The following is a 57,671-nucleotide window of genomic DNA, read 5'->3' on the forward strand; positions in this document are numbered from 1 at the left end:
TCACTTCGGCATCCACCCCGTACCCGTACTCAGCGAAGCGGTACACGTACTCGTACCCGGATCCGGACTGAGGGCACCCAGGGATGAAGTTGGACCACGAACGGTTGGACGTCTCAGGGGAAGCGGCCGTGAACGAGTACGTGAACGAGTACGAGTACGGAGGAGAGACCGGCTCGGCGGCGCCCGCAGGCGAGGGGTCGGTGGGACATCCACTCGCTCCTGCCGGAGAGATGGGGGTCCAGCACCTCACTTCGGCATCCACCCCGTACCCGTACTCAGCGAAGCGGTACACGTACTCGTACCCGGATCCGGACTGAGGGCACCCAGGGATGAAGTTGGACCACGAACGGTTGGACGTCTCAGGGGAAGCGGCCGTGAACGAGTACGTGAACGAGTACGAGTACGGAGGAGAGACCGGCTCGGCGGCGCCCGCAGGCGAGGGGTCGGTGGGACATCCACTCGCGCCTGCCGGAGAGATGGGTGTCCAGCACCTCACTTCGGCATCCACCCCGTACCCGTACTCAGCGAAGCGGTACACGTACTCGTACCCGGATCCGGACTGAGGGCACGCAGGGATGAAGTTGGACCACGAGCGGTGGCCGTCTCAGGGGAAGCGGCCGTGAACGAGTACGTGAACGAGTACGAGTACGGAGGAGAGGCCGGCTCGGCGGCGCCCGCAGGCGGGGTGCCGCACAAGTGACTGCACGCCGCGGCGGGCACCGGGCCATGCTGCCGGATTGAGGCCGCCTGATTGCCCGCCGCGCGTAAGTTCCGGCTGTTGGCTCCGTGCGCCGCTCCTGCTACGCGAGAGCTCCATGAAGCTGGCTTGCGTCATTGCGGGAGTTGCTGTCGGGCTGGTTGGCTGGGTAACTGTGGCGCCGGCGCAAGGGCAGGCCGCCGCGCATGGCATCGCCATGCACGGAAACTTGAAGTACCCGCCCGGGTTCGCGCACTTCGCCTACGTCAACCCGGAGGCGCCCAAAGGGGGGGAGGCGCGGCAGGCGACGATCGGCACCTTCGACAGCTTCAACGCCTTCATCGTCAAGGGCAACCCTGCCGCCGGCGTCGGCCAGATCTACGATACCCTGCTCACCACCGCCGCCGACGAGCCCTTCAGCGAATACGGGCTGCTCGCCGAAAGCGTCGAAGTGCCGGCCGACCGCGCGTGGGTCGCGTTTACGCTGCGCGCGACGGCGCGCTGGCACGACGGCAAGCCCGTCACCGTCGAGGACGTCATCTGGAGCTTCAATACCCTGCGCGCCAAAGGCCAGCCGTTCTTCCGCGCCTACTACGCCGGCGTCGCCGCGGTCGAGAAAACCGGCGCGCGGACGGTCAAGTTCACGTTCGCCCCCGGCGACAACCGTGAGCTACCGCTCATTCTCGGCCAATTCCCGATCTTCCCGCAGCACTACTGGCAGTCCCGAGAGTTCGACAAGACCTCGCTCGAGCCTCCGCTCGGCTCCGGTCCGTACAGGATCGACGCCTTCGAGGCTGGTCGCTTCGTCACCTACCGCCGTGTTGCCGATTACTGGGGCAAGGATCTGCCGGTGAACGTCGGCCGCTACAACTTCGATGTCATTCGCATCGACTATTACCGCGATTCGACCGTGGCGCTGGAGGCGTTCAAGGCCGGCGAGTACGACCTCCGTCCGGAGGAGTCGGCGAAGAGCTGGGCGACCGCTTACGACTTCCCCGCGGTCGCCGCCGGCGCGGTGCAGAAGCGCGAGTTCCCGCACAGCCGCCCCGCCGGTATGCAAGCCTTCGCATTCAACACCCGCCGGCCGATCTTCCGCGATCGGCGGGTGCGCCAAGCTCTGGGATACCTGTTCGACTTCGAGTGGTCGAACCGCACGCTCTTTTACGGCCAGTACACCCGCCTGCGCAGCTACTTCGACAACTCGGAACTGGCCGCCAACGGCGTGCCCGGCGCCGACGAAATCGCCGTGCTGAAGCCTTTCGAGGGGCGCGTGCCGCCGGAGGTGCTCACGCAGGCTTACCAGCCGCCGGCGACCGACGGATCGGGCAATCTCCGCGAGAACATGCGCTCGGCAGTCGAACTCCTCCGCAGTGCGGGCTGGGTCGTGGACGCGAAGACGCGCAAGCTCACTCACGCCGAGAGCGGCCGCGTGCTGGCGTTCGAGATCCTGCTGAACACACCCCAGTTCGAACGCATCGCCTTGCCGTTCGCGAAGAATCTCGAACGGCTGGGCGTCGACGCCGCGGTGCGCACCGTCGACACCGCACAGTATCAACGGCGCATCGACGAGTTCGACTTCGATATGGTGGTGGCCAACTGGCCGCAGTCGCTGTCGCCCGGCAACGAGCAGCGCGACTTCTGGACGACGGCCTTTGCGGACAAGCCCGGGAGCCGCAACCTCATCGGCATCAAGGACCCGGTTATCGATGCGCTGGTCGAGCAGGCGATCGCCGCGCCCGACCGGGAGGCGCTGGTCAGCCGTGTGCACGCCCTCGATCGGGTTCTGCAGTGGGGGTTCTGGGTCATTCCGCAGTGGTATCTGCCGTTCGACCGGATCGCTTACTGGGACAAGTTCGGCCGTCCGTCGGTGGTGCCGGCGCAGGGGGTGCAGCTCGACACCTGGTGGATCGATTCCGGGAAGGTCGCCGCGCTCGAGGCCGCGGGTAAGCGGGGCGAGAAGTAGGGGCGGCGCGGTCGGGCATGGCGGCGTACATCCTCAGGCGCCTGCTCCTGATGATTCCGACGCTGTTCGGGGTCATGGTGCTGAACTTTGTCATCATCAACGCGGCGCCGGGCGGGCCGGTCGAGCAGGTGATCGCGCGGGTGCAGGGGCACGACGTGGCGGCAACCGCGCGGTTCGGCGGCGGCCAGCAACGCGAGGTCGGCGATACGCAGCGCCGTCCGGCCGAGCGCGACGGCGGCGCGGGCGGCGGCAAGTACCGCGGCGCTCGCGGACTCGACCCGCAGTTCATCGCCGACCTCGAACGCCAGTTCGGCTTCGATAAGCCGCCGCTGGAGCGCTTTCTGAGGATGATGGGCGGCTTCCTCCGCTTCGACTTCGGCAACAGCTTCTTTCGCGACGCGTCGGTCGTCGACCTCGTGATCGAGAAGATGCCGGTGTCGATTTCGCTCGGGCTCTGGACGTTGCTCCTCGTCTACACGATTTCCGTCCCGCTCGGCATAGCCAAGGCCGTGCGGGACGGCTCGCGCTTCGATGTCTGGACGTCGGCGGTGGTGATCGTCGGCAACGCCGTGCCGGGGTTCCTGTTTGCGATTCTGCTCATCGTCCTGTTCGCGGGAGGCCGTTACTTCGACTGGTTCCCGTTGCGCGGTCTGGTGTCGGACGACTGGCATCAGCTCGACCTGTGGCACAAGGTGACCGACTACCTGTGGCACATCGCGTTGCCGGTGCTGTCGATGGTGATCGGCGGCTTTGCGAGCCTGACGATGCTGACGAAGAATTCGTTCCTCGATCAGATCGGGCAGCAATACGTGGTGACGGCGCGGGCGAAGGGCCTTGGCGAGGGGAGGGTGCTGTACGGCCATGTCTTTCGTAACGCGATGCTGATCGTAATTGCCGGCTTCCCGGGCGCGTTCATCGGCGTGCTGTTCACGGGCGCCCTGCTGACCGAGGTCATCTTCTCGCTCGACGGCCTGGGGTTGCTCGGCTTCGAGGCGGCAATCAACCGCGACTATCCGGTGATGTTCGGCACGTTGTACTTCTTCACCTTGCTCGGCTTGTTGATGAAGCTGATCGAGGACATCACCTACGCCGTCGTCGACCCGCGCATCGACTTTGGCGCCCGTGACGGGTGAGCGGGAAGCCGATGACGCCGCTTAACGCGCGGCGGTGGGCGAACTTCTGCGCCAATCGCCGTGGTTACTGGTCGATGTGGGCGTTCGCGGTTCTTCTCGTGCTGAGTCTCGGGGCGGAACTGATCGCCAACGACCGGCCGCTGTTCGTCTGGTACGACGGGCGGGCCTACCTGCCTGTCTTCGTGAGCTATCCGGAGAGCGACTTCGGCGGTTTTCTCGACACCGAGGCGGACTACACCGATCCGGAAGTGCAGCGGTTGATCGGGGGGCGCGGGTGGATGGTGTGGCCGCCGGTGCCGTACCGGTACGACACGGTGGTCCACGACCTGCCCGGTCCGGCGCCGTCGCCGCCGACACGGCAGAACTGGCTCGGCACCGACGATCAGGCGCGCGACGTCGTGGCGCGGCTGATTTACGGGTTGCGCCTGTCGTTGCTGTTCGGACTGATACTCACGGCATTGAGTTCGGCCATCGGCGTTACCGCCGGTGCGCTGCAGGGGTACTTTGGCGGCTGGACCGATCTGTTCTTTCAGCGCTTCATCGAGATCTGGTCGGGCCTGCCGACCCTGTACCTGCTGATCATCATGGCGAGCGTGGTGGCGCCGAGTTTCTGGTGGTTGTTGCTGCTGATGTTGCTGTTCAGTTGGATGGCGCTCGTCGGCGTGGTGCGGGCGGAGGTGCTTCGGGCGCGCAACCTCGACTACGTACGCGCCGCGCGGGCGCTGGGGCTGGGCACCGTGCGCACGCTGTTTCGCCACGTGCTGCCCAATGCGACGGTGGCGGCGCTGAGTTACCTGCCCTTCGTCACCAGCGGCGCCGTGGTCACGCTGACCGCGCTCGACTTCCTCGGCTTCGGCCTGCCGCCGGGATCGCCGTCCCTCGGCGAGTTGCTGAAGCAGGGCAAGGAGAACCTGCAGGCGCCGTGGCTGGGGTTTACGGGATTTGGGGTCATCGCCGTCATTTTGAGTTTGCTCGTGTTCGTTGGCGAAGCGGTGCGCGACGCGCTCGACCCGCGCAAGACGCAAGGGGGCGCCGCGGCGGAAGCGGCGGTGAGCGGAGGGGAGGGAGTCGCGGCGGTAGGGGAGGGCGAGGTGCGCGGCGGCCTCCTGGCGGTGCGCGACCTGCGGGTGCGGTTCGGTCGCGGTGTGGGGGCGGTGGATGCCGTGCGCGGCGTGTCGTTCGGTATCGAGAAGGGGGAGACGCTGGCGCTGGTCGGCGAGAGCGGGTCGGGGAAGTCGGTGACGGCGTTGTCGATCTTGCAGCTTCTGCCGCGCGGGGCGGCGAGTCATCCGGGCGGCAGTATCCGCTTTCTCGGGGAGGAGTTGATCGGGGCGCCGGCGGCGCGCTTGCGGGCAGTGCGCGGCGACCGCATCGCGATGGTGTTTCAGGAGCCGATGACCTCGCTCAACCCGCTGCACGGCATTGCCCGGCAGGTGAGCGAAGCCTTGACATTGCATCGCGATTTGAACGCCGCGGCGGCGCGGGAGCGCACTTTGGAGTTGCTGCGGACCGTGGGTCTGCGGGATGCGGAGCGCCGACTCGATGCCCTGCCGCACGAGCTTTCCGGCGGGCAGCGGCAGCGGGTGATGATTGCGATGGCGCTGGCGAACGAGCCGGACCTGCTGATCGCCGACGAGCCGACGACTGCTGTCGACGTCACCATTCAGGCGCAGCTCCTGGCGTTGTTGAAGGACCTGCAGCGGCGTCTCGGCATGGCGATGCTGTTTATCACGCACGATCTCGGCATCGTGCGGCGGCTTGCGGATCGCGTGTGCGTGATGCGCGGCGGGCAGATCGTCGAGGCGGGAACGACGGCGCGCGTGCTCGGCGCGCCGGCGCACCCGTATACGCGTGCGCTGCTGGCTGCCGAGCCCGGCGGGGCGCCGCCGCCGCGGCCGCGCGGCGATGGCGAGCCGGTGCTCGCCTGCCGGGGATTGAGGGTGCGGTTCCCGATCAAGGCGGGGGTGTGGCGTCGCACGGTGGCGCACGTGCGGGCGGTGGACGGGGTCGACCTGACGATACGGGCGGGCGAGACCGTGGGGGTGGTCGGGGAGAGCGGTTCCGGCAAGACGACGTTGGGGCTGGCCCTGTTGCGGCTGATCGCGAGTGAGGGGGAGATCGCGTACGCGGGGCAGGCGATTCAGGGCTGGCGGGCGGCGGCGGTGCGGCCGTTGCGGCGCCACTTACAGATCGTGTTCCAGGACCCGTACGGCTCGCTCAGCCCGCGCATGTCGATCGGGCAGATTCTCGCCGAGGGTCTGCGCGTACACGGTCTTGCGGCCGGACCGGCGGACGCCGAAGCGCGCATTGACCGGATGCTCGAGGAGGTGGGGCTCGACGGGGCGATGCGGTACCGGTATCCGCACGAGCTTTCGGGCGGGCAGCGCCAGCGCGTGGCGATTGCGCGCGCAATGGTGTTGGAGCCGAGGCTGGTGGTGCTCGACGAGCCGACCTCGGCGCTCGACGTGTCGGTGCAGGCGCAGATCGTGGCGCTGCTCAGGGAGTTGCAGCAGCGTCACGGCACGGCGTACTTGTTCATCAGCCACGACCTGCGGGTGGTGCGGGCGCTGAGTCATGAGGTCCTGGTGATGCGCGCCGGGCAGGTCGTCGAGCAGGGGCCGGCGGCGCGTGTGTTCGAGTCGCCGCGAGACCCGTACACGCAGGCGTTGCTCGCGGCAGCGTTCGAGCTGACGGCCGTCGAGGGGGTCGTGAGCGAGTAGGCGGCTCAGGTCGGACGGCGACAACGGGCGGTTACCGGCGGTCTCTTCTACCGCGCCGATTGGCATCCTCGCGCCAGCCAGCCCTGAACGGGTGGATGTCACGTCAGTTCCCCACGTCGGTTCCGTCGGTCACATGTGGTCACGCGAGGGGGGGCATCCTCGTGAAGAATCGTGCCGCCAGAGGGGGGCACACTGGCGAAAAATTCTGCCGACAGGGGTCCCTTGCTAGTGAAAATCGACGTCGACACGATGCGAGTTCAACGACGGTACGGGTCCCCTCTTGCCTCGTTGAGGGCTTCGATCGTGCGGAAACGGCGGACGCCACGCGGCAGGTCCGGCGTAGCGGAATAGCGACGATAGAAGCGCAGCATCTCGCTCACTAGCTGAAGATTGCGCGGGTCAGCGGGATCCGTCCACGGCGGCGGCATGTCAGTCACAGACCGATAACGAAAGACCGGCATCTACTTCTTCTCCAATCCGAATCGCTCAGCGAGCATGGCCGCGTCCATACGATCCATCAAGCGGACGGTATCCTTCTTGAGCAGCCAGAGAGTGCGCGGGGTCACCACGCGAACCGGCACGTCGTCGTAGCTCTTCACCTCGATCTCTAGCTCGGAATAGCTCACGGCCTCACCCAGTCTGGTCACCAGATCGAACCCGAATCCGTCCGGGGGAAGATAGCGCACCGCGGGATAATCACCGCAAAGATCGTCCGCGCTTATCTCGTCGATGCTGGGATCGTCGAACACCGAGCGCAGCCCGGTCTTAAGGCGCTCGATATTTTCGGCTTCGGGTCGAACGAACAGATCCAGATCGCCGGTTGCGCGAGCCAACCCGTGCAGTCCCAGCGCCACGGCGCCGAATACGGCATAATCGACAGCCTGATCGTGCAGGGCGCGAAAAATCTCCCTCAATCGTACTTCATCGAGGCTCGGGGATTCGCCCATGGCCGACGGATAACACCTGCCGAAACGCTCGCCAAGGGAGGGCGATCGGCGTCCGCAGGGTGGCCGGGTCCAGGCCTGGGTGACGTTCCGGCCGAGGCATTACATTCCTTACCGGAGCCTAGCCCTGGAGCGCCGGACGAAGTCGGTTCACGGCGGCGTGGAGCAGCTTCCTGCGTCCGCCGTCCAGACTGGTGAGCGCATCCACCCGTTGCTGGAGGACCTGTGGGTCCACAATCCTCTCGCGCAATAGAATGCCGACGAACTCGAAGTCCTTCGGCCGGCCCGCCGCGAGCTTGCTCGCCGCCAGATCCGTGGGATCGAGGCATAGACCTCGGAATCCGTTTGTATTCTGGTTGTCGATCACGACCAGGCGTTCCTGCCATCCCTCCGGGAGAACGATCCCGTCCATGTCCACGCCATCGACATAGAAGCCGAACGTCTTGTGAAACGGGCTTAGCTCGCCGATCGAGCCCTCGATCAGCGACTCCAGTTCCGGATGGTTTCTGGGTGCAACGTCGGCTTCCATCGAGCGTAGCAGGTCCGGATGTGCATTGGGGCACGCTCCCAGGATCGCCTGGCTGCCAACAACGAAGATCTCATGATCGCCGGAAATCGCGCCGGCAGCGCGGATCGCGTGCTCGAGCTGGTCGCGCGTCATGCGCTCTTCCCGCCGACATCGCCGCTGGCCTCCTGTTCGACTGCCTCCAGGACCGCCCACCGCTCGCGCGGGGTTAGCACCGGAGCAAGCGGAGAGCATTGGCGCAGGGTTTGCCCTTCCTCGGGATCGAGGATCGAGTCGGCGATCCGGTCGACAGACCAGCAGGACAGCATCTCGTGCCACTGTGCCAGCCACGTTGCAGACGCCTGATTCTCCTTGCGCTGTCGCCATTCGCGCACCAGATCGAGGCAGGGCTCCCGCAGTTCGGGATGCCGCCGCAGTTTCTCGATCGCAGCGCGGTGCAAGCGAAGGTTTCGTAGGTCGGAACGCGCGTGACCGTGCGGCTTCACGACGCCAGCAATACCGCCGCGGCCGTGCACGAGCAAGCGACGCGGCGCTTAGCGGCGGGGCGCCGACCACCGACGCCTGACCACTGACCACCGACCAGTGAGCCGTCCCGCATCGAAGCGGTGCAGCGCCACGTAGAAGACGGGTACGAACGGAATCGCCAGTAAAGTCGAAGCGATCATGCCGCCGAAGACGATCGTGCCCAGGGATTGCTGGCTCGCCGAGCCGGCGCCGTCGGCGGCACGATCTCCGGGTACTGGGCCACCGGCAAAGCCAGCAGACACACGAGGCCGAGGACGAGGGTGACGATGGCGACGATGGCGACGGCGTGGGCGAGAATCGGCCGTTCGACGAAGAACCTGGACATGCGCCGGCGCCGCCTCAGCCGCCGTTCTGCGGCGCGCTTCCCGCGGCATCGTCGAGGCGCTGCGGCGTTACGGTGTGCCCGGGAATCGCCTGCAGGACTCCGTCGACGATCACCCAGTCGTCGGGCCGCAGGCCTTCCTCGATCGCGAGCAAGGAACCCTCCTGGCGGCCCGTCTTCACGCTCCGGCGTTCGACGAGTTGCCGATCGCCGACGACGAGCACGTACTCTCCTTGCTGATCGAAACTGACGGCCTCGCCCGGCACGAGGAGCGCCTCGCGTTCGAACGCTGCGCGCACTCGTACGCGCACCAACAATCCGGGCAGGACGGCGTTGTCCGGGTTCGGGAACACGCTGCGGACACCGGCGGCCAAAATAACGTGAGGTTGCGTTCGTGGGCCAGCTCCACCAGGCGAGTCAGCACCGGATGGTCGAGCGCGGCCCACCAGACGAGACGCTCCGGCCCGGACGGCGTGACCGTTCGTCCCGCGGCCGTCCACCAGTCGGCGACGGGCAGCGCCGGTCCTTGGAAGTCGGGTCCGAGCTTACAGCCCTTGGCAAAGAAGGAGTGCGCCAGGGCAAGCCGCCCGGGGGCATCCGTGCAGGAGGGTCTTGTGGACATGCGCCCGGGGCATCGAATTAGACGCTTACGTGAGGCGCTGAGCGCGGTCGACTGGGTTCAGGACCTGGAGACCCGTGACGCTGGCTGTTCGGCCCGAGGATTGCCGAATCGAGGTCGGGAGTTCAGCTCGGCGATATCTCCACGTGGCGGATGTCGAGTACGGCGCAGGGGTCTTCGCCGGCGAGGAAGGTCCGTTGGCCGACGCCGCGGACCGGGCCTTCCGGGGTTTCCAGCCACTCCGTGCGGCGGCCCAGCTTCACCTGGTCGTCGGCGTGGGCGTGCGAGCCCTCGTACAGCACCGGCACGTAGCCACGGTACTGAGCGCCCGTGACCAATTCGAGCCGGGCCGGAATCCAGAGGAGATCGCGTGGGCGCTCGGGGGCCGCGATGTCGAGCACGCGGATCTGTTCGAACGGCACCCACACGTAGTCGCGCACGACGATCAGTTCGAGAAACGGCGCGACGAGGTCGTCGCAGTCCCGGAACCCGTCGAAGGCGGCATCGCCGATGCGCCCACGCAGGCCGGTGCGAGTCTCCTCCGAGCACTCCAGCGTTGCCCGGGCGGCGGTTGGATCGCCGCTGCGAAGCTGGCCGATCGCCTCCAGGTGAAGAGCCGTGAACGGCGGCGGATCGAGCAGAAACTCGGGACGCAGACTCTCGGTATAGAGGCGACGGCGCAGGCGTTCGGCGTGGAGGATGTTGCGGTACACCTGCACCGCCGGCTCGGTCGAGGCGTCCTGATGCCCGACGACATCGAGTTGCCGGGCGGCCCGTTCGAAGTCGCCGGCGAAGCAGAGGAGCTCGAACAGGAAGGTCCGGTGGCGGAGTTCGGTGGGCCGGGCCTTGACGTCACGCGTAGCGGCGTCGACGGCGCCGCCGAGGTTCCCCTGCTGGAATAACGTTCCCGCGTCCACCTCAGTTCCCCAGATCTCCGCCTTCGGTCCGCCAGGCGGAGCCGCGCCGGAGGAGACTCCGACCGGCTCCGGGTCTCGGTTCCGCTTTCAGTTCTGCTTGATGTTCTTTTCGATGTCCCAGGCGTAGGTCACCTTGCCGCCCTTCGGCCCACCGGTCTTGTCCTGCTCCTGGTACTCGACCTTCACTTTGGTGAAGTTCAGGGCCACCTCTTCGGTCTGGCGCTCGTCGGTGCTGGCGCCGCCGGTCTTGACCGACGAAACGAGCAGATCTTCCATGGTGACCGTCAGATAATCGAGCGGCTTCTCGCCGGCTTTGCGGACGGTCAGTACGGCCTTTGGGATGTGTTTGCCGTTCGAGCACGCCAGCATCAGCTCGGGGCTCGACTTGTCGACGAACTTCGCGAACGACAGGTCGTGGACGTTCACCTTGCCGGTGCCGCCGCCGCCGCCGGTGCTGAAGGTCCCGGTCTGGGTCAAGCCCCACTTGTACGACAGCACGTCGATTTCCTCTTCGTGCTTGTCGAGCTTCGACTCGCCTTTGATACCGTCGATCTTGATCGTCATGTCTACGGCCATGGCTGCGGTCCCTCCTTGCGATGGTTGATGGTGGTTGGGATGTTATCCCTTCGCCTGCGGCAGTTCCGCGACCAGGCGGAGGGAGACGCCGAGCTCCTCCATCTGGAAGTGCGGCCGCAGGTACGCCACGGCCTCGTAAGAGCCGGGCTTGCCTTTGACGTCACGAACTTCGACGCGCGCCTCGCGCAACGGCTTCTCCGCTTTGGCCTTGGGGCCGGCCGTCTCCGGATTCTCCAGCACGTAGTTGAGAATCCATCGGTTCAGCCAGTCCTCGATCTCCTTACGTTCCATGGCCGCGCCGATCTTGTCGCGGGCCATGGCCTTGAGAAAGTGCGCGAAGCGCGAAGTGCAGAGAATGTAGGGGATGCGGGCCGAGAGCTGGGCGTTGCTGTTGGCGTCGTCGCGGTCGTAGAGCTTCGGCTTCTGGCACGACTGGCCGCCGAAGAACGCGGCGAAGTCGGTGCCCTTGCCGTGGCAGAGAGCGACGAAGCCGAGGTTGCTGATCTCGAACTCGCGCCGATCGGGAATGCCGATTTCCGTCGGGCACTTCATGTCGACTTCACCGTCCATCGTCTTGAACGTGTGCGTCGGCAGGCCCTCGACCAGCCCGCCGCCCTCGACGCCGCGGATCGCCGCGCACCACCCGTACTTGGCGAAGGCGTCGGTCAGTCGCGCACCGTAGGCATACGCCGCGTTGGTCCACAGGTAGTGGTCGTGGTTCCCGGCGACCTCGGTGAAATCGAACTCCTCGACCGGGACGGTCTCCTTGCCGTAGGGCAGGCGTCCGAGCACGCGCGGCATGGTCAGCGCCACGTAGCGCGAATCCTCGGAGTCGCGGAACGACTTCCACTTCGCGTACTCGACGGTGTCGAAGCCCTTCGAGAGGTCGCGGGGTTTGTTGAGTTCCGTGAACGACTCGAGCCCGAACATGCCGGCGTTGGCGGCGGAGACGAACGGGGCGTGCGCGGCGGCGGCGACGTTGGAGACTCGTTCGAGCAAGGCAATGTCCTGCGGGTGATTGCCGAACTCGTAGTCGCCGATCAGGGCGCCGAAGGGCTCGCCCATGAACATGCCGTACTCGTCCTCGTAGACTTTCTTGAACAAGCCGCTCTGGTCGAACTCCGAGGCCCGTTCGAGGTCCTTGAGCAGATCCTGTTTGGAGGCGTTGAGGACGCGGATCTTCAACTGGGTGCCGGTCTCGCTGTTGTGTACAAGGTAGTGCAGGCCGCGCCACGAGGCTTCGAGCTTCTGCAGGTCGGGATGGTGCAGAATCTCGTTAAGCTGTGCCGACAGGATGGCATCGATCTGCTCGATGCGTTTGTTGATGGTCTTTTCGGTGTCCTTGGCGACGACCAGCTTCGGGTCGAGGAGCTGGGCGACGAACTCCCGGATCAGGTCGCGGCCCCATTGGCGGGAATCCTCGTCCTTGGCGCGCAGACCCTTTTCCAGGATGGTGTCGAGCAAGCCGGCTTCGGCTTGCGGGGCGGCGGCGGGCGCCGCCCCCGGCGCTGTCTGCTTTTCGGCCATAATGGCTACTCCTTCTTCTCGCCCGGAGCTCCGGCGCCCGCGAGGCCGAGTGACTGACTGAGAGCGTTACGGGCTTCGGCATCGTTAACGATCTGGCCGAGCAGCTCTTCGAGCTTGTCGTTGCCGTCCATGCGGTTGAGGAGGTTCTTGAGCTTCTCGCGGGTATCGAGGAGCTGCCGCAGCGGCTCGACCTGGCGGGCGACGTTTTCCGGGGCGAAGTCGTCGATGCTCTTGAAGCGCAGCTCGACGTTGATCTGGTTACCCTCGGTGCCGCTCAACTTGTCGTCGACCCGGAAGGCGACCCGCGGGTTCATGGCCGCGAGCACGCTGTCGAAGTTGTCCCGGTCGATCTGTACGAACTTGCGCTCCTTGAGTGGCGGCTGGGCCTGGTCGGGCTTGCCCGCGAAGTCGCCGAGCACGCCGACGACGAAAGGCAACTCCTTCAGTTGCAGCGCGCCGTTCAGCTCGACGTCGTAGGTGATCTGGACGCGCGGCTTGCGGACGCGGTCGAGTTTGTGTTGCGTGCTTTCCTTGGCCATTCGGCTCTCCTTCCCACTGGTGTGCGGTACGTGTCGTTAGCGCTCGGCGGTTTCACGTCTGCCTCTTTCGCATTCTCACTCGCGTCTGACGAAGCCGAGGAGTTCGCCGATCTGTTCGCGGGTGGTCTGGTCTTTGACGATCTCGGTGACGAGTTCCTCCAGGGACATGCGGCCCCACGCGGTGGCGCGCTGGACCAGGTACGAGATGGGGCTGTGGGGCTCCGTCTTACGGAAGAACGCCGCGACCTCGGCGAGGCGCCGCAGGGCCTCGTCGCGCGAATTGATGGGGCCGGTGCCGGCCGCCATGCCGCCCGCGGCCGTCGTCGTGTCGGTTGCCGCCGGGCCGCTGTCGGCGGTCGTTTCGGGCACGCCGCCCTTGTCCTTGAGGATCCGGTTGACGAGTGCGGTGCATTCGTCGAGAGACTGGCGAATCGCCGCCGTCCCCGGGGCATTGCGGCCCATGCGCCGGTCGAGCAGGTTGTCGAGGCGGCGCAGCTCGGCGAGACAGTCGGTCAGGTCGTCCTTGAGCGCCGCATAGTACGCCAGCGGCGTGGCGGCTACCGCCTGTTCGAACGCCTTCGCGCGTCCCTCGGCTTCGGCGCGGCGCTGTTCGTAGGCGGTGTCGTCTTCGGTTTCGTTGCGGGGCGTGATGTAGCGCGACTTCCAGTACGCCCACGACGGTACGGCGCCGTTGACGTTGCCCACGGCCATGGCGACTTCGCGCAGGCGGTTGGGGAGGCGCGCACCCCGATCCGCTTCGGTCAGCCACACCAGGGGCGCCGCGCGAGGCTCCAAATCGTCTTCGTCCGGCAGGGGGTGAAGCTCGTCCCAGTACGCCTCCAGCAGCCCGTTGACGACCCGCAAGCCGTCGCGTAGCCCGCGGTATCCGTAAAGCTGCACCAGAGCTTCGACAACGAAGCCGGCGAGCATGAGATCCTTGCTGCGGGCGGCGAGGGCGCCGGTGGCCTTGTCGAGCACCGCCGCCCAGTCGGCTTGCACCGGCGAATCGCTCCCCAGGGCGTCGCGGTCGTCCTCGCGCCGGGCCTTGCGGATTTCGTCGTAAAGGGGGTCCCACCGCAGGTTCTCACCGCACGGACTGGCCCCCTCGACGGGCGCGAGCAGCCGATCGAGGTCGAGTACTCCTGGAGAACTCACGGTTACCTCTCCCGAGCGGGTCCCCTTCGCCGCCAGCTCCGGCGGAGTTGTCGTTACGATCGATTCCTCGTTAACCATAGGCCCGGAAGGCATGTCAAGCTGCGGGGCTGGCGCGCGTTGACAACGGCGGCACAAACAGCCAAGACGGAGCCGTTCGCGAGAGTGCGATGGGTGGCGCGGCGCCGGACGCGGGACGCCGCGACCGCTCCTATCGACCGGCCCGACCGGTAGAGGGTAAAGCGTATGCCCGGAGCTGACGACGAAATTCGCGCCGTGCCGGCGTTGCTCGATCGGCTCGTGGACGATCCCGACGATTCCGTTCCCGACGGGGACTACGGGGTGCGCGACTTGAAACGTGCGGTCGCACGCGATCTCGAAGCGCTGCTCAACACGCGGCGTGAACTGCTCTCCGACCTGCCTGCCGACTTTGAATACGTAGGGCGATCGCCGGTAGCGTACGGGCTGCCGGATTTCTCGTCCATGAACCTCGGCAACCAGGGTGACCGGACGCGCGTGCGGCGGACGATCGAGGAGGCCATCGACGGTTTCGAGCCGCGGCTCGACCGCGTCAGGGTGGCGGTCGAGGATCCGCGGCCCTTCGATCGCGGGCTGCGCTTTCGGATCGAGGCGGTGTTGCGAGTCCCGCCGGTACCCGAACCGGTCACCTTCGATGCGGTGCTGCAGATGGCGACCCAGGAATGCCGGGTGGAAGGGCAGACGTAGGTGGCCGACGAATTGCTCCCCTATTACGAGCGGGAACTGGCGTTTCTGCGGCAGATGGGGGCCGAGTTCGCCGCCAAGTACCCGAAAATCGCCGCGCGACTGCAGCTCGAAAGCGACCGCGCCGAGGACCCGCACGTCGAGCGCATGATCCAGGCCGCCGCTCTTCTGGCCGCCCGTGTGCACCACAAGCTCGACGACGAGTTTCCCGAGATCACCGAGTCGCTCCTCAACGTCGTCTACCCGCAGTACCTCGCCCCCGTACCCTCGATGGCGATCGCCCAGTTCGTGCTCGACCCGGAGCAGGGCAAGCTCACCGCCGGTCATCGGATCGAGCGGGGGACGACGCTGTTATCGCCGGCAGTCGACGGTCAGACCTGCCGTTTCCGCACCGCCTACCCGGTTACCCTCTGGCCCCTGGAAATCGCTGCCGCGCAACTCGATACCACGGCGCGTTTCGGCCTGACGGCCCGCGCCGCCGGCGCCATACGCCTCGAGTTCGCCTGCCTCGGAGAAGGGTCGATTGCCGACTTGCAGATCGACCGGTTGCGCCTCTTTCTGCACGGCGAGAGCCGGTTGGCTTACGGGCTCTACGAGCTGCTGTTCAACCACGCCCAGGAAGTCATACTGCGCGGCCTGCGGGGCGGGGCGCGGACGCCGACCATCGTCCGGCTCCCACCCGACGTCCTGCGCCCGGCCGGACTGGACGACGACGAGAACGTGCTGCCGGTCACCCATCGCTCCTTCGCCGGCTATCGCCTGTTGCAGGAGTACTTCGCGCTGCCGGAGAAATTCCTGTTCGCCGACCTGCTGCACCTCGACCGGGCTGTGACGGCGGGGTTCGCGCAGCGCTTCGAGGTGCTCGTTCTGCTGGATAAGTTGCCGCGCTTCGAGCAGCCGGTGACCGCCGACACGTTTCGCCTGGGGTGTACGCCGGTGGTCAATCTCTTCGAGCAGTTGGCGGAGCCGATCCGCTTGAGTCACACCCGGACCGAGTACCGCGTCATTGCCGACGTGCACCGGCAGCAGAGCACCGAGGTGTACTCGGTCGACCGCGTCGGCAGCAGCCGGCCGGACGGTCAGGAGGTCGTCGAGATTTACCCTTTCTACTCGCTGCGGCACGCCGGGACGGCGGAACGCGAGGGCGCTTACTGGTACGCGACGCGGCGTGCATCCGAGCGTCGCGGCGACACCGGCACCGAGGTGTACCTGTCGCTGGTCGATACGGGGTTCAGGCCGACCTTGCCGGCGGCCGAGACGTTGGCGGTGGCCACGACCTGCACGAATCGGGACCTCCCCGGGCGCCTGCCGTTCGGCGGCGGCCGCAGCGACCTCGAGATGGAAGCGGCCGCCCCGTTGTCCCGTATCCATTGCCTGCTGAAGCCGCGAGAGACGCAGCGTCCGCCGTTGCGCAGCGCCGCGCAGTGGCGCCTGATCTCGCACCTCGCGCTCAACTACCTCTCGATTGCCGACGGACCACAGGCGTTGCAGGAGATTCTGAAGCTCTACGACTTCTCGGGATCGGCAGTCATCCAGCAGCAGATCGCCGGCCTGGTCGGCCTCAGTAGCCGGCGCGTCGTGGCGCGGCCGGGTTCGATGCCGTGGAACGGATTCTGCCGCGGCATCGAGGTGACGCTCGAGTTCGACGAAGACCGGTACGTGGGCAGCGGCGTGTTCCTGTTCGCCGCCGTACTGGAGCGCTTTCTGGGCCTGTATGCCTCGCTGAATTCTTTCGTGCAGTTGGTGGCGTTCACGCGCCAAAGGGAGGAGGCACTGCACCGATGGCCGCCGCGGGCGGGACACCAGATTCTCCTCTAGATCGACTGCTCTTCGACGAAGGCTTCCGTTTCGAGTTCTTCGAGGCCGTGCGTCTGCTGCGCCGCCTGTATCCGGAGCGGGCGGCCGTCGGGCACGACGGGCCGCCGCGTCGGGAGACGGTGCGCTTCCGTTCCCGTCCCGCTCTCGGCTTCGCGGGGGCGGCAATCCAGGAATTGAGCCGGGACGACGCCGCGCACGGGCGCGCGGAAATGACGGTGAACTTCATGGGGCTCACCGGCCCGGTGGGCGTGTTGCCCCGGCACTACACGGAAACCGTCATGCGCCGGCGCCGCGCCCGGGACCCCGTGCTCCACGAGTTCCTCGACATCTGGACGCATCGGTTCGTCTCCCTCTTCTATCGTGCGTGGGAGAAGTACCGCTTCGCCATCCGCTACGAGCGCGGGGTCGTCGAGGGAAAGACCTCGGATCGCTTCGCGTGGCTGCTCTTCGATCTGTTCGGCATGGGCACCGACGGCCTGCTGGGCCGGTTGCTGGTCGACGATCGGGTGCTGCTTTACTACAGCGGTCTGCTGGCACAGCGGCGGCGCACGGCGAGTGCGCTGGCCGGTATCCTGCAAGACCACTTCGCGGTGCCGGCGGGGGTCGAGCAGTGCATCGGGCAGTGGTTGCCGATCCCGCCACGCAGCCGCACCCGGCTCGGGCGCCGCGGCGCCAACCATCAGCTCGGTGCGAGTGCCGTGCTCGGACACCGGACCTGGGACCAGCAGGCGGCGTTTCGGGTCCGGCTCGGTCCGTTCGACCTGCGGGACTACAACCGGTTCCTGCCTACCGGCGAAGCCTTTCGCCCGCTGGTGCAGATGACCCGCTACTTTGCCGGCCAGGAGCACGACTTCGACGTGCGCCTGGTGCTGCGCGCCGCCGAGGTGCCGCGGTGCGCGCTGGGAGCGAAGGGCGACGCCGGACCCCGCCTGGGTTGGTCGGCGTGGTTGAAGCAGGTGCCGTTCGTCCGCGACGCCGACGATGCGACGTTTGCCGGCGAACTGACGCGGGTGGGTGCGCTGCGGGGATAGGCGCTGACGCATCGAAGTCGACGTGCTGGACGCGTGCGAAAAGGGAGTAAGCGATGAACGTGAGTCTCAAGGCCCTGATTGGAAAGCTCAACGATACCTGCCGCGGCGCGCTCGAAGGGGCGGCGGGCCTGTGTCTGACCCGCACGCATTACGATGTCGATATCGAGCACCTCTTCCTCAAGCTCACCGAGATGCCGGAAAGCGACTTCGCCCGCATTCTGCGCCAGTACGAGATCGATGCCTCACGGCTGTCCCGCGACCTGACCCGCGCCCTCGATCGACTGAAGACCGGCAACGCGCGTACACCCGCACTGTCCCCGCGTATCCCGCAGCTTATTAGCGAGGCGTGGACCGTCGCGTCGGTCGATTTCGGCGTTGCCCGGGTGCGTTCCGGTCACCTCGCCATCGCCCTGCTGGGCAACGACGATCTCGGCCGTCTCGCCCGCGAGAGCGCGGCGGACCTCGGGCGCGTCGTCCTCGAAGATCTGCGCAAGCGCTTTGCCGATATCGTCGGCGGATCGATCGAGGACCGCGGGGAGGCGGCGCTCGGCATGGCCGCTCCTGAGCCGGGGACGCCCGGCGCCGTCGCCGGTGGCAAGACCCCGGCCCTCGATCAGTACACCATCGATCTGACCGCGCGCGCCCGCGCCGGCAAGATAGACCCGGTGCTCGGCCGCGACGCCGAGGTGCGCCAGATCGTCGACATCCTCACGCGGCGACGGCAGAACAATCCGATCCTGACCGGAGAGGCGGGGGTCGGCAAGACCGCCGTGGTCGAGGGACTGGCCCTGCGCATTGCCGAGGGCGATGTGCCGCCGCCGCTGCGGCCCGTGGCCCTGCGGGTGCTCGATCTCGGCCTGCTGCAGGCGGGAGCCAGCGTCAAGGGCGAGTTCGAAAACCGGCTTAACGGTGTCATCAACGAAGTCAAGGCGTCGGCGCAACCGATCATCCTGTTCATCGACGAAGCACACACGATGATCGGGGCCGGCGGGCAGGCCGGACAGGGCGACGCCGCCAATCTACTGAAGCCGGCGCTGGCGCGTGGCGAGCTGCGCACGATCGCCGCCACCACCTGGGCCGAGTACAAGAAGTACTTCGAACGCGACGCCGCTCTGGCGCGCCGGTTCCAGGTCGTCAAGGTCGAGGAGCCTACCGAGCCGCAGGCCATCGGCATGATGCGCGGGCTCGTCGGAACCCTGGAACAGCATCACAAGGTCCGCATTCTCGACGAGGCCGTCGAGGCCGGCGTGCGCCTGTCGCATCGCTACATCTCCGGGCGGCAACTGCCCGACAAGGCGGTGAGCGTTCTCGATACCGCCTGTGCCCGCGTGGCGCTCGGACAGGTCGCGACCCCTCCCGAGGTCGAGGATTGCCGGCGCCAGATCGCCCGCGCCGAAACCGAGATCGGCATCCTCGAACGCGAGGCGCTCACCGGCGCAAAGCACCACGAACGCCTCGCCGAGGTTGCCGCCGAGAAGGCGGCGGCCGAGAAACGGCTCCAGGAACTCGAGGCGCGCTGGAAGGAAGAAGCCCGCATCATCGGCGAATTGCGCGACATCCGGGGTCGCCTCGAAGCTCACGGGGCCGCGAGTCGCACCGGCGCGCAGGACACCGGCGGCCGACTGCCGGAGACCGAGGTCGCGCGTCTGCAGGCGGACCTCGATCGCTTTACCGCCGAGCTGCGGCAGTTGCAGGGCGAATCGCCGCTGATGCAGGTGTGCGTCGACGCGCAAAGCGTCGCCGAGGTCGTGTCCGGCTGGACCGGTATTCCGGTCGGTAAGGTCGTCCGTGACGAGATCAACACGGTGCTTACGCTGAGCGACCTGCTGCAGCGGCGCGTCATCGGGCAGGCCCACGCGCTCGATGCGATTGGCCAGCGCCTGCGCACGGCGCGCGCCAAGCTCGAAGACCCGCGCCGGCCGATCGGGGTGTTCCTCCTCGTCGGGCCCAGCGGCGTGGGCAAGACCGAAACCGCGATGAGTCTGGCCGACCTGCTGTACGGCGGCGATCAGAACATGACCGTTATCAACATGTCCGAATTCAAGGAGGAGCATAAGGTCTCGCTGCTCATGGGTTCGCCGCCGGGCTACGTCGGCTACGGCGAGGGCGGTGTGCTTACCGAAGCGGTGCGGCGCCGGCCGTACAGCGTCGTGCTACTCGACGAGATGGAGAAGGCGCACCCCGGTGTGCAGGACATCTTCTATCAGGTGTTCGACAAGGGCAGCTTGCGCGATGGCGAAGGCCGCGACATCGACTTCAAGAACACCGTGGTCCTCATGACCTCGAACGCCGGTACCGACACCATCATGAAACTGTGCGCCGATCCGGAAACGCGGCCGGAACCCGAAGCTCTCGCGGAGGCGTTGCGCACTGACCTGTTGAAGTACTTCAAGCCGGCGTTCCTCGGACGCACCATCGTCGTACCGTACTATCCGATCTTCGATGACATCATGAAGCGGATCATCGACTTGCAGCTCGGCCGCATCCGCGCCCGTGTGCAGGAGAATCACCGCGCGCAGTTCACGTACGACGGCGCTCTGGTCGACGCGATTGCGAGCCGTTGCACCGAGGTCGACAGCGGCGCGCGCAACGTCGACCACATTCTCACCCGATCGCTGCTGCCCGAGCTCTCCCGGGAGTTCCTCGGGCGGATGGCGGCCGGGGAAACGATTTCGCGGGTTCATGTCACCGTCGACGGCACCGGTGCGTTCCGGTACGACCTCGGCTGAGCGGTGCGGGCACAACAGTGCCCGCGAGGCAGGGTGAGCCGTGGCGTACACGCAGGACGGACGCCTGATTGCGGTCCACACGCCGCTGGGACCCGATGCCCTCTTGCTGCAACGGTTCAGCGGCCGCGAGGCCGTCTCCGAGCTCTTCCGCTTCGAGCTCGATCTGCTGTCTGACGGTGCGGAGGTCGAACCGGGCGCCCTGCTCGGCCATGCGATATCGATCGCGCTCGCGCTGCCCGACGGGGGCTCGCGCTACTTCCACGGAGTCGTCAGCCGCTTCGGCGAGGGCATATGGGACGGGCGCCTCGCGCATTACCGCGCCGAGGTCGTGCCGTGGCTGTGGTTGCTCGGGCGGACCAGCGATTCGCGCATCTTTCAGAACCAGGCCGTGCCGCAGATTATCGAGCAGGTGTTCAAGGACCTCGGGCTGAACGACTATCGGCTCGTGCTGCGGGGGACCTACGAGCCCCGCGACTACTGCGTGCAGTACCGGGAGACGGACCTGAACTTCGTGTCGCGGCTGATGGAGGAGTGCGGCATCGCCTACTTCTTCGAGCACCGGGCCGACCGGCACATCCTGGTTATGACCGACGCTCCCGACGCCCACGATCCATGCCCCCACCAGGCGGAGGCCCGGATCGAGGCGACCGGCCGTATGGAGAGAGAGGACGCGATAACGGCCTGGGACGTCGACGACTTTGTGCGCGCGGGGGCGTATGCGCTCGCCGATTTCAACTTCGAGACACCTAACACCAACCTGCTCGTCGACACGCCCGGGGTCGTGAAGCGCCGCAGTGCGGCACTGGCCCTGTACGACTATCCTGGCGGGTATTTGACCCGGGGAGAGGGCGAGCGCGTTGCTCGCATCCGCATGCAGGAAGAAGAGGCGACCCACTGCACGATTGCCGGCAGCGGCCGCTGCCGCGGGTTTGCCGCGGGCTATCGCTTCGCGCTGCAGGGGCACTTCCGTCGCGAGCTCGACACGGAATACCTGTTGACCGCAGTCGTCCACGACGCGACCGCCGGCAGTGCGTACCGCACCGGTGACGGGGTGCAAGGCGCGGAAGAAACGTACCGGAACGGCTTCCTGTGCCTTCCGCATCGAGTTCCGTTCCGCCCCGCGCGGCTAACGCCGAAGCCGTTCGTCGAGGGAGTGCAGACCGCATTTGTCGTCGGGCCGTCGGGCGAGGAGATCCATACCGACAAGTACGGGCGCGTCAGGGTGCAGTTCCACTGGGACCGCGAGGGCAAGTACAACGAGAAGAGTTCTTGCTGGGTCCGCGTGGCGCAAGCGTGGGCCGGCAAGCGCTGGGGCGCGATCTTCACCCCGCGCATCGGCCAGGAGGTCATTGTCGACTTCGAGGAGGGCGATCCGGACCGGCCCCTGATTACGGGACGGGTTTACAACGCGGAGCAGATGCCGCCCTACGACCTGCCGGCGGAGCAGACGAAGAGCACGATCAAGACCAGCAGCTCGAAGGGGGGCGGCGGGTTCAACGAGATCCGCTTCGAAGACAAGAAGGGCAAGGAGCAGCTCTTCGTGCACGCGGAGCGGCGCTACGACAACCGCGTGAAGAAGGACTCGCTGGAATGGGTGGGCCGGCACCGGCATCTGATCGTGGGGCGCCAACAGCGCGAAGCGGTCAAGGCGGACAAGCACCTCAAGGTCGGCGGCGACCGCAACGAGCAGATCGACGGGTCGGCGTCGTCGAAGGTCGGCATGGACTTCGACCGGAAGATCGGCATGAAGCGAGCGCTCGATGCCGGCATGGAGATCCATCTCAAGGCGGGCATGAACGCCGTGATCGAGGGCGGCATGACCGTCACTCTGAAAGCCGGCGCGGGCTTTCTCGTCGTCGGCCCGGCCGGGGTGACGATGTCCGGCACGCCGATCCTGATCAACGCCGGCGGCGCCGCGGGTACCGGGTCGGGGGCGTCGCCCGATCCGCCGAAAGCGCCTCTGGAGGCGGATCGCGCCGAACCCGGTGCGAAGGCCAAGGTCCCGCCGCCAAAGACGGTGTCGCCGCAGGCCCTGGCTTTGCGGCAGGCGGCCCGCGAGGGCCGGCCGTTTTGCGAGAAGTGCGCCGAGGCCGCACGGCAGGCGGCCCTGGCCCGTGGAGCCACGCCGGCGGAAGCCGAGGATGCGGCGCAGGCGGCCGGGGAGCAGGCGGAGAAGACCTGGGTCGAGATCGAGCTGCTCGACGAAGACGAGCGTCCGGTCGCCGGTGAGGAGTATCGCCTCGATCTCGCCGACGGCTCGGTCAGACGCGGACGGCTGGATGCAAACGGCAAGGCGCGCGTAGAGAACATTGATCCGGGAACCTGTGAGCTGACGTTTCCCAATCTGGACGCCAACGACTGGGCCAGGATATGAAATCCGCGTAAAGGGCAGCATGGCAAAGGTTCATACCGTGTCGCAAGGCGAATGCTTGTCGAGGATTGCGCAGCAGCACGGGTTCGCCAACTGGCGAACGATCTACGAGCATCCACTCAACGCCGATTTCAGGACTAAACGTTCCAACCCCAACCTCATCTATCCGGGCGACCAGATCGTCATCCCGGACAAAGGGGCAGGAAGAGCGGAGCTGGCGACAGCGCAAACGCATCGCTTCCGGCTCAGACGAGGCACTCAGGTGCTGCGCATCGTCGTTCGCGACGCCGACGGACGTTCGATGACCAGTGTGCCGTACGAGATGACCATAGCCGGGGTGCGGCGCACCGGTACAACCAGGGGCGACGGACTCATCGAAGAGACCGTTCCTAGCGATGCCGACGACGGCACCTTGCGAGTCGCCAATTTTGAGTGGCCGCTCTTGCTGAGTCACCTGAACCCTGTCACCAACGCGCCCGATGACGGGGCCACCGGGATCCAGGCCCGCCTGCGCAACCTTGGCTGCGACCCAGGCGAGATCGATGGGATCATCGGGCCGAGGACCCGCGCCGCCATTTCCGCCTTCCAAAGGAAACATCCCCCGCTCGCCGTCGACGGAATTTGCGGTCCGAAGACCCTGACGAAGTTGATTGAAGAGCATGGTTGCTGACTAGCGACGAGGGATCATCATGGCCGTCCCACCTCTGCCCCCGCCCATCCTGGTGCCGCCTGCGTTGGTGGCGCTGGGCAGCGCGCTGTACAACGCGTTGTGCGCCCCTGGCGTTGCCGGAAGCTTGCACGCAGATTTCGACCGCAGCGGGAGCGTCGATCAGACCGATCCGGAATATCTCGAGCGCGTGAAACGTCCAGGTGCCATCTTGCTGCCCAACCTCGACATCAGCGACTTCGGACGTCTGCCGGTGCCCCGGCCGGCTGATCTGCGACCTCACCTGGACGCCACCGACGCGGCCGTCAATGGTGCCGCAGATCAGGGACAGCTCACCCTGGCCAAGGTGCGAAAGCCGAATCCGTGCCACCTGTCGGGGACCACCGTAACCATGAAGGTTCACGCCGACGATGCCCGGCGCATTCGGGTCTTTCAGGTCGGCGCCGGTGCCGCGCCAGTGCTCGGCGTGGGCAAGCCGATGGGAGCCCCCGAGGAGTTCGATCTGCCCGGCGTTGCCGCTATCCCGTGGGCCTTCGACTTCCTCGTGGAAGCCGTGACGCTAGCGGGCGATCCGGTCAGAGGAGCCCCTGGTGGAAGCTCGCCAAACAAGCCGGATCCGTACGCCGTTAACCTGCCGTCCGGATCCTCGGGAACCCCGATTGTCAGTGCCCGGGCTCCAGGCGAAATCTGGGTCGAGCTTATCCACGGCTCGGTCGCCGCGACCCTGGCTGCGCCCTACGACGTGGCCCTATTCACCGTGGCTCCCTTCATGCTGCTGTCCAATTTGCAGCCCGTGCGACGCGTATACACGGTGTACTTCCGCGACGATAACCACAACTTCGTGTTCGACTTCGCCGCCGCTTGCCGGGCTGCACTGGGTGCCACGGTGTCGGTGCCCGCCGATTCCTCCACGCCGTTCACGCCGCATACGCCGGCGCACACGGGTCCCCTGTATCTCGTCGATGGGGCCCGATTCCCTGACGAATGGATGCAGGACGAGTTGGAGATCGGCTACTGTTGGGCGCCCCATGCCTGGATGCACGTCGTGCTGCACTGCAAGCGTGGTCGTCCACTAAAGGATTTCGTCCATGGCGACATGCTCGACCCGGGGCTGGGGCTCTTCGACGGCATCGACGGTGCGCCTCTGGACGGGCAGGACTACGGCGGGAACCTTGAGGTGTCGCCTCCAGTAGTGGTGCCAACGCCAGCAATCGGGCGAGATGCCGCCGGTCCCAGCCTTCCGTCGCATCCGCGGGCCCCGTTCGGCAAGATCATACTTGGCGATTGTACGCCGCGGCCGGCTCACGACGACTTCCGCAAGTTCCTGCTTGCTCAGAAGGTCCAACCCGTGCTGGCGCTCGATACCTCTTGGCTCAGCGTGGGACACGTCGACGAGTTCCTGTCCTTCGTTCCGGCCAGCTCCGGCAAGCCATTTCGGCTCCTCATCGCCTCGGTGTGGGCAATGGACGAGTTGCTCGAGGCCACCAAGTCGGTGCCGGTGTTACGAGGGCGCACCAACCTGCAAAGAGGACAGTGGATCGACAGCCGCGGCACTACTCCCGCGGCCTGGGCGGAGTATGACGAGGTCTCGGTGGAGGACTTGATCGCCGCGTCGCGCACATTCAACCAGACGCTGCGGACCAGCAAGCTCGTGGCGATCGAGCGCCGCCTGAAGCGCGGGTTAAATCTCGATGCCGCAGATATCGTGCGTGTTCCGACCTACTTCGCAGAGCCGGCCGTGATGACCGCGGTGTTCGGCCTACCGGGAACCACGACCGTCGCGAAGACGGTCGGCATGGTGAACCTCCAGGTGGTCAACACCCACCTTCTAGTCCCCAAGCCCTTCGGCCCACGCGTCCGCCCGGCAGATGCCACGACGGTCCTGAGGAAGGTGCTCGATCGGTTGGGGTTGAGCGGCGTTGCCGTACGCCTCACCCCCGGAGCAGGGTTCTTTCACTGGGCGTATCCCGGCGAAGATGTGGGGCGCTTTGCCTGCTACTTTGCGCAGCCATCGACTGCAGCGGCGCGCCAGAACATTATCAACCACATCAAGACGGGTGCCGTGCTGACTCCCGCCAACGCAACGCTGGTCGCAGCAACCCGGGCGGCCATCCTCGCCGACCCCAGGAACGCCGGCGCACCGGCGGCAGGTACGTTTCCGACGTGGCGCAAGATGTGGATCCCCGAAGACACCGTCGATCTCCTCGAGGCATACATGCTCTCGGTGCTGGAGCCCCTGGGGTTGACCGTGCATTTCGTCGATGACTGGTATTACCACGCGGGCATGGGCGAGGTGCACTGCGGATCAAACGCCCGACGGGAACCTCCCGAGCTCAACGGTGCAGCGCGCTGGTGGGATTCCTACGACCCGGACGTCAATACCAATTATGACCCGGCGGCGTGACGCTGATCGCGGCCTCCGGCCAACGCGGCTGGGGGGTGAGGTGGTAGTCGTTGCCTTCTTGCTTCTTGGTCTCTCAAACGTTGGAGTCGCAGCGATGGATAGACCGCAGTTCGAAACTGGGCTTCGCGATGCCACAAGGCAGACGGGGGCAGAGTATCTCGACACACGGCGGGCCATACTCGACGCGGGCCCGGCCGTCCTCACCTTCCTCGGCAGCACCCAGGTGCCGGCGACCGATTGGAAGACCGCTCTGGTGGTCGCCGTGCTGGCCGGCTGGTTGACCCGCAAGGATCTCTTCGACCAATGCACCCGATACGTCGAGGGTGATCTGCCCGGGCGGCCACCGATAACCGGAAAGTTCTCGGCCATCCAGAGAGCCACCACTGTTGCGCGTCTGGGTCCCGACGTCGTCCCACGGCTGCTGGAAATGCTCATCAAAACCGGGGAGGGAAACGACGCGGAGAGAGCGGCAGCAATATTCGGATCCTTGGTGCGGATTGGAGACACGCGGGCGGTTCCGCCGTTGATCGACCTTCTGGCACCGCCGAACGAGGAAAACACCAGAGTCATGGCAGCCGGCGCCCTCGGGCAGCTTCATGACCCCCGCGCGGCCGCACCGTTGCGGACCCTTCTCGCGAATACGTCGCTTTCCCCCGGTCTGCGCGCCACGGCGGCGCTCAGCCTTGGGGAGCTGAGAGACTTAGGGTCGTTGAAGATGCTTCAAGGCGTGCTTGTGGATGGCGCGCAGAACCCCGAGGTGCGAATTGGGGCGGCGCGCGCGATCGGCAAGCTGGGTGACTCCAGTGTCGCTGGTGCGTTGAGCCAAGCGTTGACGACGTCGCACGATCTCGTGTTGCTCCAAGTGGTGATCGAAACGGCGGCGCGGCTCGGCGACCAGTCCAGCTTGCCGATGCTCAGCGACCTCGCCAGCCACCACGAGGACGAGTTCATTCGGGAAGCTGCGGAGAACGCCCGGGAGGAGATCTCCAAGCGGGCGGGTGCCAAGTGATGTCACGCGCTCGCGCGTCGGTGAGGCCCGGCTCGGACCGACCGGTCTCGTACCGATCGCCGGTCGCGATCATTTGCAGAACACCTCGTTACGTAGCACTGGCACCGGCGCTCCTGAAACCGCCCCCATACTCCTCTACCGCACGGCCTTCACTCCTTCGGGCTGCTACAGACCCGGGTCCCAGATCCGGGTGAGATCGAGAACGAAGCGGGGAAGAACCGGGTCGCCGGAGAGGGTGGCGGGATTGTCCAGGGACTCGACAACGGCGCCGGGACGGTACACGTGGACCCGCCGCAGCGCCGGTTCGACCAGCCACCCGAGCTGCGCGCCATTCGTAATGTACTCGCGCAACTTGTCCTGCACTGCGACCAACGGGTCCGTGGGGGACCTCAACTCGATGACGAAGTCGGGGCACAGGGGCAGGAAGCGTTCCAGACGCTCCGGCGGCAACCCCGTGAGACGGTTGCGCCGCACCCACGCCACGTCGGGTGAACGAATCGCGCCATTCGGCAGCTCGAAGCCGGTCGACGAATCGAAGGCCACTCCCGATCCATCCTCGTCCGCCCATTGTGTCAACTGCTGGATGAGCCGCGCGTTTCTCGTCCCCGTTCTCGCACCGGTCGGTGGCATGATGATCAGTTCCCCCTCGGCGGTCAGCTCGAGTTGCACGTCACGGTTGAGCTGGCACGCCTCCCAGAACTGCTCCGCGCTCATCCTGAGACTGCGAGGCAGTTGCACCACCCATGGTTGATGTTCCGCCGCTGTGGGTTCGATCACGCCGGACTCCTCACTGGCTGCGGTAGTTCGCACTTCCACGACCGACGGTGAACGATACCACGGCGAAGCCAGCCCTCTCAATCGGATGGCGAGCGAGAGGGATGCTCACGGCTGCGAGCTGACAGCTTCTTGTTGACCTCCACGGGCGGCACGCAGTATGCGAGTCGCTTACCGCTCTCGAAGGTGCGGAGCGCGGGACCCGAGACATGGCGTACACCCAGGACGACCGGCTGATCGCGCTGGACACCCCCCTTGGCAAGGACGTCCTCCTGCTCCAGAGCTTCACCGGCGTCGAGGGTGTGTCGAAGCTCTTCTCCTTCCAGCTCGCATTACTGTCCGAGCAGCCTGCGATCGAGGCGCAAGAGATTCTCGGCAAGGGCGCAGCCATCACCCTGACCCTCGGCGACGGCTCGGCCCGCTACTTCAACGGTCACGTGAGCCGTTTCGTGCAGGCGGAGACGACGCCGCGACTGACGCACTACCGCCTCGAGATGGTGCCCTGGCTCTGGTTCCTCACGCGCACCGCCGACTGCCGCATCTTTCAGAACCAGACGATCCCGCAGATCGTCGAACGGATCTTCAAGGACCTGAACTTCGCCGACTATCGCCTGAACCTGCGGGGCAACTACGCGCCGCGCGAGTATTGCGTCCAGTACCGGGAGACCGACTTCGACTTCGTCTCCCGGCTCATGGAAGAGGCGGGCATCTTCTATTTCTTCGAGCACACCGTGGACAAGCACGTGCTCGTCCTTGCCGACAGCCCGACGGCGCACGAGCCCTGCCCGGGCCTGCCGCGGGCACGGATCGAAGCGGGCGGCGGCGACGACGACGACTGTATTACGGTGTGGCACACCGACCATGCGCTGATTTCCGGGAAGTACACGGTCGGCGATTTTTCGTTCGAGACACCGAGCACGAACCTGCTGGCGACTTCGGCGGCCCGGGCGACCGTCGGCGACAACGCCGCGCTGGAGCTTTACGACTTCCCCGGAGCGTACGCGAGGAAGAACGAAGCCGAGACCCTGGCCCGCATCCGCATGGAGGCTGAGGAAGCGACCCGCCAGACCGTTAGCGGGGCCGGCAGATGTCGCGCCTTCAGCCCGGGGTATCGCTTCGAGTTGCAAGGACACTTCCGGGCCGGCCGCAACGTCGCCTACGTTCTGACCGAGGTCAGACATGACGCAACCGCCGGCAGCGCCTACGGCACCGGCGAGGGAGAAGGCGAGCGCTACGCGAACGAGTTCGTCTGCCTGCCGCACAGCGTTCCTTTCCGGCCGCCGCGCTTGACCCCGAAACCGACCGTTCAAGGGGTGCAGACGGCGATCGTCGTCGGGCCGAAGGGCGAGGAACTGCATACCGACCGCCTGGGGCGTGTGCGGCTGCAGTTCCACTGGGATCGCGAGGGTAAGTACGACGAGAAGAGCTCCTGCTGGGTGAGAGTCGGCCAGCACTGGGCCGGCAAACGATGGGGTACCGTGTTCTTACCCCGCATCGGTCAGGAAGTGATCGTCGCCTTCGTCGAAGGCGACCCGGATCGCCCGCTCGTCGTCGGGCGCGTCTACAACGCCGAGCAAATGCCACCCTATGCGCTGCCCGGCGAGCAAACCAGGAGCACCATCAAGTCCTCGAGCTCGAAGGGCGGCGGCGGGTTCAACGAGCTCCGCTTCGAGGACAAGAAGGGCAAGGAGCAGGTGTTCTTCCACGCCGAGCGGCAGCAGGACGTGCGGGTCAAACAGGATACGCGCGAATGGGTGGGCCGGAACCGGCACCTGATCGTCGTCGGCAACCAGCTCGAGGAGGTGAAGGGCGACAAGCACCTGAAGGTGAGCGGCGATCGGAACGAACAGGTCGACGGCAGCGTGTCGCTCAAGGTCGGGATGGATCACGATCGCAAGGTCGGCATGAAGTTCGCCGAAGATGCCGGCATGGAGATCCATCTCAAGGGCGGCATGAACGTCGTGATCGAAGCGGGGATGACGGTGACGCTCAAGGCGGGCGCCGGCTTCGTCACGGTCGGTCCGGCCGGTGTGGCCATCTCCGGCACGCCGATCATGATCAACAGCGGCGGCGCGGCGGGCTCCGGCTCGGGGGCGTCGCCGGATCCGCCGAAGGCGCCGAAGGAGGCCGATAAGGACAAGCCCGGAGAAAAGGTGAAACGGCCGGCCGCCAGGACGGCCTCGCCGCAGGCGATCGCGCTGCGTCAGGCGGCGCGCGAGGGGCGGCCGTTCTGCGAAAAGTGCGCCGAGGCGGCGCGCCAGGCGGCGCTGGCCCGGGGCGCGACTGCGGCCGAGGCGGAAGAGGCGGCGCAGGCGGCAGGCGCCGCGGCCGAGCAGGAAGACAAGACATGGGTGGAAATCGAGCTGGTGGACGAGGCGGGTCAGCCCGTGGCAGGGGAAGAATACCGCGTCGAACTTCCGGACGGGTCGACACGCCGGGGGCAGCTGGGTGGGGACGGTAGCGTGCGGATCGATGGCATCGATCCGGGCGAATGCACCATAACCTTCCCGGGACTCAAGGGCAGAAACCCGCACCGGCGCTGAGCCGCGGCGTCACCGAGGTTCCATGTCGAATACGAAGATCATCCACCGCGACCGGAACACGCCGTTCCGGCGACCCACGACGGCACGGCACACGTTCGTGCTGCGCCGCTTCGTGGTCAAGGTGATCGAACTCGAGGGGTTACACTTCCACCACAACAGTGCCGTCCTGCTGCCGGTCCAGCCGGAAGGGACCGCGGCAGACCGGGCCGAGGTGACCCCGTCGCAAGTGCTTGCCGCCTGCCTCGCGCATGCGGAGGAGTTCCGCGACGAGCGATTGGTTGTCACCGGGCACGCGGATACCAGCGGGCGGCAGGCCTACAACGTCACCCTCAGCGAGCAACGTTCGCAGTGCATTGTCGCGTTGCTCGTCGGCGGCGACGAGGGCAAGCGGAACTTCGTGCGCATCGCCAAGGCCAGGCACAAGGTCGAGGATTACCAGCGCATCCTGGAGTTCATTGCCGTCACCGAGGGCTTCGACTGTGACCCACATGGCGTCGACGGGGACCATGGCTCGGATACCACGACGGCAATCAGGAACTTCCAACAAGCGTTCAACGACGCCGAGATCGGCCCCCACATTGCCGTCAACGGCAGGCTCACGGACGAGACCTGGGGCGCGTTCTTCGAGATGTACCAGCGCGACATCAGGCGCGCCCTCGGCGAGGATCCGAACGACCCCGCGGCGCTGGACGAACTGCGGTCCCATTTGACGTTCTTCGATGCGGACAGGCGCGGGGTCGGCTGCGGCGAGCACTTCCCGATCGAAAACCGCGGCCTCGACGGATTCCGCTCCGCGGAGAATCGCCGCTCCGAGCTGTGCTTCCTACCCCCGGGTAACGATCCCGACCTTACCGGTGACCACCCGGGACCGGGACGCTGCAACCCCGCGCTGTGCGAACTGAACGATCCGGACATCTTCGTCCCGACCATCATCCCGGTCGAGCCGGAGAGGTTGAGAAGAATCGAAGTCCATCTGCGGCTGCGCTACAAGGATCCGCAGGCCGGCAAGCCCGATCACCCCTTCCCCAAAGACCTTCCCGTCACGGTGCGCTTCGGTGATGGGTCGACGCAGGATGTCACGCTGGGGCCGGACGGAAACCTCGATCTTGCGGTGCGCCGCGGCAAGCGCAGCCTGATGCTCGTCTTCCACTACGATCAACCGCATTACGTCGGCTCGGCGGGCCCGACGACGCCGGCCGCGGAACCGCGCGATAAGTTCGCGCCGCGGGACGATCTCGGTACGTTGATCGTACCCGGGTTCCGTACGTTCCTGTTGCCGCCCGACCTGGACCTGAAGAACGCGGATTGGCAGGGCCTGCCGCCGACCGACTCGTCAACCGGCGGCATTCTCCTCGGCTCCACGTCGATCGGCACGACGGCCGCTCCGGTGACGCTCGTCCTCGATCCGCACTGGCAGTACCTGAAACTGCTGTACTTCGACCGCAAGTTGAAACGGAAGTTGAGCATCCCGCCGGTGATGATGGAGGCGTTCGAGAGGGACGTGACCACCCCGGCGCTGTCACAGAGCGACTGGCTGACGGACCCCAGCGGGTGCCAGGCGTTGCCGTGGATTCTGTGCCGCGACGTCGCCGGACAGGCCCTCGGCAAGCCCGACGAGAACGTCGTCCTGCGGTTTCGCAGCACCCCCGGTACGTTCATCGATTCCTCCGCGAACACCGTCGGTGGCCGCAAGCTGGTGACGAAGGAGGTGGATTTCCTCAACAGCACGCACGACCCGCTGGTCAGCGAGGGCGATCCGGTCAGCCGCGATTTCGACGTGCCCTCGGTGGCGCGGCTGGCGTTCTACGATCTACCCGGTGAATGGCGGTCGAAGGAGTACTTCTGCAAGGTGGGGGGCAGCGCATCGGCGCCGCCGCGGCGGGCCGATTTCTACGAACGGGTGGCGAGGGAGACGACGACCGAGGATGCACCGTTGATATTCAGCCTGGACGATCTGGTGCTCCTGGACGATCAGCCGGCCCCGGTCGATCTGTCGATGTCCAGCGGAGGCGAGCTGTCGGCCAGCCGGCGGGTCACCGTGTTCTGGCACCGCTTCGAAGAGGACCAGGGCCGCAGCGTCTCTCCACTGGGCATCTACAAGGCCGATTCAAGCGCGCCGTGGTGGAGCCTCGCCGAGCTGCAAATCGGACCGCAGCGGAACTACATTGCGGACTATCCCGACTGGGTGCGCCTGGTCATCGCGCGCGGCCGCGGGTTCGACGTGTTCGACCAGCGTACCGCCGGCGTCCCGTCGGGTCCGATGGGGGCGCGGGCCGCCGTCGCTTGGGTTAATCAGCCGGCCCTCGTCAACGTCCCGAGCGTAGTGACGCGCAAACCGTTTTATGCGGTCGAGGCGCCGTTTCGGCAGATCTATTGCGACAATAGACGGTTCCCCACCGGGAGCTTCGACTTCCACAAGGGCGACAATGGAATCACGGTGGCGCCGACGGTCGATCGGGACGACATCGGCAGGTTAGATCTGATCCACTTACGCTGCTGCGACGCCGACGGTAACGTCGAACGCGTCACCCAGATTCAATTCGTCCGTATGCTGTTCGACTTCGCCAATGCGCCGGATGCGATGAAGAACAGCGCCGCCGAGCAGCGCAAGGTGGCCCGGAAGATCCTCTCGAACGTTATGAAACGCTGGAACGCGCGCCACCCGGGCACCGGCGCGGCCGAGGATGCGCAACTCAATCCGGGTCCGCCACGGATCGAGACCGCGTCGGGCGCACCGTTCGCCGGGCCGCTGTTCGCCCTGTTCCAACTGGTCGAACCGCAGCCGCAGTCCGTCAACCCGCACTTCACCATCGACATCCAGGAAGGCAAGGAAAGCGACCGGTCGTTCATGCGGAGCAACGGCACCGGGACGTGGTTTCTCAAGAACGGCAGCATCCTCGAACCCAAGGAGAACGGCCGTTACACGGCGGGCCACGAAATGGGCCACGGCTTGAGCCTGCCCGACTGTTATGGGGAGGTTTGGTCCAACTGCTCGTTGGGCGCCGCGAGCTTCGAATACAACGAGGTACCCGCCGACATCTACGCCATCGACGAACTCTCGATGATGGTCGCGAATCGGCAGGTGCGCCCCCGGCACTACTGGCACGTCGCCGAGTGGCTGAACGCCCTGTACGATCGGCCGTTCCGGCTCCGGCATGGAACGACCGCGTATTCGCTGCCGCACACGAAGGGCAAACGGAATGTCGGATTCGAGTCGCTGCGCGATACCGCGGTGTACTGGCCCCTGCGCGCCGCCGTGGCCACGTCAGGACTGCCGGGCCAGCTCAATCGCTCCGAGCAATTCCTTTTCATGTTCGGTCCCGGCGATCCGATCCGCGACAAGATCCGCACCGGCAGCTCGTTCGACGGCATTCTCGCCGTCGTCATTCGTATTGGGGTCCGCTTCGTCACGGCGAACGATTTCGACACCGGGGACATGGAAGACATGATTTCCGAGATCGACGCGGAGCTGCGCAGCCGGTTCAACGGCAAGTTCCGCGTGAACAACGTGACGGTGGACGGGCAGACGCTCTCCAGAGTCGGGGTGCGGTTCTCGTTCCGGTACCTCTGTGAAACGCTGTCCGCGACCAGCGACGATCGGCGCAAGCGGTATCTCGCCGGACTCGACAAGCGTACCGCCACCGGCGCTCGCGCCAGCGGTGCCGTGACCACGGCGGCCGAGTACAACACCACCGTCACCGGGTTGCGCGCTCGGTTTCCGCCGCAGCTCAACATCGAGGTACACACCAGCGGCAGTTCGTCTCGCAACGGCATCGACATACGGCTCGATAACGGCGATGCCGACGAGGTGCCGAAGTTTCTGGCGCAAGTGCTCGGTATCCCGACGACGGGCAACTGGCCGAGGCCGGACTCGCTCGTGCCGTTGATCAAGTTGATCATTCCGAACATTCTGCCGCCGCAAGTGGCGGCGATGTGAGGGTGCGGGTTTCGGTGGCCCGGGGATCGGTAGATGGAGGTCGGACCCATGGACAGCAAGCTGCCCGACAGGTCGCAGCGGCAACCGTTGCGGGTGCAGCCCGGGGCGCCAGAGTTGCACGTCGCCGCGTTGCCGCCGGTGCCCGCGGCGCGGATGACCCATCGCTGGGGATCGACGCGAGCGGACGGACGAGTCGCCGCGATCGATCTGGGCCGCAGGTGGCGGCAGCGGGTGGCCGTCGAGATCGGGCCCGACCCGTTTGTCGGGCTGCTGCTCGCGAGCGGCGATCGGCTCGTGGCGGACACCGGCTCGCGCTGGAGCCTCGTCGACGTCGGAGCCGGGCGGGTCATCGGCAGCGGGCTGCGCCGCGACGGAGCGCTCGCTCTGGACGCGGCCGGGCGGACGCTTTACGCGCCGGCGGAAGCCGGAACGGTCGAGGCCGTCGACCTGGCGACGGGTGCGGTCAGGTACGTCCTGAAGCCGCGCTTCGGCGACGCCTATCGCAGGGAGTACGTCGACGCACGCGGGTCGGGCGTGGTGATCGGTAGTGTCCGCCTGCCCAGTCCGCACGGGGCGGCGCCGGCGGACCTGGATGCCGTACTGGAGCGGCTCGAGATCGGCGAACCGCCAGCCCTCGGTGCGCAGGGGATCGTCAAGGCGCGACGCACGGCGCTCTTCGAGATGTTGCCGCCGCCGCTGCTGGCAGGATCGGCGGAGCGGGTGGTGTGCGTGCGCCCCGGCGCGATCGACTGGTTCGACGGAGAGTTGACGCTGACGGCGTCGTTTGCCGGCGAGTTCACGCCCGACACGGTATGCCTGCCCGACGATCGGCACCTGCTGATGAGCGTCGAGTTGCCCGGAGAGACGGCGGAGGTCTGGAGTGTGGACCTGACGGGAAACGTGCGCCGGCTGTGCAATCTCAAAGGTCTGCGCCTGCTCCAGGCGCCGGTGGTGGTATCCGACGCACGTCTGTACGCGATCGCCGAACGGATGGTGGTGGCGGTCGATTGCGGCGGCGGGATTGCCTGGGAAATGCCGCACGAGGGAATCCGTCACGGACTGGCCGCCGGAGGGGACGCCTTGCTGATCGTTGCGGGAACGAGGGTCGAGGTCGTGCAGCGGGACCACAAGGTGGAGACCTTGTTCGCGTGCGAGAAGCCGATTCGCTCGAATGCCGTTCCGCTCGCATCGGGGGAGATCGCGGTGGCGACCGACGGCTACGTGCATCTGTTTACGACGGCACCGGCCGCCGCACCTTGACGGCCGAACATTCGAGTAATTGCCCGGTCCAGGGGAAGGAGCCGGACGTTGCGTAGGAACTGGCGCAGCACCCGTTCTCTGAGCGCTGGCTCGTCGGAATAGATGACCCCTTCATACAGTTCCGCAAGCGAAACGATGGAAAGCGCCAACGCCTTGTGCCGAAGCAACGCCTGGACCCGCGCGACGGTCTCGCGTTCGCCCTGCAGGTAATTGATAGTCCAGTCGGTGTCGAGCAGAAATTTGGCCTTCACAGCTTCGGCTCCGGACGAGTCCGCACCAAGCGGCTGCGGTAGATGTCTCGGACGAGGCGACGGGTGCTCCCCGTGCCCTTCCATCCGCCGGCAGCTCTCAGGGAAGCTTCAACATCGCCCTCGGTTGGCTCGTCGTCGACGATCGTCAAGGTCACCTCCCGTCCTTCGGGAAGATCGAGTGGCTCGAGCGGTTCCAGGCGCCCCCGTTTCACCCGCGCGCGAACTGATTCGCGTCCCATAGACATCTGCTCCTGCTAAGGTTTTGGAACCCAGTGTACGGGCGGGCGACGTGGATCGTCAAATCGAGTCGTGCCGGTTTCCCGCTCCGGGAACTCCGCCCGTCTTTGCCGCTCCAGCCACCGGCCTGATCGTTCTGCTTAGGCCGCCCGCGAAAAGGGGACAGGCTGGATTAGCGGCAGGCGAGCCGCGTGAAATCAACACTTTGTGCGGGGAAAAGCAGCCTGTCCCCCTTTTCCCCATCGGCTGGTTGCCCGGGGTCGAGCCTGCCGTCGACTGGATCACCGAGTGATCCGGCCCAGGCCCGGGTCTGCCCGGTGCACCCCCTCACCTGACCTCTCCCTGCGGGGCGGGGTGGTGTTGCCGTGGCGGGGTACGCAGCGCGGGCTGCACCCGCAACTCATTGTGGAATACCGATTGCGGAAGGTGTCGCGCCCCAATCCGCAATCCGAAATCCGCAATCCGAAATTCTTGCTGCCGTGCCTGGTAGATCAGGGGTGTTCCCTGCTACCTCGCGGGCTCTTCGGGCTTGAAAGATCTTCAGAAACCTGGTGACACCATGGGTGAACCATCCGCATGTCCATGGGGGGCATGCCATAACCGAAATGGATTCCGTACCACGGATAGCACTAAAGAGAAGGCCAAGAGTCCCAGCATGAACCTGATCCGGTCGCTTATGGCGGTCAGTTAGGGACCGTCATGGCCAGTGGGCGCCCTTCGATACGGCGCCTGAGAGGACGGCGCCTACTCAGGGTGAGCGGAATAACGCCTTGCTCTTCCGGGGGATCGAACCGTTCGCCCTGAGTAGGCCGCGTCTCTTCAGCGGCCGTATCGAAGGGCGCCCGCCGGCACATTCGCCTTAATTGACTGGCATTGGAGCCATTCACGTGTCACGTCTATCGGGGGTTCTAATCATGGGTAACGCGAACACGCTTTCCGGCCATGCGGCTGAGATCTTCACGAAAGTTGGTATTCCTCCCGAGCAGGCGCCGGACGCCCGCGAGGTGCTGCGCAACGTGCGCGTCTTGCCGCGCGTCGTGCAGGAGTTCCGGCCGCTGTGCGAGAGCCTCGAGTGGACGCTGTCCGAGAGCCACTGGCGTGCCACCGGCGTGCGTGGCTTTCTGCGCAACGAGGTTCCGTACACGGTCAACAACAGCGGGACTCTTTCGGCGCGGGCCGCAGCGCTGCTGTTCGCCAACTGTCAGGAGTGTCCGCCGCGGGAGCGCTTCGCCGTCGCCGATCTCGGCGCCGGCACCGGCCTGTTTGCGCGCTACCTGCTAGATGAGTTCGCTCGCCTGTGCGAGCAACGCGGCAAGGACTTTCATACACGACTGGTGTGCTACGTGTCCGACTGCTCCCCGGCCACCGTCGATCGGTGGCGGGCGGCGGGGTTGTTCGAGGGTCATTCGAACGTCGTGCCGGTGGTCGGCGACGCGCGGGAGCCGGCCCGGGTCCTGGCGTCGGATGTCCCGCTGCGCGCGGTGTTCGTCAACTACCTTCTCGATTCCCTGCCCGGCTCGGTGGTGCGCAAAGGGGCGGGCGGGCCGGAAGAGCAGTACGTGCGCACGCACCTCGCCGACGGCGCGCGCGTCGCCCAGTACACCACGCTCGGCATCGAGCAGATCCGCGCCATGGCAGGGTCGGGCGATCCCGGCGATCTGGAGCGACTGGTACCACTCGCGCCGGTGTTGGAGTTCGAATCCGAGTTCCGTACCGTCAACGGACGGCGGCCGTACGCGGAGGAGGCGATCGCTTTCGGTCACGCGCTCGAGCGCATTGTCGTCAACGATGGCGCCTTCATGCTCCTCGAACGCACCCTGGAACTGCTTGACGAGGCCGGCTTTGTCCTGGTCAACGACTACGGAGCGATCACGATGGAGCAGGTGCCGGCGCAGGCCGGCACGCAGCGGTTCGGGGCAACGGCGGCGATCGGCGTGAACTTCCCCTTGCTCGAGCACCACTTCACGGCACGGGGGACGACCGTGGTAACGCCGGAGCGAGACGACTTGTTGCCGGTCCACCCGCGGCTCCTGATGCGCCGCACGGCGCCCGAGACGCGAGCGGCGTTCGTCGAGATCTTTCACGGCGGGACGCACCGAGCCATCGAGGAGTGCGAGGAGGAGGCGCGGCAGCACGCAGGGGCGGGGCGCGCCGACAAGGCGCGGGAGGCCTTCGACCGTGCTCTGGAGTTGCGGCCGCGCGACTGGCAGCTCGTTGGCGAGGTGGCTGAGTTCACGATCCGGCAGGTGGGCGATTACGAGTCGGGCCTGCGCCTTGCACATGCCGCGCTGGCGATGAACCCGTGGTACAGCGTATGGCTGTGGAACGTGCTCGGCGATGCACTGTTCGCTCTGGAGCGGTTCGCCGAGGCGCACGAAGCCTATCTCGAAGCGCGGCGGATCGAGGCCGACGACGCGCGTACGTGCCTCAACCTCGCATACACGTTTGCGCAGATCGGCGAGTTGGATACTGCGCTGGCGGCGATCGCCGCTGGCCTGGTGGCCGACCGGACGGGCCTCTTCCGCCAGCGCCTGCTCGAAAAGCAACAGCACATCCTGACGCTGAGCACGCAGAGATCTGAGAACGAGCGCGAGTGGCAAGCGCGGCGGCTGCAGCGGCTCGTCCAGCTGTGATCGGGTGTATTCCGATCTGGCGGACGGGGAGACCTGCATCCCGCCCGGTCCACGGCGCAAGGAGGCATCCGCAAACATGAGGACCCCGCTGATTTTCGATGATGTCATGTTGGCCTTGGCGGGCGATGATGAGCACGCTATTCTGGCCACATGGAGAAGGCTACAATTTCTGAGTTGAAGAACCGCCTGAGCGCGTACCTTAAGAAGGTGCGCGCCGGGCAGACCGTGCTCGTGTTCGATCGCAGTCAGCCGGTGGCGCGAATCGAACGCGTGACTGCCGCCGAAGCGGGCTCCGACCGCCTCTTACGACTGGAACGCGCCGGGTTGATCAGACGGGCCCGCCAGCCGATTAGTGTCGAGAGGTTGCGGGCGACGGCTCCTGCGCCCACGCAGAGTGTGGTCGCGGCCGTGATCGAGGAGCGCCGGGAAGGGCGATGAGGTTCTGGGACGCATCGGCGCTCGTGCCCCTGGTGGTTGCGGAACCGCTTCGCGACGAGTTGTTGGAGCTTTTCGAACAGGATCCTGAGATCGTCGCGTGGTGGGGTTCTACGGTTGAATGCACCTCGGCGGTGGCGCGCCGTGAACGGGAGGGCGCGCTCTCCGCAAACGACGCTACGCGTGCCCTCGATCGCCTGCGAGATCTCGCGGTTGGCTGGCAAGAAGTGCTGCCCTCGGAGCCCGTACGCAGCACTGCCTGTCGACTGCTTCGCGTTCATCCGCTGCGCGCTGCCGACGGTCTGCAACTAGCCGCCGCCATAATCGCCGCTGAGCGCGAACCTGGGACACTCGACTTCGTTGGCCTCGACGACCGTCTCAACGACGCAGCCAGTCGCGAGGGTTTCCGCGTCGTGTGTCCCCTGGCCCGGTGAGCAAGCGCCGTCCTCCGTCACCCGTGGTTCACTAAGGCGGTGCTCGCGACTTTGGCGAGGGAGTGTGGGCCGGTGCCACGGCTCCGAATCGCACGCCGCTTACGACGACGGCGCTAACGCCACGACGCCGCGCGTCGTGCCCACGAGGATTTCGCGATGTGCCGTGTACACGGGTGGCGTCGTGATCGACTCGCCGTCGAGCCGGTACAGCCGCTCGAGCTTGCCGGCGGGGTCGAGCGCGGAGATGGCGGCGCCGGCGGTGACGAGCAGCATTCCATTGAGCGTAATGCCGCCGCCGACGATGCCGCCGGGCACTGGCGTGCGCCAGAGCAGTTCTCCGGTGGGCGAGTAGACTGTGACAGCTTCCTTCGTGAGGAGATAGATGCGGTGGTCGTAGCCGACCACGGGCGGCTGCACGAGGTTACCGGCGTCGCCGGGAAGCGCGATCCGGAGAACGCGTTTGCCTTCCGGCGTTACCACCCAGAGAGCGCGGCCATCGGCGGTTTGGACGATCGGGTACACCCAGCCCGCTTCGTCCATCGACATAAGCACGGGCTGGAACTCCGCGATGTAAGCGGCTTTGAGTTCGAGGTTCGTCGAGAGGAAGAGGAGCAGGTTGCGCCCTGCGGCGGCGATGAGGTCGCCTGCAGCCGCAAAGCGCAGTTCGGGGTCGCGGATCTGCAGCGCTTCGAACCGGGTGAGCGACTGGAGCAGCTTGAACTCGTCGACTACGAGCGGAGACCCGAGTTCGATCAACTGCACCACCGACGTGTCCGGTCGCCGCAACTGGTGCGACATCATGGGCAACTGATTGGCCATGGCCACGAGCCGCACCGCATCGGCGACGATCAAGGGCCAGGCGAAGCTCTCGCTGTAGGGCAGGGCGTTCTGGAAGCGCAGGTCGCCGTCCGACAACTGCCGCGCTTCGAGTGCACTGGCGGGGGTCAAAGCGTAGAAGGTCGCCGAGCCTGAATCGATGAACAGCGCGCCGCGTCCGGAGGCGCCGCGGGCGATCCGGACACCATCGCGGTTCAGAAGCACCCATGCGCCGCCCGCGTGGACGAGGACGCGGTCGCCGGCGCGCAGCACGGCCACGGTCGGCGCCGGCGGATCGGCGATGTAGCGCCAGCGCACCGCCCACTTGCCGGCGTCGAGTCGTCCGGGCAGGCGCGCGTTCAGAGCCGGCGAGGCGAGGAAGCGCACGTAAGCGTCGGCTTCCGGCGCGGTGTGGGGAGCGCGCGCCGCGGCGCCGCTGTCGGCCAGGGGCTGCGCCGCGTACGGTTCCGGCTGCGGAACGCCGAGGTTTTTCTGGCGCAGGATGTCAGTCACGCCCGCCTCCTCGGATCCCCGCGGCACGACGGCCGGTGGCGCCGGGCGTGGACGCTGCGCTGCCGATATGCACGGTGAAAAGAACAGTGACGCCGCCAGCGACCATCGTGCTGCCCTACTTAACGTCCCCATTTTTCGCGAAGACCTTCTGGGCAATCCCCTTGAAGTCCGCCGCCTTCAACACCGGCTTCGCCGGATCGAACGGGATGCCGAGCATCTCGGAGAAGCTCCGGTTCGCTGCGGCCTGCAGCGTGTTGGCAGCCTTCGGATCGCCGGCGAGATCGATGACCAGGTCGAGCGTGCGCTTGTTCGCCTTCTGGTATCCGGAGGCGCCGCCGCCGGGGACGTCCTTCACATTGATAGTGAAGTGCGTGCCGACAGACGACTTCAGGTTGTTGAAGCGCGCATCGTAGTTCGCCTTCGTGAATGTCGGGGACAGCAGTGCCGGGTCGGCATTGGAGATCAGGAACCGCGGCGAAAGCCGGAGCATGCACTTGTTCAGCGTGACGGCCTTCTTTCCGCCGTCTGTCTGAACGCCGACGTCACCGAGGGCGTAGTGCTTGCCGTTGTAGACGAGAAAGGCGTTGCGAATGTCGTTTCGCACCTGCTCGACAGGCGTAACGCCGCCTCCTGCCGGGTATCCGGCGGCGATGGTGCCGACGACGTCCATGCGGATCTTGACGACGACGCTCAGGATGCCGTCGAACGGCCCGGCAACGCCGTACTGTGCAGGCAGGAGCTTGACGGTGAATTCCTCCTTGCCGGCGGTGTGCAGGTAGACGTCCATCTTCCCGCGTGTGCCCGGCGTGTGATCGAGCGCCGCGTTGGCGGGCCAGTAGGTGTAAGCACGCTTCGGGTACTTCTTGTGGCCCGGGACCGTGTAGTCCGCGTGGGCGCCGAGCTTTACGAGCCATGGAATACCCGTGTGCTTCCGGGTGAGTTCGGCGGTATGCCAGAAGTACCGGTTCCGCAGCTCGACCTCAGCGGTCATCATCGGAAATGGTTCCGTACCCGGTGCCGCGGGTGCGGCCCCCTTTGCGTAGATGCTGCCGGTGAGATCGAAGTCGCGGCCCTCGTCGACAAACGGATCGCCCGGGATGTTGCAAAGGATGCCCGGCCCGTTGTGGGAGCAGTTGTTCCACCACTCGCCGTACTCGTCGGGCAGTCCGGTGCCGTGGCCGAACTCGTGAGCGAAGGTGAAGGAGTTTACGGAGCTGGCGCCGTCGGGGGTGTTGTTGCTGTCGTCCAGCTCCCCGGTGCCGTCGTTGGCGGCCATGAAGGCGCGCTGTCCGAGGGCGATGATGTTGTACACGCTCATGCGGAAGTGAGCGTCCCGGTCCGCGGCCGCCGGGTGCAAGAAGAAGACGATCTCGCCACGCGTATCCTGTGCCGGATCCACCGGTACCAGCTCGCACCGGCCCGGCGCCCCCGCGTCGAGGCCGTTCCAGCGATCGAGTAGAGAGCGCACCGACGTGACCGCCCAGGCCTTCTGTGCCCCGGGTGCGACGGTCGTGCCGGCGGGGAACGTGTAGCGTAGCCGCGAGTAGTTTATGTCGAGGAGAAGCTCCTTGGCGCCATCACGGTCGCAACAGCGGACCACGGCGACGTCGTAGCGGCCGTCGCGCAGGGCGGCGGTGTTGGGTCCCTTGTACTGTGCAACGAACGTCGGGTTCCACTGTCCGGCGTAGGGTTGCAGGGCGAAGAACGGCTTCACCACCGGTCCCGGTGCGCCGATGTTCTTCCCGGCCGCCGTGCCGGAGGCGCGCGGATTGTACCAGCGCACCGCCGCCCTCGCGCCGTGGACGCCGGACTTCGTGCGCTGATCGAAGGCGTCGAACAGCGCGGTCATGCCGGCGATCAGGCGCACCCAGTTCGGGTACTCGGTGAGGTAGTTGAAGTCGGCCCCCTGCAGCGCGATCGAGCTGTAGTAGGGTTCCGCGGCGTCGGGCTTGTAGACGCCCTCGGGGGTGACGTTGGGAACTTCGTTGTAGGCCGGTTTGAAGCGATGGTAGAAGATCGAGATCTTCTCGTTCTTGGCGAGCGCGAGCGGTTGGTTCGCGGCGTTGGTCAGCACGATGTCGTCGAGCGAGAAGACCATCGGCGTGGCCAGGGCCCGGCTCTTGCCGTGATCGGCGTCGGCCCAGTCTTCGTAGAAGTTGCCCGTGTAGCCCGCACCGGCCTTGAACCGGGCGAAATACTTCGCCGACTTCCAGCGCGCCGGCAGGTCGTAGAGCTTGAGCCGCTCCGCCGAAGGACGGAGCCGATCCGCATCGGCCTTGTGCGCTTTGTTCAAGACCTGGATCTCGCGCGCGTCCGGCGCCGAGGAAAACACGAACGTGCCGGGAGCAGTTTCGAACGTCAGCAGGCAGTTCTTCGTCGGCTTCGGGACAGCGGCGCCGGCGCCGTCCTTCTGACGGATCCACGGCACGGCGTGGGCGCTCTCTGCGTGTTTGTCCGGCTTCACCGTCCAGTGCCCGGCGCCTTCGCGATCCAGCTTCTTCCCCGTGCCATGGAACCCCTCGATCAACACCGGCGGCGTGTTGACCTTCTCGTGGCCGTGGTCGCTGTGGCCGTAGTAGCGGTCGAAGTACTCGAAGCGCACGAACTGCCAGTGGGGATCGAGCGTCAGGACGACCGGTGCAGCCTTCTCCCCGATGCGACGCACCCAGTTCCTGGTCGGCGGGTCGAAGAGGTAGATCTTGCCTTCGTTCTTCTTGTAGGCCGCCGCCTTGTCGATGTACTTCGGCTCCTCGCTGAAGTCCCAGACAGACTCGGCGAGGGCGAACTGGTTCGGGGGCGCGAAGAACTTCGCCTGCGCGTTCATCAGGGCCTTGCGATCGTCCCAGCGTTTCAACTCGGTCGCTGTGGTGGCGCCGTCACCGTTCGAAACCAGGGTCTTGCCGGCGCCGAACTTGAGCGTGATCCAGTCGTACTTGCGCGGCACCTCGAAACTGAGCTTGCCGTCGGCGTCGGTCAGGTGCTGAGCCACTTTCTTCGTGTGATAAACCTGCACCGGGAAGTCCTTCGGGAACGTCAGGACACGGCCCTCGGGGTCCTTGAACGTGAGCTGCAGGTGTACGAGCAACGGGTGACGGACGTACAGGTTCACTTTCTTGGCGCGCTTTCCCATGTTGCCGTTGCGTACGCCGACCCGGAAGTACTTGTTGGGCAGGGGGTTCTTCGAAGTCGCGCTTGCGGCGAGCACCCAGTCCGCTTCGTCGGCGATGGTGTCGACGGTGGCGGTGGTGCCGAACGTTTTCGTGCCCTCGTCGCAGAACTTCATGCGCGGGGAGTCCTTGGCCACCATGGTGACGTTCTGGCTGTACGCAACGGCGCCGAGGGAGCCGTCGTCTTTGAGCTGGTGCAGTTTGACGGCAAAGTCCTTGCCGGGCCAGAAGCGCTCCTGGCTGTGCACGGTGACGAAGATTTCCCACTTGCAGGCCGCGGCCGCGCCGCCGACGCCGGCTCCGCCGCCTCCCGCCGGCAGCGGCGGTGGTCCGCCGCCTCCGTTACTCATGTGCGCGGAGGCCCGACTGCCGGCGGACGGCAGCGCATCAGGGGAGCCCTCGGAAATGCGGGTCGCATCGAGCGTACTCCGGTAGCGGTGGCAGCGGCTCCTCCTCCGGATCGGGCGGCAGGTCGCCGTCGTAAGGCTCGAGAAGGTTTGGATCGGCCGCCGGCGGTTCTTCCGCCAGCTCGAGGCCGTCGAAGGGCAGCGGCTCGGGCGGCGCGTCCGCGGCGTCGGGTACGGGCGCCGTCGCGTCGGCCGGCGGTGCCGCTCCGGCGCGTTGCGCGGCCAACTGGGTCAGCAGCCCGATCTTCACCTCGGGCGCAAAACGGTGGTCGGCAAGGAGTTCCTCGGCCCACGAATACCGGCCGCTGCGGTCGAAGTCGGGTCCGAGGAGGAAGGTCAGATCCACATAGCCGCGGACATCGGCCGGGGACGTCATCCCGTGATCGAGGGCGCGTTGCACGGCCGTGTGGACCTGGTCATGCGTGGCGGTGTCGCCGAGTGCGGCGCACGCGGCCGGGAACCGGCGGCGAACGTGCTCGACGGTGGATTGCTCGAACGCGCGCTGCCGCGCGGCGCGTAAGACCTGCATCTGCTGCTCGCGAATAACCAACATGATCCGGGCGCCCGCGAGGTCGTCTGCCGATATCGGCAATCGTACCGTGGCTACCACCCCGTTCCGGCGCAGTCAAACCGCGTTGGCGTGTTGACAATCCGGTCCGGTGGTGTTGAGTCGTGGCGTTCTCTGTCCCGTGAGGCCGTACCGCCGATGTCTCCCGCCGAGGTGCGAAAGGTGCGCGATCTGCTGTGGCCGGTGCCGGGCGCCGCCGGGGCGCCGTCGGTGTTCGCGATCCTCGACGGCGCACGCCGGCGGAGCATATACGGGGCGCTGCAGGAGTTCGAAGGCGAGTATTGCTGCCTGTACCGCGGCCAGCTCGATCCGCGCGTGCTGGCTGCCGCGCCCTATCTGGTGCAACTGGCGCAGATGGCGCCCTTCACCGAATGGCTGATGGAGCAGGCCTGGGGCGATAGTTGGGGAATCTTCTTGCAAGCGCACAGCGACATCGAGACGCTGCGCCGTCATTTCCGCCGCTTCCTGATCGTGCAGGACGAGCGCGGTAAGCGGCTTTACTTCCGCTACTACGACCCGCGAGTGTTGCGGGTGTACTTGCCCACCTGCGTGGGCCTCGAGCTGACCACGGTCTTCGGTCCGGTGCTGCGGTTCGTCGTCGAGGACGAGGACGTGACCCGCGCGCTCGACTTCGCGGTGGAGCAGGGACGTCTGGTGACGGTCGCCCACGAGGTGGGCGAAATGGTTGGGGGATGGCCTACACGCAGGACGATCGGCTGATTGCCATCGACACCCCGCTGGGCAAGGACGCCCTGCTGCTCGATCGGATGCGCGGGGTCGAGGCGATCTCTCGCCCCTTCCGGTTCGAGCTCGATCTGCTGTCCGAGAAGGAGAACTTGCGGGCGGACGATCTGCTCGGTCAAAGGGTGCTGGTTCGTCTCCGGCTGCAAGACGGAACCCATCGACCCATCAGCGGCATCGTCAGCCGGTTCGTGCTCGCGGAGACCGACCAGCGTCTGACGGCCTACCGCATGGAGGTCGTGCCGTGGCTCTGGCTGCTGACGCGCAAGAGCGGCTGCCGCATCTTTCAGGAGAAGACCGTTCCCGAGATCGTCGAGCACATCTTCAAGGAGGCCGGCTTCAAGGACTACCGCCTGCAACTCCGGGGGAGCTACGCGCCTCGCGACTACTGCGTGCAGTACCGCGAGACCGACTTCAACTTCGTCTCGCGGCTGATGGAGCAGTACGGGATTGCTTACTTCTTCGAGCACGGCGAGGAGAAGCACACGCTGGTGATGGCCGACGAGCCGGGCGCGTTTCCGGTCTGCCCGGGGCAGTCTTCGGCACGTTGCGCCACCACCGGGCTGATGCACGACGACGACGTGGTGAGAGAAGTCCGTATCGAGCACGTGCTCCGCACGGGCAAGTATGCGCTCGGCGATTTCAACTTCGAGACGCCAACCACGAGTCTGCTGGCGAGCGTGAGCAGTACGCAGGCATTGGCGAGCGGCTACGAGGTCTACGACTACCCGGGCGAGTATGCGCAGAGAGGCGAGGGTGACCGGCTGGTGCGCCTGCGCATCCAGGCGGAGGACGCCGCGCGTACGGTGCTCGGCGGCGGCGGTTCGTGCCGTGCCTTCGCCGGCGGATGCAGGTTCGAGCTGCAGGGCCACGATCGGCGCGATGCGAACATACCCTATCTGTTGACCGAGGTGACGCACGACGCTTCCGTGGGCAGCGCCTACCGTACCGGGGCGGTGGAAGTGGCGGAGAGTTACGTCAACGCGTTCAAGGCAATTCCGTTCAAGGTGGCGTTTCGACCGCCGCTGGTGACGCCGCGTCCGGTGGTGGCGGGATCGCAGACGGCGATCGTCGTCGGGCCGAAGGGCGAAGAGATCCACACCGACCGGTTTGGGCGGGTGAAGGTGCAGTTTCACTGGGACCGGGAGGGAAAGTACGACGAGAAGAGTTCGTGTTGGCTCCGTGTCGCTCAGGAGTGGGCGGGCAAGCGCTGGGGGGCGGTGTGGCTGCCGCGCATCGGGCAGGAGGTCGTAGTCAAGTTCATCGAGGGCGATCCGGACCGGCCGATCGTGGTTGGGCGGGCGTACAATGCGGAGCACATGCCGCCGTACGGGCTGCCTGCAGAGCAGACCAGAAGCGCGCTCAAGAGCTACAGTTCGAAGGGCGGCGGGGGATTCAACGAACTCCGCTTCGAGGACAAGAAGGGCAAGGAGCAGCTCTTCGTGCATGCCGAGCGCCAGCAGGACGTGCGGGTTAAGAAAGACGCGCTCGAGTGGGTGGGTCGGGACCGGCACTTGATCGTCGAGAAGGAGCAGCGCGAGTCGGTCAAGGGCGACAAGCATCTGCGGGTGCGCGGCGATCGCAACGAACAGATCGACGGTTCGGCGTCGCAGAAGATCGGCATGGATCTCGACGAGAAGGTCGGGATGAAGGCGGCCGTCGATGCCGGCATGGAGATTCACCTGAAGGCCGGCATGAACGTGGTGATCGAAGGCGGCCTGACGGTGACTTTAAAGGCCGGCGGGGGGTTCGTGGTGGTCGGGCCGGCGGGGGTAGCGATCTCGGGGACGCCGATCCTGATCAACAGCGGCGGCGCGGCGGGCACGGGGTCGGGAGCATCGCCGGATCCGCCGAAGGCTCCGAAGGAGGCGGACGTAGCCAGGCCGGGCGAGAAGGCAAAGATGCCGCCGGCGAAGACGGTGTCGCCGCAGGCGGCGGCGTTGCGCGAGGCGGCTCGGCAGGGGCGGCCGTTTTGCGAGAAGTGCGCCGCGGCGGCACGGCGGGCGGCGCTGGCGCGCGGGGCCACGCCGGAGGAAGCCGAGGCGGCGGCGCAGGATGCCGGGCTGGCGGGGGCGGAACGTGAGTTGCGGCCGGTGGAGACGGAGCCGGAGGACAGCATCTCTCCGTCCCAGGCGGCGGTGCTCGAAGCGGCGGCGGAGGAGGGGTTGCCGTTTGCCGAGGAGTGCGGCCGGGAGGCGGCCGGAGAGGAGACGGAAGAGGGGGGCGATGGGGGGGAAGAAGGTGAGGAAGGGGAGGAAGGGGAGGACGGCGCAGAAGGTGAGCCGGTGCCGGGGGAGGAAGCGGAGCGGACGTTCGTGGAGATCGAGCTGGTGGATACCGACGGCACGCCGCTGCCGGGGGTACGGTATCGGATCGTGCTGCCGGACGGCCGGATCGAAGAAGGTGCGCTCGATGCCGCGGGACGGGCGCGCATCGAGGATCTCGACCATGGGACGTGTCAGGTGAGCTTTCCGGATCTGCCGGGCGAGGACTGGAATCGAGAGGGGTAGCGGGAGCAGTGGTGGCCGAAAGCGGATAGCCGGTGCAAACGCCCATTTACCATAATCCCCATACTCAGACGTTCCCACCCCTGCGACCGGCTGAGCACGTCCGCGCAATTCGATGGCGTGGCCACCAACCGGCGACTTGTGGGTTGATTGCGTGGTTAGTCGGACAGCGGATGACCGGGTTCTCTGGCAAGCCCGCGGACTCTACAGCGGCGATATCGTTATCATGAGAATGGCTGTGGTCGTGTTTAGCACAGCCGGCTTGGAGTCACGTTTCAGCTGAGGCGAAACATCAGGTCGCAGGCAATGCGCAACGCCGCGTCCTCGACCGCGGAGTCCGCGTCGTCACCGTCGTAGCGAATGAGGATATCGATGTCGGATTCGGCATCGGGGGTTCCTCGCGCGTAGGAGCCGTAGAGGATGACATCGAAGGCCGCGCCGCGCACGTACTCGCGCAAGCGCCGGGCTAGTTCGCGTACGATCGCCGGCGTGTCGGCGACGTGGTGTGGCGCAACGCCCATGGCCCTTTATTCCTCCACTCCGCTCATCGCCGCAAGCCGACAGCGGCCAAAGCCGGGCGGGCACCGCGCCCCACATCATCCGGGCGTCCGCGACCAGGTCCCCTCCCCCGGCGTACTGAACGTGCGGACACCGGCAACAACCGCATCCCACAACGTGCCTACCACCCGAACTACGGCAGCCCGCGTCGTGCCAGACGCAGGAGGGCGACGAGGTCCTTCAACTGACTGCCGCCGATGCCGTACAGCTCGCGAAGGCGCGCGCGGAGCCGGGAGACGGAGAGCGCCCCGGTCCTGGCGGCGTCGGGAGCCGTGGCGAGCGCCGCGTGGACGTCGGCGAGGTCGCGATGGTGACGCCGAATGTCGGCGGCGGCGGCCAGCAATTTCAGGATGACGAAGTCGTCGATCTGCGGGACGCGGACCGTAACGCCTTCGATGCGCGCTCGCCGGCTATGCTGATAGGCTACGGAGAAAGGACCCGCGGCCTCCGTCGAGGATGCGATTGCGGCCACTTTCAGATCGACGCTGGAGCGTCCCGCGCCTCGATAGCGCCAGGCGTGCCGGGAACCGGGCGCGGCGCGAAACCCGGCGCGCAGCATGGCCGCACGCGGGAGCTCGCCGCAATCGATCAGGACGACGTCGATGTCACGGGTACTCGCCGCCCGGATGGCCACGTCACGGAACGTGCCACCGATCACCATGAAGCGGATTCCGGCATCCCTGACGACACGCGCGAAGGCCCGGAACGCGGCCGCGTGACCGACGGTGCTGAGGCGACCGCGCGCGGCCGGCCGATGCTGCTCGGGAGCCTCAGGCGGATGCAGCAGCAGGTCCATGCCTGCACTCTACCGCCGGCATCCGAACCGATGCGAGCCGGCTTAACCGCTGTTCGGTGGACAGCCACATCGGCGTTCGGTGGAAAGCGGTAAGGAAGGGGACGTGGTGCCGTGTCGGGAGGCGGCGAGGGGGGAGACGGAAGAGGGGAGCGATGGGCAAGAAGGGGATGAAGATGCAGAAGGCGAGCCGGTGCCGGGGGAGGAAGCGGAGCGGACCTTCGTGGAGAGTGATCTCGTGGATACGGACGGTGCACCCCGCAACCCGGGGGTACAATATCGGATCGTGCTGCCGGACGGCCGGATCGAAGACGGGGTGCTCGATGCCGCCGGGCGAGCGCGCATCGAGAATCTCGATCCGGGGTCGTGTCAGGTGCGCTTTCCGGATCTGCCGGGCGAGGATTGGGGTCCGGAGGGCCAGCGTTAGTCGGGAACGTTTCGGCCAGGGGCGAGAAGGCGCTGCGCGCCCGAAGTCAGCGGCACGCCTTTCGAGCCGAGGAACTGCACGATATCGCATAGCGCTTCGTATCGACGCCGGTCACCGACGGGCAGCGAGATGACGTTGGCGGCGAGCGGCAGGACGGCGTCGTCCCACAGGAGCACGATGTTGTTCGTGCGTTTCAGGAGGTGACGTGCGTCGGCCGCGACAATGGCGCGATACGGCCGGCGCCGCTTGCGGAAAAGGCGGACTTCGACCTCGTCCTCGTACAGGACCAGGAGGGGATTGAAGGTGTTCCAGGCGAACGCCACCCACGGAATGCCTTCGATGCCGCCGAACGTGGCCCGCAGGTGTACGTGTACCCCCTCGCGTGGCAAGGGGTTGGGAAAATGTGGCGGTCGTTTGCACGCGAGGGGCCCGCTGGCGCCACCCGGGGCAGCCGATGGTGCGCCTTCCGCGAATGCGACGTTGGCGGGGCGCTTGCGGGTTCGCGTAATCGTTTTCCGGACGAGGATGAAGGCACCGACTAAAACTGCGATCCGGAGGGAGAGTGTGGCAAGGGTTCCTAGATGTTCGGCGGACAGGCAGTACGATTCCCGAGTCAAGCAGGGCACCACGGTTCCGGGCACGATTGCCGACGCGACGGCGCTGAATATGGCAGCGCCGAGGACGAAGAGGAGAACGGTGAGAAGGGCGGGCACGGATAAACCTCCGGGGCAGGTGGGATGGCGGTGGCCTGATGCGCAGGGCGAGGGTCAGGTGTCCGGTTCCGGCGGGTGCGTAACGCGAGATCGGGGAGCCACCGAATGGTTGACGGTTATCGACCGGCGAATCGATCGAGGTCGGTCTTGCGGTGGAGGCTTTGCCGGGCGGCGTCGGCGGGGCGGTAGAGCGCGGCGAAGGCGAGTTCGATGACGGCCAGAACCATGATCCAGAGGTTCCCGGCCAGCGCTGCGGCAACGAGCAGCACCGCCCCGACGAGCAGGGCGACGAGCCGAACGCGATTCGTCTTCGCACGGAGCGTGGGATTGTGGGCAATCGTCTGGGCCTGCTGTTCGCGCGCCTGGTCGAAGAGGGCGCCGCAGCCCGGGCACGCCCCGGTCTTCAGGGCTCGATCCCAGTCCTGGTGGGCCTCATCGAGGGTCGTCCCGCACTGCCGGCAAGTCACCGTTTGCATTGGGTGCCCTTACAACGACGCCTGCGGAGATTCCAGTGAAGTATCGGGGTGACGTGGGAAACGTTGGCGTGGGAAACGTTGGACATCCACCGGATGGGGGCGCGAATCGTGGGCGACCAGAGGCGGACGGGCCGCCGTTCTGGACGGACCCTGCCGGTGCGGTGTCGTTGTACGTCGGGCTCTAGCGCCAGCGTATTCGAGGTGATGACGGGTTCCCGCACGCTCTCGGCGAGACGTCGATGGAGAGAAGGGAATGTCGCGTGCCGCGTCGGCGGGTGTGGGTCGGTGGGTGTCCAGCATTTGTCTCGAGGCCGGCTCCATCGCCCGCCCGCCGCGCCGTGGTCGTGCATTTCTCCACTTGAGAAGTCTAAAGTTCTACTTTAGAAATCTCATTTATGAGATACGTCAACCGCGAGTTGGAGGCGCACCTCGGCCGGGCCATCCGGAAATTCCCGGCGGTCGTCCTGACCGGGCCGCGCCGCGCCGGGAAGACGTGGGTGCTCCGGCATCTGTTCCCGCGGGCCAGCTATCTGTTGCTGGAGGACCCGGACCTGGTCGCCCGCGTGCGTGCCGACCCGCACGGGTTGCTCGACGCCGTCCGGCCGCCGGTCATCCTGGACGAGGTGCAGAATGTCCCGGAGGTGTTTGCGTTGGTGCGCGCACGCATCGACCGCCAGCCGCGGCGGACGGGCCAGTGGATCCTCACCGGCTCGCAAGAGGCGCCGCTGATGCACGGCGTCACCGAATCCATGGCCGGGCGCGCGGCCGTATTACAGTTGCTGCCGTTCTCGACCCGTGAAACGCCGAAGGTGTCGCTCCTCCGGGGCGGCTACCCCGAGGTGGTGGCGCGGCCCGCCGGGGCGCGGCTGTGGTTCAGCTCCTATCTACAGACGTACCTGGAGCGCGACGTGCGGGCGGTCACCGCGGTCAAAGATCTCGCGACCTTTCGCCGTTTCTTGGCATTGCTGGCAAGCCGGCACGGGCAGGTGCTCAACAAGACCGATCTCGGCGCCCCGTTGGGCGTGAGTGTGCCGACGATCACGCAGTGGCTCGGCGTTTTGGAAACGACGGCGCAGATCCTGATCGTGCCGCCGTTCTACGAGAACCTCGGCAAGCGACTGATCAAGTCGCCCAAGGTGTATCTCGCCGACTCCGGGCTTGCCTGTCACTTACTCGGCATCGAGTCGGCCGCCGAGCTGGCGCGGTCGCCGTTCCGTGGTGTGTTGTTCGAGGGCTTCATCGCGGCGGAAATTGTGAAAGCGCAGACCCACGCCGGCGGCCGGCGGGAGATCTACCATTTTCGCGACGAGCAGGGGTTGGAGGTCGATTTCCTCGTGCCGGGTCGCGGCGGCGCGGTGCGCTTGATCGAGTGCAAGGCCGGACACACCGTCACCCCGTCGGATGCCGCGCCCATGCAACGGCTGGCCGCCGCACTGCGGAAGCAGCGCCCGAAGACGCCCGTCGAACTCCACCTGGTGCATCTACCCCCGCAGCAGCCCACCCCGATCCGCACGGCGGCGCCGGGCGTGTCGGCGCGGCCGTGGCAGGAATTCGTCCGGCTGCTCTGAGTCGCGGGTCCGGGAGGCCCGATTCGGCGCGCGCCGTAACTGGTCGGGCACTCCATCCGCGGGCGCCGCCGAGCCGCCCTCTCCTCCGTACTCGTACTCGTTCACGTACCCGTTCACGGCCGCTTCCCCGTAGACGTCCAATCGCTCGTGGTCCAACTTCATCGCTGCGTGCCCTCAGTCCGGATCCGGGTACGAGTACGTGTACCGCTTCGCTGAGTACGGGTACGGGGCGAAGTGAGGTGCTGGACACCCATCTCTCCGGCAGGCGCGAGTGGATGTCCTACCGACCCCCTACGCGATCGAGGCCGAGTTGGCGTTCGATGCTCGGGATCTCGAGGTCGTAGGCGTCCGCAGGACAGCGGCGGCGCGCGGCGCCGTGCTTGCCGCCAACACGAACGTTGTCGGGCGGGTGCACGTCGCTCTGGCGAGTGCCGAGGGTTTCGGCGAGGGCTTGCCGCTCGCGCTGGTCGTTTTCGAGCCGCGTGCCGGCCGGTAGTCGGGGTCGCCCACCGCGGGCAGGTTACCGCGGCGCGAGACTGCCGGGCATCATGCGCTCGATGACGGTGCGGAACTCGGAGGCGTTCTCGGTGCGGGTGATCGCCTCGCGGAACGGCCGCGAACCGGGGAGTCCGTGGAGGTAGCGAACTGCGAACTTACGCATGAGAATCGTACCGAACCGGTCGCCCTGCTGGCGGACCATCGCTTCGTGATGGGCGAGCAGGAGGCGGCGTTGGTCGTCGACCGTCGGAGCTGGAGGCGTCGGCTCGCCGCGCAGCGCGGCGGCGATTTCGCGGAAGACCCACGGGCGGGTCAGCGCTCCCCGCGCGACCATCACGCCGGCGGCTCCGGTCTCGGCCAGGGCTCGCAACGCCGACGGACCGTCGTGGATGTCGCCGTTGGCGATCACCGGTACATCGACGGCGCGTACGACTTCGGCGATGGCGTCGAGCCGGCAGGGAAACCCGTAGTGCTGGTCGGCAGCGCGGCCGTGGACGGTAACGGCGCGGGCGCCGTTGGCGACGGCGCTGCGGGCCACATCGGGGGCTGCCGGCCGAAGCGTCGATGTGCCGAGGCGCATCTTGGCGGTCACCGGGATCGAGCCGGCTCCGCGGAGCGCCGCGGCGACGAGCCGGCCGACCGTGGCGGGGTCGCGCAGCAGCGTGGCGCCGGCGGCGTGTTTGCGCATGATACGGCGCTTCGGACAGCCGAAGTTGAGGTCGATGACCGACACGCCCAGTGCGGCAACGCGCCGCGCCGTTTCCTCGATCTGGTCCGGCTCGCGCCCCCAGATCTGTACGCCGAGCGGACGGGGTTCGCCGGCGACGCCTTGCAGGCGCCACGGTACGGTGTCGCTTGCCACCCACTCGGTGGCGGCGATCATTTCGGTAAACAGTAGACCGCAACCGCCGAAGTCGCGCACGATGCCGCGGAAGATGAAGTCGGTAAACCCGGCCATCGGCGCCGCAATCACCGGCGGGTCGATGACGAGATCCCCGATGCGAAGCGGCGCGACGGTCATGGGACGGACGGTAGCGACGGGTCTCGCGTATGTCGAGAGACATCGGCGTCGCAGCTCTTCCTGGGCAATGTGCGACAGGCGCCGGAATTCAGGGTCCTTGTGCACCAGCACGGCCCACCGCACCGCGGCGGTCGCGCCCCCGATCGGCGAGAAGACGACGTACCGCTCCCTTCTTGCCCGATCCTCGCAATGCACCGATCGGATCGTCGGGTATGGGAATCACGCGTGCGGCGCGAAGAAATCAGATCGGGAGGGCGAGGCTCCTGCCGAGCCGCGACGATCCGAGGACGGCTCGGCGGCAGCCTCGCCCTCACCATCTGAACTTCTGTGTGTCCCGTGCCGAAATCCGGCGACAGTAGCGCAGTGCAGGCCTCTATACGGCCACTGAGGAGACAGGCCTGCTCGGTGCGAACGGGTCGGTGCCACCGTCGGGTTGCGGGCAGCGGCCCGCGTTCCCGGGGTATGTGCCTTACCGTTGAAACTATCCGTCGCTGACTGTGCCCTGGCCCTGGCAGTTGCGCGGCGTGCTTGACAGCCACCTGACCTGTGTGGCAAGAGCGGACCGCCTGTGACTCTCCGCAGGCCCGCCATGGGGGTGTCATGAAGCGACACGGGGGGGCGCGAGCCAAGCGTGCCCTGGATTTCTGGATCGGCGCCGCCTCACTCGGCATTGTGGCAGTGCCTGCTATCGCCCTGGGGCAGGGCATTCAGCTCGGCGACGTCGTGACCACAGCGGGCCAGCAGGTGCAGATCGTGGCGACACTGAGGACGGGCGGCGGGGACGTGGCCGGTACGCTGAACGACTTCACGTTCGCCACCGCGGAGAACCGCAAGGTGACCGTGGTGCGCAAATCCAACGGCCGGCCCGATTGCGCGGTCAATCCCGAAATCAACAAGACCAGCACCACCTTTGCCTTCCAGCCGCCGAGCTGCACGGTCGACAACTGCACCGCGGTCCGCGCCATCGTGTTTTCGTCCGAGGACGTCGAACCCATCGCCGACGGATCCGCGTTGTACACCTGCAAGGTGCAGGTCGCCCCCGATGCACCGGGGGGCGTGTACCCGCTGACCATCAGCGGCACGATCTTGAGCAATCCAACCGGCGGACGCGTGTGCGGTCCGGCTGCCGGTAATCCACCGTGTAGCGACGATCGGAGCGGCTCGGTAACGGTGCTCGGTCCTGTTCCGACGCCGACGCCGGTTGGTCCTGGCGTTCAGTTGTCGACCGCGTACGGACTTGCCGGAGAAGTTGTTACGATCGACTCCCGGTTGCGGACGGGCGGCGGTGATGTCGCCGGGTCGCAGAACGACATCTGGTCTTTCAGCCCCCATTATGTCGCAGTCGCCGCCGCACTGGATGGCCGGCCCGACTGTTCGGTCAACCCCGAGATAAACAAGCCGGATACCACTTTTTCGTTCCTACCGCCGGGCTGTGTTACCGGTTGCACCGGGGTCCGCGCTATCGTCTTCTCCGCTCAGTACTCGGCGCCGATTCCCGATGGCTCGATCCTCTACAGTTGTCGCGTGCGGATCGCCGGGACGACGCCCACGGGCGTCTACCCGGTACAGCTAAGCCGCACCATACTGGGAACGCCCATGGGGCAGCGGCTCTGCGGTCCCGGCAGCGGGGATCCGCCCTGTACCGGTGACCAGGCCGGTGCGGTTTCGGTCACAGGCGCGACGCCGACGCCGACGCAAACGAGGAATGTTACGCCGACCGCGACCATCTTTCCCGGCGGACCCGGTGTGCGCGTCGACCGCGTGTACACCACCGCTGGACAGCAGGTTGTGTTTGGCGCCTACCTGTCGACGGGCGGCGGCGATGTCGCCGGCACGCAAAGCGACCTCGCGTTCGCCACCGCGGAGAACCGTTACGTTACCGTGGTCCGGAAAAGCAACGGGAGACCGGATTGTTCGGTGAACCCGGAGATCGACAAGTCCAGCACGACCTTCGCGTTCCAACCGCCGAGTTGTACCGCGGAGACCTGCACGACGGTCAGGGCCATCGTATTCAGTTCGGAAGACGTCGAGCCGATCCCGGAGGGATCGCTGCTATACACCTGCAAGGTGCAGGTGGCCGTCGATGCGCCGGATGGCGATTATCCGCTGACAGTCAGTGGGACGATACTCTCCAATCCCACCGGTGGCCGCGTCTGCGGTCCGGCGGCCGGCAACCCGCCGTGTACCGGCGATTCGAGCGGTGCGGTGGTTGTCGGTGCCGGCGGGCCGCTTCCGACACCGCCACCGACTGCGACGCAGCCACCGACGACACCGACGACGACCCCGCCGATTCCGGGCTGCAGCGGCGTGACGCTGAGCACCGTGCACACGAAGCCGGGACACCACGTGGAGGTGGGCGCAGCCGTGCGGACCTGTGGCGACCACGTGGCCGGCGTGCAGATGGACGTCGCCTTCGGCTCGCCGGACGTCGTCATCGTGCGTAAGACCGACGGCCGCCCCGACTGTGCCGTCAATCCCGGCATCGAGAAGGGCTCGACGACCTTTACGTTCCAGCCCCCCGGCTGCACCGGCGATACCTGCAGCGGCGTGCGTGCGATAGTCTTTTCGAGCGAGGACGTCGATCCCGTTGCCGACGGTGCACTGCTGTTCGCCTGTAACGTCGAGGTCAGAGCTCATGCCGCCGGGTTCGTTTACCCGCTGCCGGTCAGCGGCGTCATACTCAGCAATTCGTGGGGCGGGCGAGTGTGCGGTCCGGCCGCTGGAAACCCGGCGTGTAACAACGTCGACGGTGCCGTCGTCCTCGACGGCGCCGCCGATATCGAGGTGGGCGACGTGTCTGCCGTGCCGGGCCAGACGCGCATCGCGGTCCCCATCGATCTGCGCAACGACGTCGACGTTCGCGGGATGCAGCTCGTTCTGGCCGACAACCCGGACCGCGCACGGCTGAGTGGCGCACCGGTGTGCGAGGCCGTCGGCCGCGCCGCGGGGCTGGTGTGCGACGCTAATCAGGTAGGCAACGACATCCTGCTGGCTGTCTTCGGGTTCGGTTACAGCGGCATTACCCCGGGGAGCGGCCAGGTGGTTACGCTGTATCTGGACTATGACTCGCCTCAGTGTTCGCTCAATGCACCGACGTGGCTGGTTCCCATGTCCAGTGCGCTCGCGGACTGGAACAATCAGCCGATCTCGCACTCGACCCGTCACGGCCGGCTGACATGCGGCTGCCGCGGCGACGTCGACCAGAACGGGCTCACCAACCTGTTCGACACGTTTGCGTGCATCGACTTCGTGATGGGGCGGCAGATTCCCAGTCCGTTGCAGGTCGAGCTCGCCGATACCCGCTGCGACGGTCAGCTCGGCGTCCTGGACTGCCTGCGCATCGTCGACATGATGCTTGGCCGGCTGTCGACGTGCGCTCCGTGCCCATGATGACCGGCGCCGTGGGAGGTCGAGGACGATGACACCTGCAGGCATCGGGAGCGCTCGGGGGGCGGAAGCTGGGGGCCGGCAGTTGGGGGCCG

Annotated in this window: 46 protein-coding genes and 2 pseudogenes; 26 read left to right on the forward strand and 22 right to left on the reverse strand. The window is 66.6% G+C overall.

The annotated features are described in order from the left end of the window. Positions 1–83: 83 nt before the first annotated feature. The 6 genes and pseudogenes from L6Q96_17135 (at position 84) to L6Q96_17160 (ending at position 6,513) form a co-directional block, all read left to right on the forward strand. A complete protein-coding gene (locus L6Q96_17135; GenBank protein MCK6556283.1) occupies positions 84–317 on the forward strand; it encodes a hypothetical protein in 234 nt (77 codons plus the stop codon). Between the two features lie 12 nt (positions 318–329). Then, positions 330–563 (forward strand): hypothetical protein, encoded by a 234-nt coding sequence (locus L6Q96_17140; GenBank protein ID MCK6556284.1) that lies wholly within the window; start codon positions 330–332, stop codon positions 561–563. A gap of 252 nt (positions 564–815) precedes the next feature. After that, complete coding sequence (locus tag L6Q96_17145) at positions 816–2,660, forward strand: extracellular solute-binding protein (protein MCK6556285.1); 1,845 nt, start codon at positions 816–818, stop codon at positions 2,658–2,660. A gap of 17 nt (positions 2,661–2,677) precedes the next feature. After that, entirely contained in the window at positions 2,678–3,793 is a 1,116-nt protein-coding gene (locus L6Q96_17150) for a microcin C ABC transporter permease YejB (protein MCK6556286.1), read from the forward strand. Positions 3,794–3,804: 11 nt separating this feature from the next. Beyond that, positions 3,805–4,755: pseudogene (locus L6Q96_17155) on the forward strand (ABC transporter permease). Between the two features lie 144 nt (positions 4,756–4,899). Beyond that, the gene (locus L6Q96_17160; GenBank protein MCK6556287.1) at positions 4,900–6,513 is read left to right on the forward strand and encodes an ABC transporter ATP-binding protein; all 1,614 of its coding nucleotides are present in this window, start codon (positions 4,900–4,902) and stop codon (positions 6,511–6,513) included. Between the two features lie 257 nt (positions 6,514–6,770). Here the strand turns inward: L6Q96_17160 and L6Q96_17165 are convergent, their stop codons facing one another. The 12 genes and pseudogenes from L6Q96_17165 to tssA form a co-directional block, all read right to left on the reverse strand. After that, positions 6,771–6,974 carry a hypothetical protein gene (locus L6Q96_17165; protein MCK6556288.1) on the reverse strand — a complete coding sequence of 68 codons (204 nt, stop codon included), beginning with the start codon at positions 6,972–6,974 and terminating at the stop codon, positions 6,771–6,773. Continuing rightward, positions 6,975–7,427, reverse strand: coding sequence for a hypothetical protein (locus tag L6Q96_17170; protein ID MCK6556289.1), 453 nt, complete (start codon positions 7,425–7,427; stop codon positions 6,975–6,977). 151 nt (positions 7,428–7,578) lie between these two features. Next, complete coding sequence (locus tag L6Q96_17175; GenBank protein ID MCK6556290.1) at positions 7,579–8,118, reverse strand: hypothetical protein; 540 nt, start codon at positions 8,116–8,118, stop codon at positions 7,579–7,581. Continuing rightward, the gene (locus L6Q96_17180; protein MCK6556291.1) at positions 8,115–8,423 is read right to left on the reverse strand and encodes a hypothetical protein; all 309 of its coding nucleotides are present in this window, start codon (positions 8,421–8,423) and stop codon (positions 8,115–8,117) included. The genes L6Q96_17175 and L6Q96_17180 overlap by 4 nt, the downstream gene beginning before the upstream one ends. A 93-nt stretch (positions 8,424–8,516) precedes the next feature. After that, positions 8,517–8,705: pseudogene (locus L6Q96_17185) on the reverse strand (efflux RND transporter permease subunit). Continuing rightward, positions 8,645–8,833, reverse strand: coding sequence for a hypothetical protein (locus L6Q96_17190; GenBank protein ID MCK6556292.1), 189 nt, complete (start codon positions 8,831–8,833; stop codon positions 8,645–8,647). Before L6Q96_17190 ends, L6Q96_17185 begins: the two are co-directional and overlap by 61 nt. A gap of 14 nt (positions 8,834–8,847) precedes the next feature. Next, a complete protein-coding gene (locus tag L6Q96_17195) occupies positions 8,848–9,183 on the reverse strand; it encodes a hypothetical protein (protein MCK6556293.1) in 336 nt (111 codons plus the stop codon). A 391-nt stretch (positions 9,184–9,574) separates the two neighbouring features. Continuing rightward, positions 9,575–10,366, reverse strand: coding sequence for a SciE type virulence protein (locus tag L6Q96_17200; GenBank protein MCK6556294.1), 792 nt, complete (start codon positions 10,364–10,366; stop codon positions 9,575–9,577). Between the two features lie 87 nt (positions 10,367–10,453). Further along, positions 10,454–10,942, reverse strand: coding sequence for a type VI secretion system tube protein Hcp (locus L6Q96_17205; protein MCK6556295.1), 489 nt, complete (start codon positions 10,940–10,942; stop codon positions 10,454–10,456). 42 nt (positions 10,943–10,984) lie between these two features. Then, positions 10,985–12,469, reverse strand: coding sequence for a type VI secretion system contractile sheath large subunit (gene tssC, locus L6Q96_17210; protein MCK6556296.1), 1,485 nt, complete (start codon positions 12,467–12,469; stop codon positions 10,985–10,987). 5 nt (positions 12,470–12,474) lie between these two features. After that, on the reverse strand, positions 12,475–13,008 hold the full coding sequence (gene tssB / locus L6Q96_17215) for a type VI secretion system contractile sheath small subunit (protein MCK6556297.1): 534 nt from the start codon (positions 13,006–13,008) through the stop codon (positions 12,475–12,477). 75 nt (positions 13,009–13,083) lie between these two features. Then, a complete protein-coding gene (gene tssA, locus L6Q96_17220) occupies positions 13,084–14,163 on the reverse strand; it encodes a type VI secretion system protein TssA (GenBank protein MCK6556298.1) in 1,080 nt (359 codons plus the stop codon). A gap of 243 nt (positions 14,164–14,406) precedes the next feature. Between tssA and tssE the strand changes: the two genes are divergently transcribed. From tssE to L6Q96_17260, 8 genes are all read left to right on the forward strand, one after another. Continuing rightward, positions 14,407–14,886 (forward strand): type VI secretion system baseplate subunit TssE, encoded by a 480-nt coding sequence (gene tssE / locus L6Q96_17225; GenBank protein ID MCK6556299.1) that lies wholly within the window; start codon positions 14,407–14,409, stop codon positions 14,884–14,886. Further along, entirely contained in the window at positions 14,887–16,701 is a 1,815-nt protein-coding gene (gene tssF / locus L6Q96_17230; GenBank protein ID MCK6556300.1) for a type VI secretion system baseplate subunit TssF, read from the forward strand. Beyond that, positions 16,665–17,732: a type VI secretion system baseplate subunit TssG gene (gene tssG / locus L6Q96_17235; GenBank protein MCK6556301.1), complete on the forward strand. Its 1,068-nt coding sequence runs from the start codon at positions 16,665–16,667 to the stop codon at positions 17,730–17,732. The genes tssF and tssG overlap by 37 nt, the downstream gene beginning before the upstream one ends. Before the next feature lie 53 nt (positions 17,733–17,785). Continuing rightward, on the forward strand, positions 17,786–20,461 hold the full coding sequence (tssH, locus tag L6Q96_17240; protein ID MCK6556302.1) for a type VI secretion system ATPase TssH: 2,676 nt from the start codon (positions 17,786–17,788) through the stop codon (positions 20,459–20,461). 40 nt (positions 20,462–20,501) lie between these two features. After that, positions 20,502–22,835, forward strand: a complete 2,334-nt coding sequence (locus L6Q96_17245) for a type VI secretion system tip protein VgrG (GenBank protein MCK6556303.1) — start codon at positions 20,502–20,504, stop codon at positions 22,833–22,835. Between the two features lie 55 nt (positions 22,836–22,890). Then, positions 22,891–23,502, forward strand: coding sequence for a peptidoglycan-binding protein (locus tag L6Q96_17250; protein MCK6556304.1), 612 nt, complete (start codon positions 22,891–22,893; stop codon positions 23,500–23,502). Between the two features lie 19 nt (positions 23,503–23,521). Then, positions 23,522–25,903 (forward strand): protein-arginine deiminase domain-containing protein, encoded by a 2,382-nt coding sequence (locus L6Q96_17255; GenBank protein MCK6556305.1) that lies wholly within the window; start codon positions 23,522–23,524, stop codon positions 25,901–25,903. 253 nt (positions 25,904–26,156) lie between these two features. Next, a complete protein-coding gene (locus L6Q96_17260) occupies positions 26,157–26,912 on the forward strand; it encodes a HEAT repeat domain-containing protein (GenBank protein MCK6556306.1) in 756 nt (251 codons plus the stop codon). A gap of 165 nt (positions 26,913–27,077) precedes the next feature. On the opposite strand, the gene L6Q96_17265 is transcribed toward L6Q96_17260, so the two are convergent. Continuing rightward, a complete protein-coding gene (locus L6Q96_17265) occupies positions 27,078–27,626 on the reverse strand; it encodes a Uma2 family endonuclease (GenBank protein ID MCK6556307.1) in 549 nt (182 codons plus the stop codon). A gap of 269 nt (positions 27,627–27,895) precedes the next feature. Here L6Q96_17265 and vgrG (L6Q96_17270) point away from each other — a divergent pair, with 269 nt between their 5' ends. The 3 genes from vgrG (L6Q96_17270) to L6Q96_17280 are packed head-to-tail and all read left to right on the forward strand — an operon-like array spanning position 27,896 to position 35,426. After that, the gene (gene vgrG / locus L6Q96_17270) at positions 27,896–30,229 is read left to right on the forward strand and encodes a type VI secretion system tip protein VgrG (GenBank protein MCK6556308.1); all 2,334 of its coding nucleotides are present in this window, start codon (positions 27,896–27,898) and stop codon (positions 30,227–30,229) included. A 22-nt stretch (positions 30,230–30,251) separates the two neighbouring features. After that, positions 30,252–34,166 carry a hypothetical protein gene (locus L6Q96_17275; protein ID MCK6556309.1) on the forward strand — a complete coding sequence of 1,305 codons (3,915 nt, stop codon included), beginning with the start codon at positions 30,252–30,254 and terminating at the stop codon, positions 34,164–34,166. Positions 34,167–34,214: 48 nt separating this feature from the next. Further along, complete coding sequence (locus L6Q96_17280; protein MCK6556310.1) at positions 34,215–35,426, forward strand: PQQ-like beta-propeller repeat protein; 1,212 nt, start codon at positions 34,215–34,217, stop codon at positions 35,424–35,426. Here the strand turns inward: L6Q96_17280 and L6Q96_17285 are convergent. Continuing rightward, positions 35,384–35,677, reverse strand: a complete 294-nt coding sequence (locus L6Q96_17285; GenBank protein ID MCK6556311.1) for a type II toxin-antitoxin system VapC family toxin — start codon at positions 35,675–35,677, stop codon at positions 35,384–35,386. The two genes, L6Q96_17280 and L6Q96_17285, sit on opposite strands and share 43 nt — an antisense overlap. Positions 35,678–36,828: 1,151 nt before the next feature. Between L6Q96_17285 and L6Q96_17290 the strand changes: the two genes are divergently transcribed. The 3 genes from L6Q96_17290 to L6Q96_17300 all read left to right on the forward strand — a co-directional run bounded on the left by L6Q96_17290 (position 36,829) and on the right by L6Q96_17300 (position 39,416). Continuing rightward, positions 36,829–38,547 (forward strand): tetratricopeptide repeat protein, encoded by a 1,719-nt coding sequence (locus L6Q96_17290; GenBank protein MCK6556312.1) that lies wholly within the window; start codon positions 36,829–36,831, stop codon positions 38,545–38,547. A gap of 150 nt (positions 38,548–38,697) precedes the next feature. Further along, a complete protein-coding gene (locus L6Q96_17295; protein ID MCK6556313.1) occupies positions 38,698–38,985 on the forward strand; it encodes a type II toxin-antitoxin system prevent-host-death family antitoxin in 288 nt (95 codons plus the stop codon). After that, on the forward strand, positions 38,982–39,416 hold the full coding sequence (locus tag L6Q96_17300) for a type II toxin-antitoxin system VapC family toxin (protein ID MCK6556314.1): 435 nt from the start codon (positions 38,982–38,984) through the stop codon (positions 39,414–39,416). Before L6Q96_17295 ends, L6Q96_17300 begins: the two co-directional genes overlap by 4 nt. 99 nt (positions 39,417–39,515) lie before the next feature. Here the strand turns inward: L6Q96_17300 and L6Q96_17305 are convergent, their stop codons facing one another. From L6Q96_17305 to L6Q96_17315, 3 genes are all read right to left on the reverse strand, one after another. Beyond that, positions 39,516–40,745 (reverse strand): hypothetical protein, encoded by a 1,230-nt coding sequence (locus L6Q96_17305; GenBank protein ID MCK6556315.1) that lies wholly within the window; start codon positions 40,743–40,745, stop codon positions 39,516–39,518. Positions 40,746–40,860: 115 nt separating this feature from the next. Further along, positions 40,861–44,262: a hypothetical protein gene (locus L6Q96_17310; GenBank protein MCK6556316.1), complete on the reverse strand. Its 3,402-nt coding sequence runs from the start codon at positions 44,260–44,262 to the stop codon at positions 40,861–40,863. A gap of 37 nt (positions 44,263–44,299) precedes the next feature. Beyond that, positions 44,300–44,872 (reverse strand): hypothetical protein, encoded by a 573-nt coding sequence (locus L6Q96_17315; protein ID MCK6556317.1) that lies wholly within the window; start codon positions 44,870–44,872, stop codon positions 44,300–44,302. A gap of 177 nt (positions 44,873–45,049) precedes the next feature. On the opposite strand from L6Q96_17315, the gene L6Q96_17320 reads away from it, so the two are divergent. Both L6Q96_17320 and vgrG (L6Q96_17325) read left to right on the forward strand, forming a co-directional pair. Beyond that, complete coding sequence (locus tag L6Q96_17320; GenBank protein MCK6556318.1) at positions 45,050–45,607, forward strand: DUF4123 domain-containing protein; 558 nt, start codon at positions 45,050–45,052, stop codon at positions 45,605–45,607. After that, positions 45,580–48,138 carry a type VI secretion system tip protein VgrG gene (gene vgrG / locus L6Q96_17325; protein MCK6556319.1) on the forward strand — a complete coding sequence of 853 codons (2,559 nt, stop codon included), beginning with the start codon at positions 45,580–45,582 and terminating at the stop codon, positions 48,136–48,138. Before L6Q96_17320 ends, vgrG (L6Q96_17325) begins: the two co-directional genes overlap by 28 nt. Positions 48,139–48,410: 272 nt before the next feature. Here vgrG (L6Q96_17325) and L6Q96_17330 read toward each other — a convergent pair whose 3' ends face one another. Both L6Q96_17330 and L6Q96_17335 read right to left on the reverse strand, forming a co-directional pair. Continuing rightward, the gene (locus tag L6Q96_17330) at positions 48,411–48,656 is read right to left on the reverse strand and encodes a nucleotidyltransferase domain-containing protein (protein MCK6556320.1); all 246 of its coding nucleotides are present in this window, start codon (positions 48,654–48,656) and stop codon (positions 48,411–48,413) included. A gap of 170 nt (positions 48,657–48,826) precedes the next feature. Beyond that, positions 48,827–49,489 carry a hypothetical protein gene (locus tag L6Q96_17335; GenBank protein MCK6556321.1) on the reverse strand — a complete coding sequence of 221 codons (663 nt, stop codon included), beginning with the start codon at positions 49,487–49,489 and terminating at the stop codon, positions 48,827–48,829. A gap of 103 nt (positions 49,490–49,592) precedes the next feature. Here L6Q96_17335 and L6Q96_17340 point away from each other — a divergent pair, with 103 nt between their 5' ends. Beyond that, positions 49,593–49,913 carry a hypothetical protein gene (locus L6Q96_17340; GenBank protein ID MCK6556322.1) on the forward strand — a complete coding sequence of 107 codons (321 nt, stop codon included), beginning with the start codon at positions 49,593–49,595 and terminating at the stop codon, positions 49,911–49,913. Here L6Q96_17340 and L6Q96_17345 read toward each other — a convergent pair. Both L6Q96_17345 and L6Q96_17350 read right to left on the reverse strand, forming a co-directional pair. Continuing rightward, on the reverse strand, positions 49,910–50,302 hold the full coding sequence (locus L6Q96_17345; GenBank protein MCK6556323.1) for a hypothetical protein: 393 nt from the start codon (positions 50,300–50,302) through the stop codon (positions 49,910–49,912). The genes L6Q96_17340 and L6Q96_17345 overlap by 4 nt on opposite strands. Before the next feature lie 440 nt (positions 50,303–50,742). After that, positions 50,743–51,102, reverse strand: coding sequence for a hypothetical protein (locus L6Q96_17350; protein MCK6556324.1), 360 nt, complete (start codon positions 51,100–51,102; stop codon positions 50,743–50,745). A gap of 395 nt (positions 51,103–51,497) precedes the next feature. On the opposite strand from L6Q96_17350, the gene L6Q96_17355 reads away from it, so the two are divergent. Together L6Q96_17355 and L6Q96_17360 are read left to right on the forward strand one after the other, a co-directional pair. Then, positions 51,498–52,670, forward strand: coding sequence for an ATP-binding protein (locus tag L6Q96_17355; protein MCK6556325.1), 1,173 nt, complete (start codon positions 51,498–51,500; stop codon positions 52,668–52,670). A gap of 271 nt (positions 52,671–52,941) precedes the next feature. Continuing rightward, the gene (locus L6Q96_17360; protein ID MCK6556326.1) at positions 52,942–53,166 is read left to right on the forward strand and encodes a hypothetical protein; all 225 of its coding nucleotides are present in this window, start codon (positions 52,942–52,944) and stop codon (positions 53,164–53,166) included. Positions 53,167–53,190: 24 nt separating this feature from the next. On the opposite strand, the gene L6Q96_17365 is transcribed toward L6Q96_17360, so the two are convergent. Continuing rightward, positions 53,191–54,384 (reverse strand): tRNA-dihydrouridine synthase, encoded by a 1,194-nt coding sequence (locus L6Q96_17365; GenBank protein MCK6556327.1) that lies wholly within the window; start codon positions 54,382–54,384, stop codon positions 53,191–53,193. Positions 54,385–54,789: 405 nt separating this feature from the next. On the opposite strand from L6Q96_17365, the gene L6Q96_17370 reads away from it, so the two are divergent. Further along, a complete protein-coding gene (locus L6Q96_17370; GenBank protein MCK6556328.1) occupies positions 54,790–57,579 on the forward strand; it encodes a hypothetical protein in 2,790 nt (929 codons plus the stop codon). The last annotated feature ends 92 nt before the right edge of the window (positions 57,580–57,671 follow it).

This window comes from Candidatus Binatia bacterium, from assembly GCA_023150935.1.
GTDB lineage: Bacteria > Desulfobacterota > Binatia > HRBIN30 > HRBIN30 > JAKLJW01.

Bases quoted from the DNA above. Each gene is read 5' to 3' on its own strand.
- L6Q96_17135 (MCK6556283.1), top strand. From the start codon at position 84: ATGAAGTTGGACCACGAACGGTTGGACGTCTCAGGGGAAGCGGCCGTG.
- L6Q96_17140 (MCK6556284.1), top strand. From the start codon at position 330: ATGAAGTTGGACCACGAACGGTTGGACGTCTCAGGGGAAGCGGCCGTG.
- L6Q96_17145 (MCK6556285.1), top strand. From the start codon at position 816: ATGAAGCTGGCTTGCGTCATTGCGGGAGTTGCTGTCGGGCTGGTTGGC.
- L6Q96_17150 (MCK6556286.1), top strand. From the start codon at position 2,678: ATGGCGGCGTACATCCTCAGGCGCCTGCTCCTGATGATTCCGACGCTG.
- L6Q96_17165 (MCK6556288.1), bottom strand. From the start codon at position 6,974: ATGCCGGTCTTTCGTTATCGGTCTGTGACTGACATGCCGCCGCCGTGG.
- L6Q96_17175 (MCK6556290.1), bottom strand. From the start codon at position 8,118: ATGACGCGCGACCAGCTCGAGCACGCGATCCGCGCTGCCGGCGCGATT.
- L6Q96_17190 (MCK6556292.1), bottom strand. From the start codon at position 8,833: ATGTCCAGGTTCTTCGTCGAACGGCCGATTCTCGCCCACGCCGTCGCC.
- L6Q96_17205 (MCK6556295.1), bottom strand. From the start codon at position 10,942: ATGGCCGTAGACATGACGATCAAGATCGACGGTATCAAAGGCGAGTCG.
- tssC (MCK6556296.1), bottom strand. From the start codon at position 12,469: ATGGCCGAAAAGCAGACAGCGCCGGGGGCGGCGCCCGCCGCCGCCCCG.
- tssB (MCK6556297.1), bottom strand. From the start codon at position 13,008: ATGGCCAAGGAAAGCACGCAACACAAACTCGACCGCGTCCGCAAGCCG.
- tssE (MCK6556299.1), top strand. From the start codon at position 14,407: ATGCCCGGAGCTGACGACGAAATTCGCGCCGTGCCGGCGTTGCTCGAT.
- tssG (MCK6556301.1), top strand. From the start codon at position 16,665: ATGGCCGCCGCGGGCGGGACACCAGATTCTCCTCTAGATCGACTGCTC.
- tssH (MCK6556302.1), top strand. From the start codon at position 17,786: ATGAACGTGAGTCTCAAGGCCCTGATTGGAAAGCTCAACGATACCTGC.
- L6Q96_17255 (MCK6556305.1), top strand. From the start codon at position 23,522: ATGGCCGTCCCACCTCTGCCCCCGCCCATCCTGGTGCCGCCTGCGTTG.
- L6Q96_17265 (MCK6556307.1), bottom strand. From the start codon at position 27,626: ATGAGCGCGGAGCAGTTCTGGGAGGCGTGCCAGCTCAACCGTGACGTG.
- vgrG (MCK6556308.1), top strand. From the start codon at position 27,896: ATGGCGTACACCCAGGACGACCGGCTGATCGCGCTGGACACCCCCCTT.
- L6Q96_17275 (MCK6556309.1), top strand. From the start codon at position 30,252: ATGTCGAATACGAAGATCATCCACCGCGACCGGAACACGCCGTTCCGG.
- L6Q96_17280 (MCK6556310.1), top strand. From the start codon at position 34,215: ATGGACAGCAAGCTGCCCGACAGGTCGCAGCGGCAACCGTTGCGGGTG.
- L6Q96_17290 (MCK6556312.1), top strand. From the start codon at position 36,829: ATGGGTAACGCGAACACGCTTTCCGGCCATGCGGCTGAGATCTTCACG.
- L6Q96_17295 (MCK6556313.1), top strand. From the start codon at position 38,698: ATGGAGAAGGCTACAATTTCTGAGTTGAAGAACCGCCTGAGCGCGTAC.
- L6Q96_17300 (MCK6556314.1), top strand. From the start codon at position 38,982: ATGAGGTTCTGGGACGCATCGGCGCTCGTGCCCCTGGTGGTTGCGGAA.
- L6Q96_17310 (MCK6556316.1), bottom strand. From the start codon at position 44,262: ATGAGTAACGGAGGCGGCGGACCACCGCCGCTGCCGGCGGGAGGCGGC.
- L6Q96_17315 (MCK6556317.1), bottom strand. From the start codon at position 44,872: ATGTTGGTTATTCGCGAGCAGCAGATGCAGGTCTTACGCGCCGCGCGG.
- vgrG (MCK6556319.1), top strand. From the start codon at position 45,580: ATGGCCTACACGCAGGACGATCGGCTGATTGCCATCGACACCCCGCTG.
- L6Q96_17330 (MCK6556320.1), bottom strand. From the start codon at position 48,656: ATGGGCGTTGCGCCACACCACGTCGCCGACACGCCGGCGATCGTACGC.
- L6Q96_17335 (MCK6556321.1), bottom strand. From the start codon at position 49,489: ATGGACCTGCTGCTGCATCCGCCTGAGGCTCCCGAGCAGCATCGGCCG.
- L6Q96_17350 (MCK6556324.1), bottom strand. From the start codon at position 51,102: ATGCAAACGGTGACTTGCCGGCAGTGCGGGACGACCCTCGATGAGGCC.
- L6Q96_17355 (MCK6556325.1), top strand. From the start codon at position 51,498: ATGAGATACGTCAACCGCGAGTTGGAGGCGCACCTCGGCCGGGCCATC.
- L6Q96_17370 (MCK6556328.1), top strand. From the start codon at position 54,790: ATGAAGCGACACGGGGGGGCGCGAGCCAAGCGTGCCCTGGATTTCTGG.